The following is a 45,625-nucleotide window of genomic DNA, read 5'->3' as shown; positions in this document are numbered from 1 at the left end:
CCCCGCAGGCGAAAGCCGAGGAGGCTCCCCGACCGCCCGCGGAAAGCGAGTGCCTGGAGTGGAAATCAACGTCCAAATTGTACAAGCCATAAAAATAGACAAACTCGATTTTCATCGAGTTTGTCTAAAGTCTGAGCTGACATCAAAAATGATGTCAGCTTTTTTTTTGGAAAATATCAAGTAGTTGAAGAAGGGCTGTAAATGTAGTGAAGAAAAGCAAAGGCAATAAAAAGTTAAGCCAGAGAGAAGACAGTAGCGGGTGCAGCAGTATGCCAAAGAAAATGGAGAACAGAAAAAGGTCGAGAATGATAAACACTCTTAAACTGTAAATATCAAGGACTTCTTCAGCAAGTTCACGGTGCTCATTCAAGATGGCTTTTTTATTATGGGTTTCCATGCAATCACCTTAAACCTTTTACGATTATATACTTTTGATATATGAAAAGAGCGGATCAATGGTTCTTCTCCTAATGAATGTGCAACCGAAATTACCAAAAAAACATAGAGTTTTTACACTGTAACAATATGTTATACTAATATAATAGTATGAAAGGTTTAGAGATTTTAAATTACATATATTTTCTTAGCAATAATGGGGAATAAAGAAAGGGGAGAAGATTGTGAAAAGGAAGAAATGGTTATCCACACTTGCATTATTTGTCTTTTTACTCTCAATGCTCTCCTATTCATTAGCGAAGGATGAAGGGGTAAAATGGCGGAATTTAGCCGAAGATAATCTTTTAAAACAAGCTGAACTTTTTAAGGGAAATAAAGAATTGCAAAGAATATTTTTATTTCCAGAAGAGGAGTACGATGAAAGGGAAGCACTTGAAATTGCTGGAACCATTAATAAACTGCCTCATTCCCTTTTGGTGAAAACTGCTGAAAGTGGTGTGAGGATCAAGCTATTCAATGGTGATTTAACAGAAAATCAATCCGCGGCCAAATTAAAGGGGAAAACTCCGCGTGGTTATTTGAATAAAGAAACAACTTGGGATGATGTGCCTGGTATGGGCGGATCACATACGGTATTGGTTAAAATCGGAGCAAGTGACAAGGGCAACGGGCATGGCTCCGTTAATTTGGAACTGCATGAACTGGGGCATTCAATTGATAATATAGTGTTTGATGGAATCCGTGAAGACATGGATTATTTGAAGATTTGGGGTAAAGAAGTGGATGGGCTGTTTCCTGGTCAGACGTATTTTTCCAATTACCCTGAGGAATACTTTGCAGAAACGTTTGCCATGTTTTATGTGAACAATGAACAAAATCAATTGCTTAGACAAAAAGCACCCGATACTTATAATTTTATTAAACAATTAGATTAAACATTGGGCAATAATACGTTAAAATAAGGAGAATGAAAGTAGAAAAGGTGGTTTATCATGAAGCAATATTTAGATTTATGTAAGCATGTACTCGAAAATGGAACGCAAAAAGGTGATCGTACGGGAACAGGAACGATCAGTACCTTCGGATATCAAATGAGATTCAATTTAAAAGATGGATTCCCTGTACTTACAACGAAAAAGGTTAGTTTAAAAGCGATTATCCATGAACTATTATGGTTTTTGAAAGGTGATACAAACGTTGGCTACCTTCAGGAAAACAGCGTGCGCATCTGGAATGAATGGGCTGATGAAAATGGGGAATTAGGTCCGGTTTATGGTCATCAATGGCGTTCTTGGGGAACGGCCGATGGAAGGCAAATCGACCAAATCAGTGAATTGATCGAACAAATCAAAACGAATCCAAATTCAAGAAGATTGATAGTCAGTGCTTGGAATGTTGGGGAACTGGACGATATGGCCTTGCCGCCTTGCCATGCTTTCTTTCAATTCTATGTCGCTGATGGCAAGCTTTCATGCCAGCTATACCAACGTTCAGCGGACGTCTTTTTAGGTGTTCCTTTTAATATAGCTTCGTATGCGCTCTTAACGATGATGATCGCACAGGTGTGTGATTTGGAAGTTGGCGAATTTGTACATACTTTCGGGGATGTCCACATCTACTCTAACCACCTTGAACAAGTGGAACTGCAGTTGACTCGTGATCCCAAACCATTGCCAATCATGAAAATCAATCCAGATGTGAAAAATATCTTTGATTTTAGCTTCGAGGACTTCGTTCTGGAAAATTACGAAGCCCATCCCCATATAAAAGGAGAGGTGAGCATATGATATCGTTGATAGTGGCTATGGATCGAAATCGTGTGATAGGTAAAAACAATAATCTGCCATGGCATTTACCGGCAGATTTACAGTATTTTAAACAAGTGACGATGGGCCATCCGATCATCATGGGCCGAAAAACATTTGAATCGATCGGCAGGGTCCTGCCTGGCCGCGAAAATGTCATCGTTACCCGCAATCAGGATTTTAACGCGGAGGGCTGCGTAGTTTTACATGATATTGCAGAAATCAAAACGTTTGCAGATAACCATGATGAGGAAGTCTTCGTGATTGGCGGAGCCGAAATCTTCAAGGAAATCCTTCCTTTTACAGACCGCCTGTATATAACGGAAATTCATGAAACCTTTGAAGGTGATACATTCTTTCCCGTGATTGATGAAAATGAATGGGATAAAATCTCCTCAAACCCAGGCAGCATCGATGAAAAAAATCGATATGCACATGATTTTATTATTCTACAAAAAAAATAAAGTGCTAATCCGATTATGGGGAAATGACCATAATCGGATTTTTTTGGTATGGAACGAACAAAAGAAAGAATTTTTAGAAAAATCAATTACATTAATAACAGTAAAGTGCTATAATGATTGAATTCATTAGGAAAGAAAGAGGGATTGTTATGAATCAGACTGCATCTAAGAATAGGGGGATTCAATTGGAAGATATTCTAATTGCCTATAGAGAACTGAAAGAAATCGTTTTGCATACACCTTTACAAAAAAATCAGAGGCTCTCTGAAAAATATGATTGTAATGTTTATTTAAAACGCGAGGACCTACAACACGTACGTTCCTTTAAATTAAGAGGGGCTTACTATAAAATGAAAAGCCTGACCGAGGAAGAGACGAAGAATGGGGTCGTTTGTGCCAGTGCAGGAAACCATGCACAGGGAGTAGCTTTTTCCTGCAGCCAATTGGGTATCCACGGGAAAATTTATATGCCTGCTACAACTCCAAGGCAAAAAGTCGATCAAGTTCAGCTTTTCGGCAGGGATAATGTGGAAATCATCCTTATCGGGGATACATTCGATGATGCATTTGCCATGGCGATGGAATGCTGTGAAAAAGAAGAGCGTTCCTTTATCCATCCATTTGACGATGAAAAGGTAATTGCCGGGCAGGGTACAACGGCTGTAGAAATCCTGAATGATTGTGAAGATGGAATCGACTATGTATTTGCCGCTATGGGCGGCGGCGGTTTAATGGCCGGAGTATCGAGTTATTTCAAATCGGTTTCCCCAAAAACGAAATGCATTGGAGTGGAGCCGCAAGGTGCTGCTTCGATGGAATACTCCTTCAAGGAAGGAAAAGTTTCAGAACTTGAAAACATAGATACATTCGTTGACGGAGCAGCTGTCAAGTGTGTGGGACAGTTGACATATCAGCTTTGTAAGGAAAATCTGGAAGATATCGTTGTCGTACCTCCAGGCCAAATCTGTACGACGATTCTCGACTTATATAATCAGCATGCGATTGTCGCTGAACCGGCAGGGGCTATATCTGTAGCCGCGTTGGATTTATACAAAGAACAAATCAAAGGCAAAACGGTTGTTTGCATGGTCAGCGGAGGTAATAACGACATTGGGCGTATGCAGGAAATTAAGGAGAAATCCTTATTATATGAAGGGCTGCTTTATTATTTTATCGTGAATTTTCCACAACGTGCTGGAGCTTTAAGGGAATTCCTTGATGAGGTATTAGGACCGAATGACGATATAAGCCGTTTTGAATATACAAAGAAAAATAATAAAGAAAGCGGGCCGGCCCTGGTTGGAATAGAGCTAAAAGATAAAAATGATTATGAAGGGCTCATTCAAAGGATGAACAAGAAAGGATTCTCTTTCGTAGAGGTCAATAAAGACAGTAATTTATTTCACTTATTGATTTAATCATGGACAAAATGTTAAATTAGGATAGAATAATACCTATGTTTTTACATTTTATTTTGCCGGCCCAGTCGTATATGGGCATACTGTCGATAATTGTTACCATTCTATGACGAATTGCCAGTTCCCTTTCAATTGGTTGGAAATGGTATTATAATCGGAGTAGGTCTAATTACAACACCAAAGGGGATGTATCCATGTCGAACATTGGAGTACCTGGTCTAATTCTCATCTTAATATTGGCATTAATTATCTTTGGTCCGAAGAAACTTCCTGAAATTGGACGTGCTTTTGGACAAACGCTTCGTGAGTTTAAAAAGTCCACGAGTGATTTAACAAAAGGTGATTATGAAGAAGATAAGAAGCTACAACAAAAAAATCATGAATGATTGAATGCTGGGCGTAAGATGGAATCGTCTTGCGCCTTTTTGCTGGAACAAAGATACGGATTTTCAGATGAAGGCGTGATCAACTTTGGAAGATAAAGAATTAAATATCATCGATCATCTCGATGAATTGAGAAAACGGCTCATCATAACGGCTGTTGCTTTTGTCATCTTTTTTATCGCCAGTTTTATTTATGTTGAGGAGATTTATAATTGGTTCGTGAAAGATCTCGATTTTGACCTGATGGTATTGGGACCGAGTGATATTATCTGGATTTACTTTATGCTCTCAGGTGTCGTAGCCATTGCGGCAACGATACCGGTAATTGCTCTGCAAATCTGGTTATTCGTTAAACCCGCTTTGATGCCAAATGAAGTAAGGGCGACCCTTGCCTATATTCCAGCACTTTTCCTGCTTTTTATCGGAGGGCTTGCTTTCGGTTATTTTGTCATCTTCCCGACAATACTTCACTTTTTGATTGAATTGGGCGATGGGATGTTCATAACCAGTTTTACAGCGGATAAGTACTTTTCATTCGTATTTAATATGACGATACCTTTTGCTGTTTTATTCGAGCTTCCTGTCGTTACCATGTTTTTGACCTCCCTTGGCATTATAAATCCTTATGTGCTTCAAAAGTTAAGGAAGTATGCATACTTTGTACTGGTTGTCATAGCGATATCGATTACGCCGCCTGACTTTATGTCAGACTTTATGGTGATGGTTCCACTGCTGTTATTATATGAAATCAGTATTTCTTTATCTAAAGTCGTCTATAAACGAAGGGTGAAACGTGAAAGCTTGCGGGAAGGCACCTACGAGGAAGGTTTATAAAAAGAAGCCCATAATGGCATTTTGCCCTTATGGGTCTTTTTTTCATGAAAATCAATCTGATTTATCTGTTTTTTTACACATTTGAATATTTATACTTTTGGATTTATTGTGTATAATATAAGCAATCGGTTAAAAATGAGGATTGATATTTTGATGTTCAAATGCTTGGAATTCAAAGATTGTTTTGGACATAAGGTCACAATTTCAGAAATACCTGTCTTACTGCCTAGTGATCCGAATTTTTTTATGTTGACCGTGCGTTTGGAAATGTTTGTTAAGAAGGTTTTTGCCAATAAAGATCATAAAGAAAATTACTCATTTAAGCATTATTTAGCATCCGTACTTAAATGGCCCGTTTATAACAAGCTTTTTTTTGGAAGTTTACTCAATAATGCTTAATGCGGACTGTTCCATAGCTAACTTCTCCGTTAAAAGAGATGACACAAATGCCATGAAGTTACGAATAAACCGGCATGTGTTCAGGTTAGCTCATGGAACGGTCTTTTTTTGTGTAATCATTTCAAAAGATAAGTATCACTTCACTTGAAAAAAAGAAGACCTTTGGTTTGAATGCGTACCTTGAATAGGTATAATACAATAGATATGTTAATTTAGGGATGTGTAATGATGAATAAAGTAAAGATAGTAACAGACTCGACAGTAGATATGACACCAGAGGAACTGGAATTTTATGATATAACAATGGTCCCTTTATCGATCTTTATAGATGGGGAGACTTTTTTGGATAAGATTGAAATCGAACAAGAAGAATTCCTGAAAAGGATGAACCAGTCAAAAGAACTGCCAAAAAGCTCACAACCAGCCTTAGGTACCTTTGTGGAGGTATATGATGAACTCGGAAAAGACGGCAGCGAGATTATTTCCATACATATGACAGGTGGCATGAGCGGTACAGTTCGCTCAGCGGAAAGCGCAGCTAGCATGTCTCAGGCGAAGGTTACCGTTCTTGACTCGAAATTCATTTCAAAAGCGATGTCATTTCAGGTGATCGAGGCAGCGAAGATGGCGAAGGAAGGGAAATCCGTAGCTGAGATAATTGAACGTTTGGAATATATTAAAAAGCAGTCAAGCTTAATCATTGTCATAGAAACACTTGATAACCTCGTTAAGGGTGGAAGGATTGGCAAAGTTTCTGCTTTTATCGGTTCATTGCTGCACATAAAGCCGATTGCACTTCTGGATGATGGTGTACTGAATCCTGTATCCAAAGCTAGGAGCCAGTCACAGGTCGTGAAGTTCATCATCAAGAAATTCAAAGAAGATACTCAAGGCAAAAAAATTAGAGGCATTGGTTTTGTACATGCGAATGGTCTTGAAATAGCGGATAAGGTCCGCCAGGCCATTGCAGACTTAACAGGATATCAAGACATAAAAATAGAAGCAACAACGGCGGTTGTCAGTACCCATACAGGTGAAGGCGCCATGGCAATCATGTATTATTGGGACTGATATTGATAAACCATATGAAACCGCGTATGGCGGAGGTTTTGTCACTTTTACAATTGTCTTTAATTCGTAGAAATAGTTGCTGTCCTCATTCCGATTGGTCTGTTAGAATAAATGAAGTAACAGAATATTTTATACATAAAGGACGGGGTAGGGATGAGAAAGCTGCATTTGCTTATGGCAGCTATGGGAGCATCAATTTTTTTGCTGTTGACAGCATGCGGTTCCAATGGTGTACCTGATGCTAAAAATTGGGACCTTGAAGATTTCAGTTACATTGATCAAGAGGGTAAACCTTTCTCAAAAAGCGATCTTAAAGGAAAGGTTTGGGTAGCGGACTTTATATTCACAAGCTGCGAGACAGTCTGTCTCCCCATGACTTCGAATATGACGAAGCTGCAGCAGCAATTGAAGGATGAAGGTATTACGGATGTTGAGTTCGTTTCATTTTCCGTGGACCCGGAAATTGACAAACCTGATGTTTTAAAAAGGTTTGGTGACCAATTTAATGTGGATTACGGCAATTGGCACTTTCTGACCGGTTATGGTCAGGAAGAAATCGAGCAGTTTGCATTGGATAACTTTAAAACGATCGTCAAAAAACCAGATGCAGAAGATCAGGTGATTCATGGGACCAGCTTCTTTCTAATCGATCAAGAAGGAAAGATCATCATGGATTATACAGGTCTTCAGGATATTCCCTTTGATGAAATCATTAAGCATATTAAAATTTTACAGAATTATTGAACAGGTTAAATGACCTGTTCTTTCTGTTTTCATTCATCCTTTATTATGATTTCAATAGAGCTTAGCGAAGGTGAAAATGAACAATTTGTTTTTGAAGAAACAGCGGTAGTGAAGAATGATTTTGCATGCTCAGTACATGCTAATTTTTATAGGACTAGCTTTAATTCACTGCATTTTTCATATTGTATAGTAAGGAATGCTCAAGCTAAAAGTACAATGAAGGTATATTATTTGCAATCTTTCGTTTTCTGCATGATATAATATATGGGTAGGAAGGTGAGGGTCATGAGGTACAGAATCACCTGTCTTTTCATATGCCTAGTTTGGATCTCAGGCTGCGGTCAAAGTGAAACAGCCTCAAATCAGCCGTCTGTTCAGCAGAAAAGCATAGTTGAGCTGAGTAAAAAGGAAACCATTCCTGCCAGCTTTTTTCCGGACCCTGTGAAAATCGTATCGATTGGCGATTCCTTGACTCAAGGTGTCGGTGATAGTAAAGATAATGGCGGGTATCTGCCCTATCTACAAAATAAGCTGGAAAAAGAACCATCGATTACTTCCGTTGAGATGATTAATCATGGCATACGTGGAAATAGGACCGACCAACTATTGAAAAGACTGGATAAAGCAAGGATTAAAGAAGACATAAAGCAAGCTGACTCGATTGTCGTCACAATCGGTGGAAATGATATCATGAAGGTCTTTAAGCAGAATTTCTCGAACTTGGAACTGAATCAGTTTGATTCGGCAAAAATAGGGTATGAAAAAAGATTAAGGCAGATTCTTGATAAGGTTCGTTCCGAAAATGATCATGCGCAAATTTATCTTGTAGGCGTCTATAATCCATTTTCCAAATGGTTCGCAGATTTTTATGAACTTGATATGATCATGAATGATTGGAATGAAAGCGGGAAAGAGATTATCGAAGAATATGATTCAGCCTATTTTATTGAAATAGCAGACATTTTCGAGAATTCCGAAGAAGATTTGCTGTATGTCGAGGATTATTTTCACCCAAATGACCGCGGATATGAATTAATCGCGACAAGAATCTATAATGATATGGATATTACCACTATCGGAAAGGACACATTGGAAGCGAGTGCCAAAGGAGATGATGACCAAGAATGACAAATGTCAAATGGAAGACTTTGTTTATTTCCCTATTAGCCCTAAACATCCTGGTCATCCTGTTTGTAACGATTTTAGTTAATCTGCCGACTAAAGATAAAGAGCTGATACCCAAAGTAAGCCACGAAGAAGATATCCAATTTCAAATTCACACGAATCGGGAAGATTTGACAAGATTAATCAACCAGTATCTGGATAAAGAGGGATTGACGGGATCCATTCACTACGAAGTGTATTTAACGGATGAGGTAGAGTTATATGGAACAATGCCATTTTTCAACCGTGAAGTGGAAATGAAATTGACTTTTGAACCAATTGCCCAAAAGAATGGGGATTTGATCCTTAAGCAAAAATCAATTGCAGTCGGTAAAATGAACCTTCCTGTTTCATATGTAATGAATTTAATAAATGAGCGTTATAATATGCCGGATTGGGTTAGCATAAGTCCCAATGACGAAAGTATTTATGTGTCATTACAGGATATGGAACTGAAAAGCGATATTAGGGTGAAGGCGAAAGAATTCGATCTGGAAAATGATGATATTTCATTTTTATTGACCATCCCATCATCATTACAGTGATAGTGAATAAATGGATAAAAAACCAGGATCGACGCATCCTGGTTTTTTATCCATTTATGGAGAGAGCGTTAGGGTTTCTAGTGAGGATGATTCCCGATTCGATCCGATTAAATAAATGGTTGAGGGAGTATTTACTTGGAAAGCTTTGTTTGGCAAAGGGAGTGCGATCTCTTTTGTCCCAGCGATCCGCACTTCGAAATCTATCATCATGGGATGGATATTAAGATATTCGCTTGCTTTCTTGAAATGGAGTTGATCAAAAACGACATCTCCATCTTTGACGGCAATATCCACCGAGAGTAAATCATGTGAAAGCTGGATGAATCGGACCTTTGCTTCATTTGGAGGAACAGATGGGTTATCTTCGAAAGGTAACATTTTTAACGATTCATTTTCCAGAGTAGGTGCTAGAGCAATGGTATAGGAAGTCCCGCTTTCGAGAGCCGCTTTACAGCTTAAAAGAGGTGAGGTGCTTTCCCCGCTGCGGTATATATCCAATTGGTACTTGCCAGGGGGCAGTGGTAAATATCCATTGTTCTCTTTATATGAGAAATTTTTGAGGATACGCATTTCATTTACATAAACATCAAATGAGGGAGCTGTTGGGGCAGCATGTAAAAAGCGAACTTGTACAGGCAGTAGGATATTCATTTGTTCATATCTCAATTGTTGTGTTGATTTTTCGAGACTTTTCAAATGCTTATGGTAATAATAATCATGCAAGTGCGGATCGCTGTTTTTATTATAAGACGATAGTAAATCGTAGGTTACCGATTTTTGTGAATATGATTGTTTATCGCTCATTTCCAACACCTCTCATTTTTCCAGTATGTTCTTATCATATGTTTTTATGCTTGGGCGTGTGTATCCCATTTAAATGGGAAGGGATCATTTTCGTAAAAAGGGTCGATCAGCGTATTATTTTACAGGGTAATATAAAAGCGTTAAAATGCATTCAATGGATTGTTTGTAAAAAAGGAGGATTTTCATTTGACAAAGCAATTAGAGAAAGCAACATTCGCAGGTGGATGTTTCTGGTGCATGGTGAAACCGTTCGATGAACAACCTGGCATCGAATCCGTTATCTCTGGCTATACAGGCGGGACTACGGAAAACCCTACGTACAAAGAGGTTTGTTCTGAAACCACGGGACATTATGAAGCTGTTCAGATCACCTTTGATCCAAACATATATCCATATGAGAAGATAATCGAGTTATTTTGGCAGCAAATTGACCCGACAGATGCTGGCGGGCAATTTTATGACCGGGGAAGTTCTTATCAAACGGCCATTTTTTATCATGACGAAAACCAACGTGAAATTGCGGAAGCATCCAAAGCTAAGCTGCAGGCGAGCGGGAAATTTTCCGGACCGATCGTAACTCCGATTATACCTGCCAAAACGTTTTATCCTGCCGAGACATACCACCAGCATTATTATAAAAAGCAACCTGAGCATTATGAAAGATATTCGATTGGCTCAGGACGCAAAGCATTTATACAACATCACTGGGGGGAAAAAAATGAAAAGTAAAGAAGAATTAAAAAAGAAACTCACTCCGATTCAATTTGAAGTCACGCAAAATAATGGAACGGAACCAGCCTTTAACAATGAATATTGGAACTTGAAGGAGGAAGGATTATATGTAGATATCGTTTCAGGTAACCCTCTTTTCACTTCAAAGGAAAAGTTCGATTCAGGCTGCGGTTGGCCAAGCTTCACCAAACCGCTTAAAGAAGCGGAAGTGGTGGAAAACCTCGATACGAGTTATGGTATGAGAAGGATCGAGGTTCGCTCAAAAACTGCCGATTCTCATCTGGGTCATGTTTTCAATGATGGGCCGGGACCGTCGGGATTACGGTATTGCATCAATTCTGCCTCATTAAGGTTCATCCCGCTCCAAGATCTTGAAAAAGAAGGATACGGAGAATACAAAAAGCTTTTTGATTGATTGGAAAACCCCCCATCAGATAATGATAGGGGGGTATTTATTGGGTAATAGTTCAATCTGTGATGATTGACGCGATCCGGACATATGGAATGGTGGTAAGTTCCATTGCTTTAGTCCTGCCAGTCACCTCAAAACGGACAGTATGTGAACCGGGACGGAGCCCATTTGTGACAAATAAATATCTTTCACGGGCAAATGGCCACCAAGTATTCAAAGTCGTGATTTCATTTCCGTCGATCCATACATTCACTTCCCCGCCATCAGGACTTCTAAGCAGTTTCACACCAAGCATACTTCCTTTGAAGTTATATTCAATCACACTGCCCTTTTCACTGCTAGTGAAATAGCCACCCCTTGGACGGAAACCGCTCATTTTTTCATAGTGGTCAATTTCCGATAATTCAAATCCAGAACGGGCATGCATCTTAGATGGAAGGCCTGCTACAGCCTTTTCCCGTTTGATGTTATCCAAGAACCGTTCATAAATTGCATCAGCATATAATTTATAACCCAGCCCATTTGGGTGAATCAAATCTCTGGTCAGCTGTTTTTCCGAATATCCTGATTCTTTGAATATTGGTCGCATATCTACATTAGTTGCACCGTAATGTTTGGATAAAAGTCCGATGGCTGACGCAAATTCCTCATATTTTAAGGAACTCTCTGTTATTGTGAATAATTCAGCATTAGGGTGGAGACGTTTTGCCTTTCTCATTAACGCTTCATATGTCATGGTAAAATCATCGACATTCATATATTTGCGGTCATTTTCACCAAAAACGAAGAAAATCAGATCTTTATGATCATGCTCCCTTCTTTTTGAGAGCTTGAATAGGCCTTCAAAAGCAGTGGATCCGCTTTGGACCACGTAGTCACCGTGTAAAGGAATATCATTGGCATCATTCATCTTATTTTCTAACTGTTTGAACCATGTTAGATTAGGCTTTTCAGCTCCCGACCCTCTTCCGATACTGTCACCAATGACAAGATACTGAATGGGCTGGCCTGATTGGAATTTTTGATAAACATTTATCGAATCATCTGATCCATATGTTTTAGGACCTTTTTGAAGGATATAGCTGATTAGAAGGATCGTGGCGATTGCAGCGAAAGGGATGAAGGATTTTGCGTTCGTTTTCAATTATGTTCCCCCGTATTGCCTTTTATGTATCCATGTAGGTATGAGATAGCTTAAAGAGGCTAAGAATTGTTTTTTTCTTATTATATCCCAATTTTAAAGTAACACAATAAATATGAAACGTTTTTTTGACATTTTTCATGATTACTCGTGGTATTTCAGCCATTGAAAGATTAATGGTGAAGATGGTGTTATTTGAAGTTTTTTCTTAAATCCAGAAAAATAGGCAAATGCACAGACCAAGGCGGGCGTATTGACATATGGTAAGGTGTAAAGAGAAATCAGAATTCTAAAAGGAGTGAAACTTAATGTACGGATATGGTGGAAATGTTGCAGGACCAGGATACGGTTATGGTGGCGTCGGTGGATACGGCGGCGGTTGCTGTGGATTTGGATCAGGCTTCGCATTAATCGTTGTCTTGTTCATTCTATTGATTATCATCGGCGCTTCATTCTGCTGCTAATTCAATAACCCAAAGACCAGTTGATAAAGCTGGTCTTTTCTTTATGTAAGGAATTGGGTGGTTTGATGGTAGACCTTTCAGATTCCATGGTCGTTGACTGAAAAGACATGGATAAATCCAGGTGGGACAAGCGGTACATAAACATTCCTTTTTCCAATCCTGATACCGGTACAACGGGAATGACGATAGAATGCCATTGATGAGGGGAACCAGGCCAATCTGAAGGAAAACAAGTTGAGTGAATGACATACCATAAGGGTCTTGGTTTTTCTTTGTTCACCAATTCTGCTAAAATAACGAAAGAATGTAATTAATTTAGGGGGATAAAGATATGAAACCTTCCCGTTTACAAGCAGGGGATGAAATTCGCGTAATTGCTCCTTCAAGAAGCTTGGCGATTGTCAAAGGGGAACAACGCAGATTGGCAGAAGAAAGATTGACTGAGCTTGGTTTTAAAGTGACATATGGTGAAACGGCTTTGTTTCATGATGACTTTTTTTCTAATTCAATCGAAGACCGGATCGCGGATTTGCATGAGGCGTTCAGGGATCCGAATGTGAAGGGGATTTTTACAGCCATCGGGGGGTATAACGCTAACCAATTGTTACGGTATATCGACTATGATTTGATTAAGGAAAATCCAAAAGTGTTGATGGGGTATAGTGATATAACCGCAATTTTATTGGCCATTTATAATAAAACAGGCTTAACTACATATTCAGGTCCTCATTTCTCGACGTTCGGGATGAAGGCTGGTTTGGAATATACGATGGAATATTTTAAAAAGGCTGTAATTGAAAGTGAAGGCTTTTATCTTGATCCAAGTGAAACCTGGAGTGATGATTCTTGGCATTTGGAACAGGATGACCGAACTTTCCACCCGAATTCTGGATACATGGTCATTCAGGAAGGTGAAGCGGCTGGGACAATCATTGGGGGAAATCTTTGTACACTCAATCTATTACAAGGTACAGAGTACATGCCATCTTTAAAGGACAGTATCCTTTTCATAGAAGATGACGAAGAAAGCCATCCATTCAGTTTTGACCGGGATTTACAGTCCTTGCTCCATCAGTCAGGTGCAAGTGGGATTAAAGGAATCGTCATCGGCCGTTTCCAAAAGGATTCAGGAATGACTGAATATGCTTTGCAGGAAATCATCGCTGCCAAAAGGGAGATAAATGGCATACCCGTAATCGCTAATGCCAACTTTGGTCATGTTCATCCATTTGTAACGGTGCCGGTTGGTTCAAAAGCAGTAATGAAGGTGAAGAACGGAAAAGCGACGATCCAGATTCATCCATGACACAGATTGAAGACGCCGTTCAAAAACTGGACGGTGTTTTTGTCTGTTTGGGATATGTATGAATATATTTTACGTTTTGGTGTATTTTAGGATTCTTTCCTCTTGTCAGCCCTGGAAATTGTCCTATTTTACAAGCATTATTAGGGAATATGAGTCTAATAGTTCAAATTCTAAATTTTTCTGATATAATACTAAGAGATTTAAAATAGAAAAGGTGATTATGTGTTATTAACAATTCCAGCATCCATTCGTTTAGAAGGGGCTTTGGCCGAGTATAATAAAAAAGGCCGTGTGAGCCATACATGTTTCGTTTGTAACGAAGACACTTCTAATGGGGATGCAAGTAACTTGAACTACTATAAGTTAGGAACTAAAAAAGTTTGTCATTCCTGCATGAAAAATGTTTTGCGTCATCCGTCTTTAAAAGAGTATGAATATGTACATACTTCAGTTATCGATAAAACTGCTTTTTATAAAAATGTGCTGGCTGTTTTAAAGGATGAAAGTTTTTTGGAGTCAATTCGTGAAGAAAAATTAAATAGCGCATTGTAAGAAAAAAGTGTATCTCTCGCGGATACACTTTTTTTGTCGCCATTTTTGGACGATCCCCCATGAAACCTAGAAATTTATCCGTTTCCGTGCTTAGGCCAATTTCCTTAGCAAGATTGCCTTCATCTGGACATACACTTTACTATACTGCATTTGTTTTTAAAGAGAAGGAGTGTGTGGGCTTATGGAGCAGTCTTCATTGATCAAACCCGTCCTGGGGGGAGCCTACCCGACTATCAGTCATGGTCAGGGAGTCTTTTTATACGACAAAGATGGAAAGGATTACCTTGATGCTTCTTCCGGTGCTGTTACAGCCAATATTGGCCATGGAGTCCAGGAAATCGTTGAGGCAATGGTAAAACAGGCTAAACAGGTTTCATTTGTGTATCGCTCCCAATTTACCAGCGATGCTGCAGAGAAACTTGCCGGAAAAATTGCAGAATTGACCAAAGGGGAACTGACATACAGCTTTTTTGTAAACAGCGGCTCCGAAGCTACTGAAACGGCATTGAAAATTGCCATTCAGCATTGGCAGGAAAAAGGGAAGCCAAAGAAACAGAAAATCATATCGAGATGGATGAGCTACCATGGCATCACGATGGGAGCTCTTTCAATGTCTGGACATCCGATTCGCCGGGAACGATTTACTCCTTTGCTTGAATCATATCCTTCTGTATCTCCTCCATATTGTTACCGATGTCCACTTCAACTTGATCAACATACGTGCGGAATGGCATGCGCTTCGGAATTGGAAGCATCAATCCGGCGTATTGGCAGTGAAAATATAGCGGCTTTCATTGCAGAACCTGTTATCGGCGCAGCTGGAGGGGCCATTGTTCCTCCTGATGGTTATTTTCAAAATCTCAAGAAAATCTGCGAAGAGAATGATATTTTATTCATTGCGGATGAAGTAATGACCGGATTTGGACGTACCGGTAAGATGCTTGCTTCCGAATACTGGGATGTGGAACCTGATATCGTAACATTTGGTAAAGGTATGAGTGGGGGTTATACACCGATAGCGGCCGCAGTAATGACCAAAAACGTGATGGAGCCCATATTAAAAGGCTCGAAGTCAATTATAGGAGGCCATACTCTTAGTGCAAATCCGTTATCGTGTGCGGTATCTTTGGCCGTTTTAGAATATGTCGAAAGGAATGAACTTGTCGAAAAATCAGCCGACAGAGGGAATTACCTGATTAGGGGATTGAAAAAGTTGGCAGAGAAGTATTCCTTTATCGGTGATATACGCGGGAGAGGTTTATTGATTGGCATCGAATTTGTCCAGGATAAAGCAACGAAGGCCCCATTTCCGAAGGAGGCAGACGTGACAAATGAAGTCATTGAATTGGGAATGAGGAATGGAATACTTCTTTATCCCGCAGCTGCAGGCCTCGACGGTGTAACCGGAGCAGCGATCATCATCTCCCCGCCGTTAACGATATCGGAAGAGGAGTGTGCTGAATTGTTAATGAGGGTCGATATAACTTTTTGGCAATTTAATGAATCGATAGGTAAACGGCCATCACAACAAGGAAGTGAGTCATAGTGGTGGAAAATACATTCCAGAAGATTTGTTGTTTGAAGGATGTCCGCCATCACTTTAAAGATGAACAGTCCATCCTGTTTGGGGGATTCGGTGGCATAGGGACGCCTCCGGGATTGATCAATCTGATTTTGGAATCAGGGATTAAGGATTTAACCTTGATTGGGAACGATACAGGTTTCCCCGATATCGGAATTGGAAAACTGGTCACCCAACGCCGTGCGAAAAAAGTCATCGTTTCCCATATCGGTTCCAATCCAAATGCAGGACTATTAATGAACAATGGAGAACTCGAAGTGGAGTTCTCTCCGCAAGGGACACTTGTCGAACGTATCCGGGCCGGAGGGATGGGACTCGGCGGGATATTGACTGATATTGGAATTGAGGCCGATATCGTCCGGGACGGCAAGCAAACCGTAAAGCTAGGTGAGAAAAATTATCTGGTGGAACCGGCATTAACTGCAGATGTCGCCATTGTTTACGCAGAAATGGCAGATCCTTATGGAAATCTTATTTTTGATAAAAGTGCCAGGAACACGAATCCAATCGTTGCTGCGGCAGGACAAATCACTATAGTCGAAGCCATGCAAATCGTTCCGCTTGGCTCTTTGGATCCAGAGGACATCATTGTACCGGGTGCCTTTGTGGATTATATCATTCCATCAAAAGGAGTCGATTGGAAATGGGTTTGGGAACCGGAGATAGAAACAGAATAGCGAAACGGGCAGCAGCAGAAATAAGCGATGGGATGCTGGTCAATTTGGGAATTGGCATTCCATCACTTGTACCGAATCATCTTTTGAATGATCATAAAGTTATGTTTCATGCAGAAAATGGCCTTGTGGGCATTGGCAGTACTCCTGAAACGGGGAAGGAAGATGCGCATCTTTGCAATGCTGGGGGACTGCCGATCACCATTAGAGCCGGGGCTTCTTACTGCGACAGTACTGTTGCATTTGGGATGATACGGCGCGGCAGGGTGGATATCACGATTCTGGGAGCCCTTCAAGTAAGTCAAGCGGGGGATCTTGCTAATTGGATTGTCCCGGGAAAGCGGGTGCCAGGTATGGGCGGTGCCATGGAACTGGCTGCAAAGGCAAAAAAGGTCATTGTCTTGATGGAACATAACGATAAAGCGGGCATGTCTAAATTAGTCAAAAAATGTACGTTACCGTTAACTGCCAGGAAATGCGTACATATGATCATCACCGAATTAGGCGTGTTTTCCGTAACTTCGGAGGGCCTCCTATTAACTGATGTATTTGATACGTCCAGCATTCAGGAAATCAGGAATCGGACCGAAGCCTCGTTTACCGTCTCTGAAAACATCCATATTTTAAAAGAATGAGAGAGGAGAATGGATATGTATGAGGAAAAAATAAGAACATGGTTGAATGAACATCGGATGAATGGGGTTCAGCTTTTGCAAAAACTGGTTCAGGAACCGAGTAAAAGGGGGCAAGAAGGTAGTGCACAAGCCATAGTGGTCGAGAAGTGCAGACAACTTGGACTAGAAATAGATCTTTGGGAAATCGGGGATGAACAATTAAGAAAACATCCCCATTTTTATTGCGATCGCAGGGATTTTAAAGGAAATCCAAACCTTGTGGCTATTAAAAGAGGAACAGGCAAGGGGAAATCCCTTATTTTAAACGGACATATTGATGTAGTTCCTGAAGGAGATCATGCAGCATGGCACGATGAACCCTATAGCGGCAAGTTGATAGACGGGAAAGTTTTCGGGAGGGGAACGACGGATATGAAAGGCGGCAATGTATCTTTATTGCTGGCCATTGAAGCGATCGTCGAATCTGGAATCCAATTGAAAGGAGATGTGATATTCCAGAGTGTGATTGAAGAGGAAAGCGGTGGTGCCGGCACACTTGCGGCAGTCATACGGGGGTACAAAGCTGATGGAGCAATCATTCCCGAGCCCACAAATATGAAACTATTCCCTTTACAGCAAGGTTCGATGTGGTTTCGACTGAGAATAAAAGGCAAGTCTGCACATGGAGGCACGAGGTATGAAGGAGTCAGTGCAATAGATAAAGCGGTTGGTGTAATGAAAGAAATCAAGATGCTTGAACAAGAACGGAATGAGTCACTCCGTCATTCACTCTATAAAAATGTCCCTATCCCCATTCCAATCAACATAGGAAGCATTCAAAGCGGGAATTGGCCTTCCTCCGTGCCTGATACAGCCGTTCTGGAAGGTAGATTCGGCATCGCCCCGACAGAAACCATGGAAGAGGCACAAAAATCGCTGAAGGAGCGAATAGATGCTTTAAATCAGAGCGATGAATGGTTCAAAGAAAAACCTATTGAATTAGAATGGTTTGGGGCCAGATGGCTGCCTGGCAGTCTCGAAATAAATCACCCGCTTATGAAGGCAATTGGCACATACTATGAAAAAGTGGTAGGGGAAGAACCGCTTGTCGAAGCCTCTCCTTGGGCGACGGATGGAGGGTATCTTTCATCGATTGGCTCTACCCCAGTAGTTGTGTTTGGACCAGGGGAAACGAAGATGGCCCATGATTCGAACGAATATATAGAGGTGGATAAAATGATGGAGGTTGCGGAAATCATCGCATTGACCATTATTGAATGGTGCGGGGTGGACCGGGAATAATCATTTTTCCCAAGGTCTGATTCCAGGAAGGGTCAGGCCTTTCGCAACAACTTAGAAGATGTGAAAGGAGCGGGGCAAATGGAGGCTGGAATCATTGAAAAAAGAATTCAAAAGCCAAGGTGCACCATACATATTACGATCGACCCTTTTAATAAGCGAATAAGGGTTGATGATTATCTAGGGCATTTTCAAGAATGCGTGGAGGAATCCTTGAAGGTGGCTAAAGGCATATCAGCAGAAAAAATCATCTTCAAGTCACGCAAGGAAAACGTTCTGGCATTGCTTGCTCAGGGCTTTCTATATGAAGGAAGCATCGATAAATTCTTCTTGGGAAGCGACTGTTTCTTCCTTGTTAAATATAACCGGAATGAAAGGCGCAACAGTGCAGAATGGGAAAAGGAAGATCAAATCCTTACCGATGTTCAGAGACTGCCGATAAAATCCGGACTGGATGATCCGCCGTCAGCCTATCAAGGCCGTAAAGCAGAAGTTACCGATGCACTTCAGCTGGCCCAATTGTATGGGAAGGTTTTCGAAGTGTATCCCACACCGATGAATGATCCGGTATATGTGAAAAAGTGCATGGAAATGGGAACGGTTTTTTATATTTATGTCCATGAAGAGAGGATCGTCAGTGCTGCTTCCGCAGAAATTAATTCCTTTTACCATAATGCAGAAATCACTGATTGTGCGACATTGCCGGAACATCGGCAGTATGGCTTGATGAAACACTTGATTACCGCGCTTGAAGACTATCTTATTTCACATGGCATTTATTGCATCTATTCGATTGCCCGGTCGCTCTCATTCGGCATGAATGCTGCATTGCATCAGCATGGATACTCGTACCGCGGACGTTTAGCTAATAATTGTTATATCTTTGATAAACTGGAAGACATGAACCTTTGGGTGAAGAATTTTACTTGAATGCTCATTTTTAGGCGGTTCATGACAAGTTTTTGGCATTTCCTCATATACATTTAGCAAGAAGGTCTTGAGGAGGGATATATTGCCAAGTGAATTTTTTAATACAAGTGAAGTGTTGGAAGCGATATTAGAAACCATTGATGAAGGCATACATGTGATCGATCCAAAAGGACAGACCATCTTTTATAACGGAGTGGCGGCCAATCATGATGGGATGAAAAGAAGTGAGGTGCTTGGGAAACCGTTGCTTGAAGCCTTCCCTTCTTTGAATCACAAATCATCTACCTTACTCCGGGTCATTAAATCTGAAAAACCAATCTATAACTATAGTCAATCGTATGTAAATGCACATGGGCGTATCATTGAGACGCTAAATACGACGCTCCCCATTTATGTTGATGGGTTTATGATAGGTGCAATAGAAATTGCCAAGGATTATTCAAGCTTGAAGCAATTATCTGAAAGGTTAGCTGATCTGGAAAGCTCGCTCAAGACGATCAAAAGTCCTGAAAGGAAAATGCCTGGGAACGGCGGATTGTATTCTTTCACTGAAATCCTGACAAGTGATACTGGGTTTAAAGGTTTGATATCACAAGGGAAAAAGGCTGCCCGCTCCTCCTCATCGGTATTGGTTTATGGGGAAAGCGGTGTAGGAAAAGAGCTTTTTGTTCAAAGCATCCACCAGGATTCGAGCCGCAGTAAAGAACCTTTCATCGCACAAAATTGTGCGGCCCTACCAGAAAGTTTATTGGAATCGCTTCTATTCGGTACGGCAAAAGGAAGCTACACTGGTGCTGTGGAACGCCAGGGATTGTTTGAATTAGCCAACGGCGGAACCTTGTTTTTGGATGAATTGCAATCGATGCCGATTGACTTGCAGGCAAAGCTTCTGCGTGTGCTTGAAGATGGGTTCATCAGGAGGATAGGCGGCACAAAGAGTGTACAGGTGAATGTCAGGATCATGGCAGCGATGAATATAGATCCGAAAAAGGCCGTATCGGAAAACAGGCTAAGGCCAGATTTATTTTACCGATTGAACGTATTGAGCTACGAGCTGCCTCCGTTAAGGGAGCGGATTGATGATATAGAGCTTCTTTCTGAACATTTCATATCAATTTTCAACAGTAAATTAGGACTGTCCATAAAAGGCATGGATGAGAAGACAAAGGTTTTTTTTCGGAAATATCATTGGCCTGGAAACGTAAGGGAGCTTAAACATACGATAGAATTCATGATGAACCATACGGAGAATGATGTTTTGAATCTTGAAGATTTGCCCCAGTCTTTAAAGAAGCGCACCCCATCAGAAAAAATACTTCCGCTTCGTGAGGCCATGATTGAGATGGAAACAAAATTGATTACCGAGGCCCTTCTTCAAACGAACGGTAACGTTTTCCAGGCATCGAAGCTATTGCAAATTCCAAGACAGACCTTGCAATATAAAATAAAAAAACATATTTGAATGGAAAAAATCCGGATGCAGCCAGCAGTCCGGTTTTTTTTTATGGGCCTTCGAATTTTTGGGTCATTTTGGCATCCTTCTTGCATTTAATACTACTATCATAACTCAGGAGGTATAACCATGTTATTTGACTTATATAAGCCAGATCGCAATTGGAAAGATATAGAGCTATGGAAAGATGTAACCGAAGATCAATGGAACAACTGGCTGTGGCAGCTTACGAATACGATCCGAACTGTTGATGATTTGAAAAAAGCGATAAACCTTACTCCGGATGAAGAGGAAGGTGTGAGGATTTCCACAAAAACCATTCCCTTGAATATCACCCCATACTATGCTTCGTTAATGAATAAAGATGACCCAAGGTGTCCAATCAGAATGCAATCTGTCCCAATCCCGGAAGAAATGCATAAAACCAAATATGACATGGAAGACCCCCTTCATGAGGATGAGGACTCCCCTGTACCGGGACTGACCCATAGATATCCGGATCGCGTTCTTTTTTTGGTGACGAATCAATGCTCCATGTACTGCCGTTATTGTACGCGAAGACGCTTTTCAGGCCAAATTGGCATGGGCGTGCCAAAAAAACAATTGGATGCTGCAATCGGTTATATACGTGACACACCGGCAGTTCGGGATGTCCTTATTTCCGGCGGGGACGGTTTATTAATCAATGACACGATCCTTGAATATATCCTCAAAAACTTAAGGGAAATTCCTCATGTTGAAATAATCAGGATAGGTACGCGGGCTCCGGTTGTTTTTCCTCAAAGAATCACTGAAAATTTATGTGCCATTTTAAAAAAATACCATCCGGTTTGGCTGAATACTCATTTCAATACCTCGATAGAAATTACCGAGGAGTCAAAGAAAGCATGTGAGATGCTTGCCGATGCAGGTGTACCTGTGGGCAACCAGGCAGTTATTTTAGCGGGGATAAATGACAGTGTCGGAATCATGAAAAAGCTGATGCATGATCTTGTTAAGATCCGTGTCCGCCCTTACTATATTTATCAGTGCGATCTCTCGGAAGGCATCGGTCATTTCAGGGCTCCCATTTCAAAAGGGATTGAAATCATCGAGGGGCTCCGAGGCCATACATCCGGGTATGCTGTACCTACCTTCGTCGTCGATGCTCCAGGAGGGGGAGGGAAAATCACGCTGCAGCCGAATTATATCCTTTCACAATCTCCAACAAAAACGGTGCTGCGCAATTTTGAAGGTGTGATCACCACATATCCTGAACCTGAGCAATATACACCAGGACTTGCAGATGATTACTTCAAAGGGGTATATCCTGATATGGAAGAAAAACAGTCAGATATAGGTGTATCGGGTTTAATGAACGACAAGCAATTCAACTTAGTGCCTGAAGGGCTGAAGCGAATGAATCGACGGGAAAAATACGTGACCAACCCAGAGCACGCTTCATTGAAAAACCAACGTGAAAAGCGAGATCTTTTAAAAGAAAAGAAATTCCAGGCACAGCAAAAAAAGAGCACTCCAAAGGGGGAGGAATAGCATGGAGACGTGTCCATGGTGTGAGAAAGGGAAGCTTGCATCAGTAAAGGGGACTGTGTATTGGGAACTGCCGGATGGTACGAGGGCGGTTGAAATTACGGAAACCCCTTCATCTCATTGTGAGAGTTGCGATGCTTTTTTTCAAAGTGATGAAATAGTGAAGGAAATTGAAAATCAACTATTTTTAATTGATTCGAAACAGCTTGAAAAACAAACGAAGTACAGTGAGCTAATGAACATGAAAAGGCTGTTGAAACGTAATTACTTTGACTTTTAGTGGCAGGGTGTATTACTTTTCCATAAAAAAATAAATCCCCTCATTTTAGACAGAACAGTGTAAACCACTATTTCTATCTTAGATGAAGGGGATTTCCCTTTTACAAAATGAAGCCTGCGGGTAAATTGGATAAATAAGGTTTTGAAGTATTCCGCCATTCTTCAAGCTGCATGACAGAACATGCTCCGCGTGTTTTTATGGGACTTGGGCATTTGATTGAAGAAGTAGGTTAAACAAGATTGAAGCACTTCGTTTCCTTTATCGAATCATGAAGAACTAAGTCGTTAAAAGTAAAAAAAATCCTTGAAAGGGTAATCAATATGAATGAGTACGATATTTAAGTGTAATTCCGTAATATAACGAATACATTTTGTGTTGAAAAATAGTGGATTTCATAAAATGAGGAAGAAAAAACCAAATAGATTTTAAAAAAAGTGGACGGAAGCGAAAGTTTCCGATATATTAAAGCAGAAATCATAGTTATTTTAAGGGGGGCTCGACATCATGAGACCATTTTATTTATATTTAATGAAATTTCGACAACCAAAGGAAATTGATGCAATCACTAAATTTGCCAATCATGCCTATGAGGATCATGGCTTCCCAAAACAATCGACTGATTATAATGAACTGAGCAGTTATTTAGAATTGAATGCAGACTATCTCGAAAGTATGTCAGTATTCGATCAAGCGTGGGAACAGTATGTCCAAATAGAAGAGGGGCTCCTATTGGGAGATCAGGAATAGGGAGGATCGGAAGGATGCTTAAAAGCCTTCAAACCCGAATTTTGCTTTATTCTTTACTTATTGCAAGTGTACCTCTTCTGATATTGGGAATCATATCCTATGGATCACAACGGTCCCTTCTGGAGAAGGAAGCAAAAAATGCCCTGAATGCAGGTTCACTGAATATTGTAAATGAAACATATAGCTATTTGAACGAACGGATCAGTGATGTGAAGTTAATGAGTGCAAATTCGGTAATCATCAATCCTGGCTATTCAAAAGAAGAGAAGTCAGATGAACTAAAAAAGTTTATCGATGCAAAAGGAAATTATTACGGTGTCTTGCATTTGGATATGGAAGGCAATGTCATTGCAGATACATCCAATAAAATGATTGGGAACAACCTCGCGAAGAGAATATGGTTCAAAGAGGCCATAGAAGGTCATGAATTCCTTTCAGACGTTTATAAAACCCGGGCTTTCTCAGAACCCATAATATCTCTAAGTGCGCCGGTATATGATAAGGCAGGGAAAATGATCGGAGTCGTATCTCCAGCTTTCCGATTGGAAGGGCTTTGGGAGATGATGGAGAAAAAGGCTAATGAAATTAGTGATAAATACCCAGTGAACTTTTTCATGATCAATCAAGAAGGCATCATGATTTCGAAAAAAGACCCACAGGGTGTCATGCCGGATTCTGCCTTGAAAGAAATAGGATTAACGAAAGGTAAGCTGATGGAAGCTTCGTTATCGGATGAATTGTACAGCGCAGAGAACGGGGAAAAAATATATTCCATCCAGCCTGTCCATACGATAGCAAAAACCGAGAATAAATGGTTTATTGTTGTGGGTGCTGATAAGAAACAGGTGTTTCAGCCTTTGAATGACCTATTAACACGGTACCTGACAATCTATAGCATCGTTTTTGTCTCTATCATTCTGGCTGTCTATTTACTAACAAAGACCCTCGTACGGCCAGTTCAAGAACTTGTCGAAGCGACAGAGGATTTCATAGGAGGAAAGGAATTCATCATTTCCGACAAAAGAAGCTTCGAGGAAATGGAAAGATTGAACCTTGCCTTTCTAAGAATGATGGAAACGATAGAAGATCGTGAGAAGGAAATCGTCCGTACGGAAAAATTGAAATATGTTGGCCAGCTTGCTGCCGGTGTCGCCCATGAAATCAGGAACCCGTTGACGACAATAAAGGGCTTTTTCCAATTATTGAAGAGCCAGGATCATGATAAATCATTAATAGAAAAATATAGTGATGTCATGCTTCATGAAGTGGATCGGGTCAATGTATTTGTGACACAACTTCTTGATTTGGCAAAACCGCATCAACTGGAATGGGAGAAAATCGATTTAAAGGATTTCCTTGAAGAAATTATAGATACCTATACTTCCTCAATTCCGAGTTCTCATGTAAGACTAATTAATAGGGTGACGCAATCCGTCGTTGTTTATTCAGACAGAAACCGGTTAAGGCAGGTTCTCTTGAATGTCTTAAATAATTCTTGTGAGGCCATCGAAGCAAGGGGGCAGATTGAACTGCATCAGAATTCCGTGTCCCAATATATAAGATTAGTGATCAGCGATGATGGAAAAGGCATCAGTCCCGAGAATTTTAAAAATATCGGTATGCCCTTTTATACCACCAAACCGGATGGAAACGGATTAGGTGTGGCGACTTGCATTCAGATAATGGAGGAATTAAAAGGGAAATTCCAAATTGAGAGCGTCCGCGACGAAGGAACGAAAGTGACGCTCACCATCCCCACTACGAACCGTCTCATTAAATGAGGCGGTTTCAGACTGTAGACAAACTCGATGAAAATCGAGTTTGTCTATTTTTATGGCTTGTACAATTTGGACGTTGATTTCCACTCCAGGCACTCGCTTTCCGCGGGCGGTCGGGGAGCCTCCTCGGCTTTCGCCTGCGGGGTCTCCCCTAGACGCGCTTTTCCCGCAGGAGTCTCGTACCTTCCGTTCCAATCAACTTTGTCTTACCTTTTAGATAGAACACTTTTGCCTGGAGTCATTTTTGTTTTAAAATAGAACGATTAAAACTTGAGGTGATGAGGATGCTTTCGAAACATAATTCTATTCAGCGAGATCAACTTGAAATGATTACTTTAGATCAACTGGTGCCACCGAACCATTTGGTTCGTAAAATGGAGGCTGCCATTGACTTCACTTTCATTTATGACTTGGTGAAAGATATGTATTCAGAGGTAGGACGCCCAAGTATTGATCCAGTTATTTTAGTTAAACTGACTTTCATTCAATATACCTTCGGTATTCGTTCCATGCGTAAAACGATTGAAGAAGCTGAAACAAATATGGCTTACCGTTGGTTCTTAGGCTATGGTTTCCATGATAAAGTACCTCATTTCTCAACGTTCGGGAAAAATTATGAGCGACGCTTTAAAGATACAGACCTGTTTGAACAGATTTTCTATCGCATCTTAATAACAGCTGCTGATAGAAAGTTAATAAGTGCTGAACACGTATTCGTCGATTCCACACATGTGAAAGCCAATGCGAATACGCGCAAATTTGAAAAGAAAATCGTACGCAAAGAAACACGAGCATATCAAGGACGTCTTCAAGAAGAAATCAATCAAGATCGTGAAAACCATGGAAAAAAGCCTTTTCCACCAGATAAATTTGATAAAGAAGAGACCAAAGAGATTAAAGAAAGTACAACGGATTCTGAGAGTGGCTACTATGTGAAAGATGAACGAACAAAACAGTTTGCCTATTCATTCCACGCGGCCGCAGACCGCAACGGTTTTGTATTGGGAACGATTGTAACACCTGGAAATACACATGACAGTCAGATCTTAGAGCCACTAGTTGAACAAGTGATTGAGAAAGTTGGAAAACCGGAAGCCGTTGCCGCAGATGCAGCTTATAAAACACCAGCGATTACAAGCTACCTATTTAACAAAGAAATCATACCGGCTTTACCTTATACACGTCCTCGCACCAAAGAAGGATTTTTCCGCAAACAGGACTATGTATACGATGAACATTTTGATTGTTACCTTTGCCCTTCGGGCGAAACTTTAAAGTACTCAACAACAAATAAAGAGGGCTATCGCGAGTACAAATCGCCAAAACAAATTTGTACAACATGCTCATTTTTATCTCGGTGTACAGAAAGCAAAGACTGTCAAAAAGTGGTGACACGGCATATCTGGCAAACACATGTGGAAGAAGCAGATCATCTGCGTCATCATCAAGATGTAAAACCTATATATGCAAAACGTAAAGAAACGATTGAGCGTGTATTCGCAGATGCAAAAGAAAAGCATGGTATGCGTTGGACTACTTTAAGGGGACTTAAAAAATTGTCGATGCAGGCGATGCTTACTTTCGCTGCCATTAATTTAAAGAAGATGGCCAATTGGACATGGCGAGGTCCAAAAATGGCCTAACATAGTGGGCTCGTAGAGCCCCAATCTCTTAACTTTAGGCGAAAATTCAAAGGGAATTTCAAAAGGGGTTCAGAATTTTTTAATTCCGAACCCCTTTTGTCTACAAACTGGAACCGTCTCATTAAATGAGGCGGTTTTTGGTTGTAGTGCCCTTTAATAAAAGGGCCGGTTACTTAGCTAAATGAGCAAAATGCCCTCTCATTTCCATTAACCTCCATGTTTGTTTGTGCATATAATTTACTAATCAAACGATAAGGACCATATTGGGGGATGTCTCTTATGGGCAAAAAAAAACAGCCGAAATTTAAATTAGGCGATACAGTCGTAATAACAATGTATGGGACAGTCGGGAATATAACCGATGTGAAATTTCTCGATGGTGCTTATGTGTATGAAGTGAACTATAGTGAAGGTCTTTATATCGAAAAAACATTGCAATCAATAAATGAATATGAAGGAGAAATCCTTTATCCAAAAGAACAAATCGATATTGAATATAAATATTTATTAGGTGACTTGGTCCAAGTGGATGGATATGAACAGGATTATTTCAAGATTATCGGCTATCGAACGGAAATTTGGCGCTATAAGGAAAATGCCTGGGAGGATGTAATCTATGAGTTATCAAGAATCTCGGATGGTGAATGGCTTGAAGCGCATGAAGAAGAACTGACTTTGATAGCCGATGCTAAACGTGCAGATGGAATTATAAAAAAGTTGGGTCTGCTCCTTCCTAAAAAGAAAAATGAGCTTGCTATCATTGCTAAACAAAACAACCCTGGTAAAGGTGAGCGAGATATGACAATGACAAAAAATGAAAAAAAGGAAATGATTGATGGACTGTTGGATTTATATAATGATTATTGTAAGCTCTACGAACATTTTGGCGATGATGAATATCGTCATATCATGAAGATTGCCCTTGCTAAAATTGAAAAAGCGGCAGAGGAAATTTATCCAGATCATAAAAAGAAGCAAACGAAGTGAAAGGTATCCCAAACTTTTTAAAGGGCAATTTCCAAAATCCCTTTTGAAGCTTCCATTCTGATTGAACACGAATGGACCATGATAACTATAGGCCCTTGATATGATTTTCCATTATGGGATGCCTTACTGGTATATTTGTCTCTACACATTCATAGACCTTTAAATAAGGGGGCGATGATTTGCGAGAAATTGAGGTTTTTATTGATACAGAAGAGATAGCGGAATTCTTTTTTCAAGAATTGATAAGACGGGGCTATCTTCCAACAGAAGCTGAAGTTGAAGATCTTGCTGACATCACATTCGAATATCTTCTTGAAAAATGCATAATTGATGAAGAAGTCGATGAGTAACCTGTCATAGGACGGTTAGCAGCTTCCTTTCCCTTAATTTTATTAACCATTAAAAGAAAGACGGCGGACCTCCGCCGTTTTGTTTGCGGTTTAGAGGAAGGGTGCCAAAAGTCTTTTCGTGATTTCCAGTTTTTCAAGTTCTAGGATAAGGTTCAATTTTCCTAACTTGTGGTTGATATGGTATAGTAGTTTTTGAATATCATTTCAACCACAAGTTAAGGAGGACATAGTCGTATGAGCGTACATATTGGTGCAAAAGAAAATGAAATTGCGGAAACGGTCTTACTTCCTGGGGACCCGTTGCGTGCAAAATATATTGCTGAAACATTTTTAGAGGATGCTAAACTTTATAATGAAGTTCGTAACATGTTTGGATATACAGGGACATATAAAGGAAAACGGATTTCTGTACAAGGTACAGGCATGGGTGTCCCATCCATTTCGATTTACGTGAATGAATTGATGAATAGCTATAATGTCCAGAAGCTGATTCGTGTGGGAACTGCAGGAGCGATTCAAAAAGATGTAAAAGTCAGGGATGTGATCCTTGCCATGAGTGCTTCCACCGATTCCCAAATGAACCGCATGACTTTCGGCGGGGTGGACTTTGCCCCGACCGCAGATTTCGAATTACTAAGAAAAGCTTATGACGCCGGCACGGCAAAGGGCTTGCAATTGAAGGTCGGTAATGTATTTACGGCCGATCAGTTCTATAACGATAATAGTGAATTGGAAAAATGGGCAAAATACCAAATACTTGCGATAGAAATGGAATCAGCAGCCCTATACACGCTTGCTGCTAAATTTGGCCGCCAAGCTTTATCTGTATTAACCATTTCCGATCACATTTTAACCGGTGAGGAAACGTCGTCGGATGAGCGCCAGTCAACTTTTAACGAAATGGTTGAAGTGGCATTGGAAGCAGCTATCCAAGACTGATAATTGGATGTAAATGACAGGCGGGTGACCAGGAATAAGTGAAGCTGTATAATGAAAGTTGGGATACAGGCTCATTTGTTCCTTGGTATCCGTATTTTTGTAATGTCAGGAGAGCTGTTGTCTTTGGAGCTTTCTCTATGATTTAACGTTTGCGAAGGGTAAAAAAATACATATGGTCATAAGTTGTTATTTTTGATAACTATTATTTTTCGATTGGCATGAAAGCTGATAAAATAGGAATGAAATCGTTTATATCGTCATGAAGAATGAAAGTGGTGAGGCTTCAGTGGAAGAAGAAAATCAAAAACAGCCAAAAGAGGCAGGGAAATTCATTAAAATAAAGAAGTTTACGTTCATTATGGGGATTTTCTTAGTCATATTTCTAACTGCAGGGATTACTACAATAGCCTTGACCTTTGGAGATGAAAAAGTAGCACCGTATGCGGAATTTGAAAAGCTGTATTCTACATACGATAAGATAAAAGATGACTATTATGAAGAGGTTGATGAAGAAAAGCTGGTTGACGGCGCAATTAATGGAATGATCAAATCATTGGATGATCCCTATTCTGCTTATATGGATAAAAAGGAAGCATCGAGTTTCCATGAGAGCATCTCTTCATCTTTTGAAGGAATCGGTGCTGAGATTCAGGAGCAGGATGGACAAATCATGGTCGTCTCACCGATAAAAGGGTCCCCAGCAGAAAAAGCAGGGGTAAAGCCGAATGATATCATATTAAGTGTGGACGGTAAAAGCGTTGAAGGGCTAAGCTCATCTGAAGCTGTCCTGAAAATCAGGGGCGAAAAGGGAACGAAAGTGGAATTATCCATCTCAAGAGCTGGTGAGTCGGAACCGATTGAGCTCACCATTAAACGGGACACAATTCCGATTGAAACGGTATATGCGGAAATGCTTGATGATGGAGTTGCAAAAATTCAAGTGACCAGTTTTTCCGAACATACAGTCCAAGAGCTGAAAACGGCGCTTGAAGAAATGTCGAAGAAGGATATGAAGGGTCTCGTATTGGATTTGCGCGGAAACCCAGGGGGACTTCTTGACCAAGCAATAGAAATGGCAAGCCTGTTCATACCTAATGGGAAAGTGGTCCTTCAAGTTGAGGATCGCAGCGGGAAAAAAGATGTCTATAAATCGGAGAATGATGGAGAACTGAAAATCCCGGTAGTCGTGTTGATTGATGATGGAAGTGCCAGTGCTTCTGAAATCGTTGCAGCGGCTGTCAGTGAGTCCGCGGACATTCCATTGATAGGTGTCAAATCATTTGGGAAAGGGACAGTTCAGACTGCCGAAGACTTTGAAGATGGATCTAACTTCAAATATACGGCAGCTAAATGGTTGACTCCAGAAGGCAATTGGATACATAAAAAAGGGATCAAGCCGGATATTAATGTGAAGCTTCCTGATTATGCCAGCCTTCCGTACATTTCGCCTGATAAGGAATTGAAAGCATCCGATTCTTCGAGTGAAGTGAAAGCAGCTGAAGAGATGCTGAAGGAAGCAGGCCATGATCCAGGTAAGATAGATGGATTCTTTGATGAAGCAACCACGAATGCGGTCATAGCATTCCAGAAGGAACAAAAAATTAAAGAAACTGGCACCATTAAAGATGATACTACCGTGAAATTGATGCAGGTCATCCGAGAGAAAATCCTTAAAAACGACACACAAGTGAAAAAGGCAGTAGAAGTATTAAAGAAAGAAATCAAATAAATGATTTTGCCCGAAAAGCCTGTCAGCGATTATCGCTGGCAGGCTTTTTTGTCGTTTAACGCATAGTATTCCAATATTAGGCAGATAATAGGGGTAATTTTCCGATGAGGTGAGGTAATGAAAGAAAAGGTATTGTTCATATATCTATTGATCTTGATTCTGGCAGGCTGTACCTATGCCCCTTTACCCAAACAAAATGGAAATGCAGGAACCGAAAAAAAACTAACCAAAGAAGAGAACCAGGAAAGTGTGAAAACATTTCTGTTAATTGGTGTTGATGCAAGGGGAGAGCAAAAATCTCGATCAGATGCGATTATCCTGGCAAAATACTTTCCTGAGCAGGAGAAACTGAAGCTGGCTTCCATAATGCGTGATAGTTATGTGAAAATCCCCGGGAATAAATCAGCATATAACAAAATAAATGCAGCTTATTATTATGGTGGAAGGGAATTGCTCAAGAAAACCATACAGGAAAACTTCGATATCAAGGTCGATCATGTAGCGGTAATCGACTTCCAGGGATTTGTGAAGATGGTCGATTTACTTGCCCCTGAGGGGGTAGCGGTGAATGTGGATCAGGAAATCATTGATGATATGAGCATTCAGGCAAGCGTCGGTAAAAATGTTTTACATGGTGAGGAGCTATTGAAGTATGTCCGTTTTAGACATGACGATGAAAGTGATTTTGGAAGGGTAGAGCGTCAACAAGAAGTGATGGTTCAATTAAAAACAGCGTTTATAAATCAAATCTCATCCTTCGAAGGGATGGCAGCCCTTCCTAGTATCATCGAACAAGGACTCTCGTACTTGGATACAGATATTGGACTGAAAACAATCATGGAAATGGGTCCAAAAGCCGTCTTCCATACACCGGACACCGTCGAAACCTTAAGGGTTCCAGTGGAAGGAAGCTTTAATGATGAAATATCTCCCCAGTCCGGGGCCGTTTTGGAAATGGACTACACTAAAAATAAAAAGGCACTTCAGGAGTTCTTTTCAAAATAATAATAGGATTTCCAATTCTCTTTTATTATCGAAAAACATCCTTATATTAAGTGAATATGTTCGAATTCAAATGAATTATTGTATTATAGACCTCGCAAGAATAATCATATTCGATCATCTTTAAAAAACGAGAGGGATACGAAATCCTTCTCGTTTTTTATCACCAATAAAGGAACCTGAATCATTTAACAAAATGCGGAATGTTTTTGATGTAATCTGGTGTTATGATGCCGTTTTCGGTAATGATGCATGTAATTAAATGATTCGGTGTAACGTCAAAGGCTGGATTGAAAGTCTTCACGTTTTCCGGAGCGATCCTTATACCTTGAATGAAGGTGATTTCCGCTTCATTCCGTTCTTCGATCGGGATAGACGTGCCGGATTCGATAGAAAGGTCGAATGTGCTTGATGGTGCGGCCACATAAAATGGGATACCAAAGTGCTTGGCTAATACGGCCAATCCCAATGTCCCGATTTTATTGGCTGTATCTCCATTAGCCGCAATCCTGTCGGCCCCGACGATAATTCCATTTATTCGTTTCTGGTGAATCGTATGGGCAGCCATATTATCAGAAATTAAGGTGACATCAACCCCCGCTTGCATTAATTCCCAAGCAGTCAAACGCGCGCCTTGCAGGACAGGCCTGGTTTCACATGCGTACACTTTTAGCGGAAAGTCCCTTTCTTTAGCCAGGTGGAAGGGAGCCAAGGCTGTGCCATACCGAGCTGTGGCAATCCCCCCAGCATTGCAATGCGTTAGAATGGAATCTCCTCTAGTGAATAAGGATAAACCATGTTCCCCGATTTTCCTGCACATTTCTTCATCTTCAGCAAAGATGGCTTTAGCCTCCGATACAAGTGCTTCCTTGGCAGTTGAAATGCTTTGCGCAGCCTGCAAGGTGTTCTCCATCCTCCTTAACGCCCAAAAAAGGTTGACTGCAGTTGGCCGTGAAGAGGCGAGTTTTTCAATATGCCTCGTTACATTTTTCCTGAATTCCCCTAATTCAGCGGTTGTTTCCTGTTTGGCACCAAGTGCAACACCAAATGCTGCCGTCAGTCCAATTGCTGGGGCACCGCGAACTTTTAATGTCAAAATGCTGTCATATACATCATCAACAGAATGAAGTTCAATAAATTCAGTTATGGAAGGAAGGGCTTGTTGATTTAATAATGTAATATGGGTATCATCCCATTGTACCGAATATGGTAAGGGTGCTAGTGAGGTCATGTGCAGGTCTCCTTTTAAATGGTTGAATAAGATGGCAGTGTACGTTGCTTCAACGCTTCAATGACAGCTGGAACATCCAATTCTTCCCGTTTTTTAATTAAAAAAGCACCAATTTCCAATGTTGCCGTTTTGGCAGCGATCCTTGTTTCTTTATCTTCAATGACGTTTAAATCGGCAACATGGGAAAGGCCAATGGTTCGCCGAATCAGTTCACAGCCGGCAAAACCGAATGCATCTTTTTTGAATTTTGTCAGTAAATAAGGCAGATAACCTTTCACATGGCGGAATGGGCTTTTATTTTGGCCTTCCCATAATTCGGTATAAGTTTCTTCAAAGGCATTCCAAAATTCATGTAGGAGTGTGAAAATCTCTTCCTTTCCAGCGCCATTACGTGTGACAGCCTGAAAGAGAAGGTTGGCGGTGTATTGACCAAGGTCAAAACCAACGGGCCCATAAAAAGCGAATTCCGGATCAATAACCTTTGTTTCAGTTTCACTAGCAAATATACTTCCAGTATGTAAATCTCCATGAAGCAAGGCTTCCTGCTCGGTTTCAAAGCTTTGTTTCAGCTTAGCGACCTCAAGTATCACTTCTTGATCATTCCATATATTTTTGGCGGCATCAGTCAATTCCACCTCGAAATCTCCCGGGAGTTCCTCAAAAAATGGATCCGTGAAAATAAAGACCTCAGTGATTTTGCAGAGTTCGGGATTCGTGAAATGTCGGGCGACTTCTTTTTTCGCAGAGGGTTCTAAATGATAATCGGATGTAAAAAATGCCGTCTTTGCAACATACTCACCAATATGCTGTGAAAGCAATGGATATGAATCTCCATCGATCAATCCTGTTCTAACGATTTTCAAGTGCGATAAATCCTCCATGACTGTGATGGCAAGCTGTTCATCCGAATAATAGACTTGCGGTACGAATTCGGGGCAATAACTTCTGAAATGAATCAGCGCATTCGCTTCAATGGCCGCCCTTTTCAATGTCAGCGGCCAGCTTTCACCAAGTACCTTGGCATAAGGGACCGCTTGTTTGATTATTATTCCTTTGTTTGTGACTGTGTCTGTAATATGAAAAACATAATTTAAGTTTCCATCGCCGATTTCTTTACATGTTAAACTTGCATCCGCATTGACCAACCCAAGTTTTTTTGCAAGGGTTATAGCTGTTTCGTTTGTCAATCTCTTAAAATTTGAATGGTTTTGAGTCATTCTTTTCCCCTCCAGATTCAAAATAAGAATAAAAAAGCCTCTTTCATATAGAAAGAGGCAGAAGTTTTGGCTTCGGACCTCTTATCTTCCAGAAAATGAATTCTGGTGGAATTAGCACCGTGCTCTGTGGATTTTATAATCCGGCGGTGAATCCGCCCCATTTCACAATGGTATTACAGTCGGTTGCTGGGCTTCATAGGGCCTTTATCCCTCAGCCTGCTCTTGATAAGAGTAAATGTTTTCTGAAATTTTAATCTTCGGGAAAATAATAACAACTTTTTAAATAGTTTGTCAATGGGTAAATTAATAAAAATCAGGACGGCGATCTTCGAATACAGGTATTTTGTTACGTGCTTCCGTAACTTTATTGAAGTCCAAGGTGCCTGTCAGGAGTTCGTTTCCTTCTCCGGCTTCACTTATGATATTCCCCCATGGATCAATTATCAAAGAATGACCGGCAAATATATTATTGACATCCGAACCTGAGAGATTAACTGCTACAACATAGGCTTGGTTCTCGATGGCACGGCTAATCAATAAGGCTCTCCAGTGATCGAGTCTCGGCTTTGGCCATTCAGCCGTTACGAATAGAACTTCGGCGCCTCGAACGGTATGGGCTCGCTGCCATTCAGGGAAACGGATGTCATAACAAATGAAACCAGCACATATTTTTTCATCAAGGGTAAATAAACCATCCTTTTCTCCTGGCTTCAGGAAATGATGTTCATCCATTAACTGAAATAAGTGAAGCTTATCATATTCTTTTATGAGATTTCCAAGTTTATCGATGATGATCATGGTGTTATAGATTCCCTTGCTCGTTTTTTTCGCAATGGAACCGCCTACGATGTGAATCTCGTGTTTCCTTGCCTGTGTTTTAAGAAATTCAATCGTTTTTTCCGCCTCTTGATCAGCAATCTCATTTAACCTGCTTAAGTCGTATCCGGTTGTCCAAAGCTCTGGTAAAATGACGATATCGGGTTTTGACCGTGCTGCTTTTTCCATCCATCGTTCTGCAACCTGAAAATTGATATCTGGTTGCCCGAAGGCTATATCCATTTGAATACAAGCTATTTTCCACTTCATCGTTTAAAACCCCCACATGTAAAAAATGCTTTACAAGACTATGATTAACATATATCATTTGTGACTAGAATTTCAAGAAATTTCAGAGAAGGTGTATAAATGGTGCAATTCGAAAAATCCGGACAGCTACAGGACCTGCCCAAGCAGTTTTTTGCTTCACTGGTCGCAAAAGTCAATGCGATCACGGCGCAAGGACATGATGTGATTAATTTAGGCCAGGGAAACCCTGATCAGCCGACGCCAGAACATATCGTGAAAAGTTTGCAGTCTGCCGCTGAAAAAACGATTAATCATAAATATTCGCCATTCCGGGGGCATCAATATTTAAAAGATGCTGCTGCCGTCTTTTATGAACGTGAATACGGTGTCAAGCTGGATCCGAATAGTGAAGTGGCAATTCTCTTCGGGGGGAAGGCAGGTCTTGTCGAACTGCCGCAGTGTTTATTGAATCCGGGTGATACGATCCTTGTTCCGGATCCCGGCTATCCGGATTATCTTTCCGGTGTTGTTTTAGCCCAGGCAAAAACCGAATTCATGCCCTTGACAGAAGAAAATGATTTCCTTCCAAAATACAGTGACATACATAAAGAAGTACTTGATAAAGCCAAAATGATGTTCTTGAACTATCCGAACAATCCCACAGGTGCTTCTGCAACTGAAAGTTTCTTTGATGAGACCGTCTCTTTTGCAAAAGAGCATTCAATTTGTGTGGTCCACGACTTCGCTTATGGGGCGATAGGATTCGACGGAAAAAAACCGATAAGCTTTCTCCAGTCAGAGGGAGCGAAGGACATAGGAATAGAAATATACACACTATCGAAAACATACAATATGGCAGGGTGGAGAGTCGGCTTCGCAGTGGGGAATAAGAGTGTCATAGAAGCTCTTGAACTATTACAAGACCATCTTTATGTGAGTCTCTTCCCGGCGATACAAGAAGCTGCGGCAAGCGCTTTGCTTGACTCGCAGAGCTGTGTAGAGCAGTTAGTGCAGATGTACGAGGGGCGAAGGAAGGTTTTCATTGAGGGATTGAGGGCAATCGGCTGGGATGTCAAAGCTCCTGCGGCATCATTTTTTGCCTGGCTCAAGGTTCCTAAAGGTTTTACGTCCGAGCGTTTTGCAGACTATTTATTAACGCATGCCCACGTTGCTGTTGCCGCAGGGAATGGATTTGGTGAATTTGGCGAAGGATACGTCAGGGTAGGGCTTCTGACTTCGGAAGAACGGCTGAAAGAGGCTGTGGAACGGATAAGTAGATTAAAATTATTTTAACCAAAATGATATATCCGATTAATTCACTCTTAAATAGTTAAAACTTATTGACAAAGTAGGGATTACCTGTCAGAATACAAAATAAATTCTTAATCTTTCGATACTTGGAGCAAATTTATATATCAGCGTTTTCTTATTTTGAGCAGGTGGAGGGACTAGCCCTATGAAGCCCAGCAACCGACCGTAATTCCATTGTAAAATGGGGCGGAATTCTTCGCCGGATTTTCTTGAAATCCACAAGGCACGGTGCTAATTCTTGCAGCCAATGGCTGGGAGATAAGAAGATGGCTTTTTAAAGCCTCTTCTTTATGAAGGGGCTTTTGCCATTTTGAGACCATTTCAGGTTAATGACATCGAGAGTTTACTAACGTGTTATAGGAGTGATCAGATGAGCGAGATAGTCGCTACTTATTTAATTCATGACTTTAATGGAAATCATGAGAAAAAAGCAGAGAGCATTGCCTTAGGTTTGACTGTCGGGACATGGACGGACCTGCCACATTTGGTTCAGAAACAACTGGAAAAACATAAGGGACGCGTCGTATCGGTGACACCACTATCTGAAGAAGAGAGGGCAAACAGCTACTTTAATCGTAAAGTATACCGTTCGCTTATTAAAATTGCCTATCCGGCAGGGAATTTCTCCAATGATTTACCTGCAATCCTTACGACGGTCTTCGGCAAACTTTCATTGGACGGAGAAATAAAACTTATCGACTTGGATTTTGTCGGTGATATTCAAAAAGCTTTTCCCGGGCCGCAATTTGGCATTGGAGGCATAAGGGAAAAGGTTGGCGTATTTAACCGGCCCCTGGTGATGAGCATCTTTAAAGGTGTATTAGGAAGAGACCTGACATTCCATAATGAGCAACTGAGGCAACAAGCTTTAGGAGGTGTCGACCTGGTTAAAGATGATGAGATCCTCTTCGACCAGGAACTGACTCCATTCTTCGATAGAATAAAAACGGGTAAAAGAATATTGAATGAAGTCTATGAAACCACTGGCCACCGAACTTTATATGCTGTCAATCTATCAGGGAAAACATTTGAATTATTGGATAAGGCAGAGCAGGCGGCTGAAGCAGGGGCAGATGCTTTATTGTTCAACGTTCATACATATGGTTTGGATGTATTGCAGGCCTTGAGTGAACATGATCGCATCAAGCTGCCGATCATGGCGCACCCCGCTTATAGCGGGGCATTGGCGTCTTCATCATTTTATGGGATCGGCTATCCATTATTGCTTGGTAAATTAGTAAGGTTATCAGGTGCGGATTTATCATTGTTCCCATCCCCTTATGGAAATGTCGCACTTGAAAAAAAGGAGACCTTGGCGATTGCTGAAGCTCTGACAAAAGATGAACTTTCATGGGAAAAAGCCTTCCCTGTTCCTTCTGCAGGTATTCATCCGGGCATGGTTCCGGACCTAATCAAGGATTTTGGGCTCGATAGTGTGATTAATGCCGGAGGTGGAATTCACGGGCACCCTGACGGAGCAGAGGGAGGGGCCAAGGCTTTCCGTTCTGCTGTGGAAGCCGTTCTAGCAGGAAGGGACCTTTCTGAAGCGGCGGCTGAGGAAGAAACACTAAAAAAAGCTCTTGTGTTATGGGGAGGCCTATAAGAAATAATGAAACCGATCATCTTTTGTGATTTTGACGGAACGATCACCAACACAGATAATATCATTTCCATCATGAAAAAATTTGCGCCTCCGGAATGGGAAGCGTTGAAAGACGGTGTCCTTCAGCAAAAAATCAGTATATCTTCAGGAGTTGGGGATATGTTTTCCCTGCTTGATAGTGGGTTGAAGGATGACATCATCCAATATGTAAGAAAGACGGCCGGCATTCGTCCAGGGTTTTATGAATTCGTTGAGTATACGAAACAAGCCAACATCCCTCTATATATTGTAAGCGGGGGCATGGATTTCTTCATTGCACCGCTTTTAAATGAAATCTTGCCAACAGAGTCTGTTTATTGCAACCATGCATTTTTTGATAAGGAAAAGATATATATTGAGTGGCCACATGCTTGTGATGATCAATGTAATAATGATTGCGGTTGCTGCAAGCCATCCATTATGAGGGAAATAGCGGGTGCGGAAGATTTTAAACTCGTTATTGGAGATTCAGTAACGGATTTTGAAGCGGCAAAACAGGCCGATTTTGTCATAGCCCGTGACATACTGCTTGAAAAATGCGATAGGGAAGGAATTCCACATCAAGGATTTGAAACATTTTTTGATGTAATTGACATTTTAAAGCAGCAGGAGGTGGTTAAAGCGTGAACACTCATTCTAAAGAATGGCGGGAGTTGGCAGATATTAAAGCTGAACTGGCCGAAAGGGATTGGTTTATGGGAACTAGCGGGAACTTGTCCATCCGCGAGCCTAAAAGCCCTTTCTTTTATATTACGGCAAGCGGTAAGGATAAAAGGAAGCAATCGGATTCGGACTTTTTACTGGTGGATTTAAAAGGAAAACCAGTAGAAGAAACGAGCCTAAGACCATCGGCCGAAACTTTACTTCATACAGTCATTTACCGGAAAACCAATGCGAACTGTGTACTCCATGTCCATACAGTTGAAAATAATGTGATATCAGAATTGTACGGAGATGAAGGCCAAGTTTCTTTTCGTAATCATGAAATCATTAAGGCGACCGGTCGGTGGGATGAAGATTCGGAGCTTCGTATTCCAATCATATATAATCACGCTGACATTCCACTGTTATCCGATAAGTTCAAACCACATGTCGAAGAAGACTCTGGCGCCGTGCTGATCCGGAATCATGGTATTACGGTTTGGGGCAAAAGCGGACTCGAAGCAAAAAGAATACTTGAAGCTTGCGAATTTTTATTTCAATATCAACTGTTGCTTAATCAACAAAGAGCGTTTGCAGGTTCTTTAAGATAAACACTCATAGAGGAGGAATGAATGATGGCGACGATCAGATTCCATGAAACAAACGAAGTTATTGAAAACGGTGAACAGGTAAAAGGATTTTTAGAAACACAAGGGGTTATCTATGAGCAATGGGACATTTCTAAATTACCTGCCCATCTTGTGGAAAAATACGATCTAACAGATTCTGAAAAGGAGGAAATCCTTGTAACATTCCAATCGGAGATAGCGGAAATCTCCGAAAGAAGAGGCTATAAAGCGCATGATATCATCACATTATCCGATGCGAATCCGAACTTGGATCAAATGCTTGAAAACTTTAAGCAGGAACACCACCATGAAGATGATGAAGTGCGTTTCATAGCAGGCGGAACGAGTATTTTTGCCATTGAAGGCAATGATGGACAGTGGTTTGATGTACGTCTTAATCCAGGAGATCTTATTAGTGTACCAGAATCAACAAGACATTATTTCACGCTCGCGGAAGATAGGAAAACTGTTGCTGTCCGTATTTTCGTTACAGCTGCAGGATGGGTGCCGATTTATGAAAAAGACGAAGTTCAAGCATGAATCAATGTTGAAAAACCAGCTTACGGGCTGGTTTTTTTATGTGGATCCGGCAAGTGCTTTAGTTAGATAAGTATGATAAAATTTAACGGAATCGAATTTAACCGGATCATAGGAGCAGATAAGAATGAAAACGACCGAAGTGTACATATTGGGCGGTTTTCTCGGCAGCGGGAAAACGACGCTTCTTCGAAATATTTTAAAACAGGAAAGTGAAGCGGGTAGAAAAGTGGCCGTGCTTTTAAATGAGCTCGGCAGTGTATCGGTTGACAGCGGGCTCATTGGTGATGGAGTGCCTCTGAAGGAGTTGTTTGACGGGTGCATCTGCTGCACAATTCAAGATAAACTGGAAGTTCAGCTTCATGAATTGCTAACGGAAAATGAACTGGATGCGGTTTATATTGAAACGACGGGCGCAGCTCATCCAGTTGAAGTATTGGATGGCATCATGTCGCCGATTTTCGCCAAAAAGCTGGAGTATAAAGGGATTATCACGGTCGTTGATTTATTAAGGTGGCGCGATCGGGAGGAATTGACTCCGCAGCTTCGACAGTTGCTTGCCGAGCAAATCCACCATGCCGATTTCATATTATTGAATAAAGCGGATTTAGTAAGTGAGATGGAGGCTGCACAGCTGATATATACGATACAGGCGCTGAATACGGATGCTGTATGTTTATTGACGGAATATGCAGCCGTTTCCTTGATATCATTGCAGCAGATGCAAAGAAAACGGCATAACGGCCATCAAAAGCTTGATGTACATGACCATTTGCATTTAACTGCAGTCGTTCATACATTTGAAGGTGCCGTGGCACAAACCGACTTTGAAGAGTGGCTTAGGGCTCTACCGGAAACGGTCTACCGAATGAAAGGATACATTTCCTTTACACATTCACAATACCCCCATTTATTCCAATACTCCTACGGAATGCCGATGTATATGAATGAAATGATGAAAATGCCATTGAATATCGTCATGATCGGGGAAAAGTTGGATAAGGAAATGTTGATCGGTCAATTGAAGGCTTTGGAAGCGAAAGCGGCCCGATAAACGTTTACCGCCCATTAAAGAAGGGAAACATAAAAAGAGACTTTCTTATCTAGGAGGCGGTATTAGTGCCATGGAATAAGAACGATTACCCAAATTCGATGAAGAATTTAGATGAAGATGTAAGGGAAAAGGCTATAGAAATCGCGAATGCATTATTGGATGAAGGATATGAGGATGGAAAAGCCATTCCAATTGCCATAGACCGGGCTAAGATGTGGGAAAAGATTGAAAAAATGGGGGCTGTCCTAAAAGTCAGTAAAATGACTTTTAGAAGCAATCCCCCTTTTATAAAATTTATGCACAAAAAATCACCAGGTGCATTTTAATCTAATTACGAAGAACTAAAAGCGAAAGCAAAAGTGAACCTTTGGTCTGAATCAAATGCACAAATTTACGCTCGACGAAAAATCGAGGTAGAGAGTGTTTTTGGCCATACCAAGGGCAATCGATCGTTCCGTCGCTTTTCGCTTCGGGGTTTAACGAAAGTTCAAACGGAATTTGGCATCGTAGCCATGGCCCATATTCTAGCCGGCTTTTGCTAACTACCTTCAGGAGAAAATTATAAAAATAGAAAAACAGGTGAAGAAAAACGAATTGTTTTTCTTCACCTGTTTTATTTATTTTAGGAACTTATAAGACAGCCCCATTTTTATTTTAGTTGGACATAAAGTTATTTTATATATCCCAGGGAGGGGAGAGATTAAGGCTTACAATTGTTACATTCTTCAATACCATATGTTCTTTCGATAGATGTTTTAATTTTTTTCGGTTCTTTAGAATATTCAAGGCATATATTTTGATAAAGTTCTTTTTGAGATTCATCGCAACATTCAAGGCATTGGGACATTTTCAAAAGATCCATTTTGAATTGATTGTATTTTTTAAATTCATTCTCTATAACTTCTTCCATTTGCTTCACCCCAATTTAAAAGTAAGGAAGGTGGCACCCGGATTTGAACCGGGGATTAGGGTTTTGTAGACCTTGACCTTAACCACTTGACTATGCCACCGTTACACCCATTTAAGTGAACTTATAATGGCAAAATGTAACCATCTAAAAGTTTTTTTTGAGTAATTCCCAAAAGCTTGGTGCTTCTTCTTTAAAATTCAGGTTCTTCGTTTTTTCAAATACCTTTATATAAAGCTCTTGCTCCAGATCTCCTCTTTCTTGCAAAGCAGTTTGAGAAAGAGCTCTTTTGATTGTTCCTTCAAGTTTTCTAAAACAATCCTCATTGATACAGTCGCTACAGCTACTACACGCTTCTTCTATTTTTAATATTTTCACCTGCTATGCTTTTTTTTAGTTTCTTGATAGCTTTCTTGTGAATTTGAGAAATGTTTTGTGGCGATGAATTAATCAAATTTGCAATTTCAGTCTTTGATAAATTTTTTATATAGATCAAATCTAAAATTTTATATTGCGATTCAGTTAAAACATCTAAAGCTTGAACAAGTAATTCATTATCAACTTCATCACGTAATGTTTTATTTTCAGGCTCAGAATCGAAGTCCTCTGCATTTTCATCTACTATCAAATCTTTAAAACTTTCAAAAAAACCAATTGGATTATCAAGCGATAGAGTAAATCGACCCCTAATCTTTCTTACTTTTTTATCAAAGTCAATTGAATAGTATCTAATCAGGCTTTTCAAATAGGATTCCAATCTAATTTTTTCATAATGACTTTTAAATACCTCCTCTACCCTGTCTTTGTTTTCTTCAGTAGGATCTAAAATAGCTTTTTCAAATAAGGAAAAGTACTCTTCATCTTCTAGAAACCCCCTCAATAACGGATTAACCATAATTTTACTCTTGTTTAATAAATCTTTGACCTGATGGCTATTAGCTACAATTGACATAGGTATACAATCCCTCCCTCTTTTTTTCTATTCATTAATGGAAGTGGGAAGAATGGCTCAATTATAAACCAACTTTTAGAACGCTCTTTCCATTTGCGAGAATTGTCTGGTTCTTTGGTAATGAATTTTTTCTTGGACAGTTTAATTACCCTGCGGTTTACCCACTTCTATTTGTTAAAACAAGTAGGGAGTGGACAAAATGAATAATAAAAAAACAACGGTATATTTTAGTGACTATTGCGGACATTGTACAAACTTAAAAGATTGGGGTTAATAGAAAATGACATTCGCAGTAAACACAGAAGACCCAGAAGTTTCTCAAGAACTTACTGAACTTGGAGTACGAGCACTTCCTTTTACAATCATCGAAGATGAGAAAACAAGAACAAAAGAAGAAATTGTAGGATTTGAGCAAAAAAAATTCGAAAATATTTATTTCTACAAAGCCGATTTTATCGGCTTTATTTTTGTTTCAAATTACTTTGATCAATTCACCTAATTGATTAAAGGCGGAGATGTAGGGGAAAAAAGAGATAACCTTTACCCGGTTAAAATTGTTAAGTTATTTAAAGTGTTATGCATCGAGCTGACGACTTAGATAAAATCAAGGTCCAAGAATTATGGAATGAAACAAACCAAGGTTCTGATATTGTTGTAGCCGTTCTAGAAGTGGAGTTCAAACCAATCACCCAGACTTAAAGCAAAATATCATCGGTGGTTATAATTTCACAGAAGATGACGAAGGCAATCCTAGTATTTATAATGATTACCAGGGACACGGCACACACGTTTCCGGAATCATTGCAGCAACAAACAACGGAAAATGCCTTGTAGGAGTAGCACCTGAGAGTCAATTGCCTATCTTAAAGGTAATTGTCCAAAAGGGCAAAGGAAGCTTTGAGAGTTTAATAAAAGCCATTAGATACGCAGCCGATTGGATTGGCCCAACAGGAAAAAAAGTCAATGTCATTAATATGTCGTTAGGTGGTTCTGAAACAAATGCGGAGTTACATCGAGCTATAAAATATGCGAGATCGAAAGGAATTGTATTAGTAGCCGCAGCTGGTAATGAAGGAGACGGAAATAGCGAAACAATAGAAATTTCTTATCTCGGGTATTACAAGGAAGTAATTCAAGTCGATTCTATTTCTGAAGCACGAACGCCTTCCAAATTTTCAAATACAAATGTAAATTTAGATTTTGTTGGACCAGGAGAAAATATTTTATCTACACACATAAATAGCGATTATGTCGGATTAACCGGCACCTCTATGGCCTCACCTTTTGTTGCCGATGCAGCTGCACTCATTATAAAAACTTTAAAAACACAAGAACCTCATTTAGTTCCAATGTTTGTGTGTGATTATTTATTATTTCACTCAAAACCATTGGGGGAATTTTCGATCAACCAAGTTGGCAATGGATTCATACAATTAAAATAACAAGTAAGAAGCCAAGGTTAAATTAAAAACCTTCGCTTCTTTTTTTGATGCGATAATTTAGTCATTGTCGTTAATCCATTTTGTGTGTATGATGTATATTAAATCCAGACTCGTTCTAACAAGGAGGAACTTTCGTGACTAAAAAGAAGTTCAGCATATTTTCTATTTCTTGTTTTGTTGTTACAATTCTTTTATTTATAATGACCATGATGTTAGGTCACTATGCAGCTACATCAATGTCTAGTAGCGATTACAGTAGTACTGGTTTTTTTGGATATCTCATATTTGGAATTATGATAATTGCTCCGATAATCGGATTTATATTAGCTTTTAAAGGTGAAAAAGGATCTTTGAAACTTACTGGTATCATTGGAAACTTGTTTGTTTTTTTCACAATATCATTATTTATCGCAGGCGTTTCCTTTTACGACAAAATAGATAATTTACAATCTTTTTCACTTTAGACAAAAAACACCTCAAATTGAGGGTGTCAGTTTGTAGACAAAAGGGGTTCGGAATTAAAAAATTCTGAACCCCTTTTGAAATTCCCTTTGAATTTTCGCCTAAAGTTAAGAGATTGGGGCTCTACGAGGGTATATTGAATGAAAGTCAGTTTAACTAAAATAACTGGATCAATACTTGGGCGTCCTACCTCTGAATACATATCTTTCACCAAGTCATAAATGAAAGTGAAGTTAATGGCAGCCTCCATTTTACGAACCAAATGGTTCGGTGGCACCAGTTGATCTAAAGTAATCATTTCAAGTTGATCTCGCTGAATAGAATCATGTTTAGAAAGCATCCTCATCACCTCAAGTTTTAAT

General features: G+C 40.3%; 51 protein-coding genes, 1 tRNA gene, 2 pseudogenes and 2 riboswitches. Of the genes and pseudogenes, 44 read left to right on the top strand and 10 right to left on the bottom strand.

Features of this window, described 5'->3' with window-relative positions; genetic code table 11:
• From Q8G36_RS24590 to Q8G36_RS24535, 12 genes are all read left to right on the top strand, one after another.
• Positions 1-184, top strand: a 184-nt coding sequence (locus tag Q8G36_RS24590; protein ID WP_305162889.1) for a hypothetical protein, incomplete at its 5' end; no start/stop codon positions are given.
• Between the two features lie 436 nt (positions 185-620).
• A complete protein-coding gene (locus Q8G36_RS24585; protein WP_305162888.1) occupies positions 621-1,331 on the top strand; it encodes an anthrax toxin lethal factor-related metalloendopeptidase in 711 nt (236 codons plus the stop codon).
• A 57-nt stretch (positions 1,332-1,388) separates the two neighbouring features.
• Positions 1,389-2,183, top strand: a complete 795-nt coding sequence (locus Q8G36_RS24580; protein WP_305162887.1) for a thymidylate synthase — start codon at positions 1,389-1,391, stop codon at positions 2,181-2,183.
• Complete coding sequence (locus Q8G36_RS24575) at positions 2,180-2,665, top strand: dihydrofolate reductase (RefSeq protein WP_305162886.1); 486 nt, start codon at positions 2,180-2,182, stop codon at positions 2,663-2,665. Before Q8G36_RS24580 ends, Q8G36_RS24575 begins: the two co-directional genes overlap by 4 nt.
• Positions 2,666-2,814: 149 nt before the next feature.
• Entirely contained in the window at positions 2,815-4,083 is a 1,269-nt protein-coding gene (gene ilvA / locus Q8G36_RS24570; RefSeq protein WP_305162885.1) for a threonine ammonia-lyase IlvA, read from the top strand.
• 194 nt (positions 4,084-4,277) lie between these two features.
• A complete protein-coding gene (tatA, locus tag Q8G36_RS24565; RefSeq protein WP_034307557.1) occupies positions 4,278-4,469 on the top strand; it encodes a twin-arginine translocase TatA/TatE family subunit in 192 nt (63 codons plus the stop codon).
• Between the two features lie 85 nt (positions 4,470-4,554).
• Positions 4,555-5,301 carry a twin-arginine translocase subunit TatC gene (gene tatC / locus Q8G36_RS24560; protein WP_305162884.1) on the top strand — a complete coding sequence of 249 codons (747 nt, stop codon included), beginning with the start codon at positions 4,555-4,557 and terminating at the stop codon, positions 5,299-5,301.
• Positions 5,302-5,436: 135 nt separating this feature from the next.
• Complete coding sequence (locus tag Q8G36_RS24555) at positions 5,437-5,700, top strand: DUF2535 family protein (RefSeq protein ID WP_336622990.1); 264 nt, start codon at positions 5,437-5,439, stop codon at positions 5,698-5,700.
• A gap of 228 nt (positions 5,701-5,928) precedes the next feature.
• The gene (locus Q8G36_RS24550) at positions 5,929-6,771 is read left to right on the top strand and encodes a DegV family protein (RefSeq protein WP_305162883.1); all 843 of its coding nucleotides are present in this window, start codon (positions 5,929-5,931) and stop codon (positions 6,769-6,771) included.
• Between the two features lie 153 nt (positions 6,772-6,924).
• Positions 6,925-7,515 carry an SCO family protein gene (locus Q8G36_RS24545; RefSeq protein WP_305162882.1) on the top strand — a complete coding sequence of 197 codons (591 nt, stop codon included), beginning with the start codon at positions 6,925-6,927 and terminating at the stop codon, positions 7,513-7,515.
• Positions 7,516-7,800: 285 nt separating this feature from the next.
• Complete coding sequence (locus tag Q8G36_RS24540) at positions 7,801-8,643, top strand: SGNH/GDSL hydrolase family protein (RefSeq protein ID WP_305162881.1); 843 nt, start codon at positions 7,801-7,803, stop codon at positions 8,641-8,643.
• Positions 8,640-9,224, top strand: coding sequence for a YpmS family protein (locus Q8G36_RS24535; protein ID WP_305162880.1), 585 nt, complete (start codon positions 8,640-8,642; stop codon positions 9,222-9,224). Before Q8G36_RS24540 ends, Q8G36_RS24535 begins: the two co-directional genes overlap by 4 nt.
• A 54-nt stretch (positions 9,225-9,278) precedes the next feature.
• On the opposite strand, the gene Q8G36_RS24530 is transcribed toward Q8G36_RS24535, so the two are convergent.
• Positions 9,279-10,028, bottom strand: a complete 750-nt coding sequence (locus Q8G36_RS24530) for a DUF4397 domain-containing protein (RefSeq protein WP_305162879.1) — start codon at positions 10,026-10,028, stop codon at positions 9,279-9,281.
• A gap of 237 nt (positions 10,029-10,265) precedes the next feature.
• On the opposite strand from Q8G36_RS24530, the gene msrA reads away from it, so the two are divergent.
• A complete protein-coding gene (msrA, locus tag Q8G36_RS24525) occupies positions 10,266-10,757 on the top strand; it encodes a peptide-methionine (S)-S-oxide reductase MsrA (RefSeq protein ID WP_370694134.1) in 492 nt (163 codons plus the stop codon).
• The gene (gene msrB / locus Q8G36_RS24520; RefSeq protein WP_305162877.1) at positions 10,747-11,175 is read left to right on the top strand and encodes a peptide-methionine (R)-S-oxide reductase MsrB; all 429 of its coding nucleotides are present in this window, start codon (positions 10,747-10,749) and stop codon (positions 11,173-11,175) included. The genes msrA and msrB overlap by 11 nt, the downstream gene beginning before the upstream one ends.
• Before the next feature lie 52 nt (positions 11,176-11,227).
• Here msrB and Q8G36_RS24515 read toward each other — a convergent pair whose 3' ends face one another.
• Positions 11,228-12,316, bottom strand: coding sequence for an SGNH/GDSL hydrolase family protein (locus Q8G36_RS24515; protein WP_305162876.1), 1,089 nt, complete (start codon positions 12,314-12,316; stop codon positions 11,228-11,230).
• Positions 12,317-12,621: 305 nt separating this feature from the next.
• On the opposite strand from Q8G36_RS24515, the gene Q8G36_RS24510 reads away from it, so the two are divergent.
• The 19 genes from Q8G36_RS24510 to Q8G36_RS24420 all read left to right on the top strand — a co-directional run bounded on the left by Q8G36_RS24510 (position 12,622) and on the right by Q8G36_RS24420 (position 32,175).
• Entirely contained in the window at positions 12,622-12,777 is a 156-nt protein-coding gene (locus Q8G36_RS24510; protein ID WP_305162875.1) for a YjcZ family sporulation protein, read from the top strand.
• A 331-nt stretch (positions 12,778-13,108) separates the two neighbouring features.
• Positions 13,109-14,083, top strand: coding sequence for a S66 peptidase family protein (locus Q8G36_RS24505; RefSeq protein WP_305162874.1), 975 nt, complete (start codon positions 13,109-13,111; stop codon positions 14,081-14,083).
• 222 nt (positions 14,084-14,305) lie between these two features.
• Positions 14,306-14,635, top strand: coding sequence for a hypothetical protein (locus Q8G36_RS24500; RefSeq protein ID WP_076366028.1), 330 nt, complete (start codon positions 14,306-14,308; stop codon positions 14,633-14,635).
• 181 nt (positions 14,636-14,816) lie between these two features.
• The gene (locus Q8G36_RS24495; protein ID WP_305162873.1) at positions 14,817-16,181 is read left to right on the top strand and encodes an aspartate aminotransferase family protein; all 1,365 of its coding nucleotides are present in this window, start codon (positions 14,817-14,819) and stop codon (positions 16,179-16,181) included.
• A gap of 23 nt (positions 16,182-16,204) precedes the next feature.
• On the top strand, positions 16,205-16,894 hold the full coding sequence (locus tag Q8G36_RS24490) for a CoA transferase subunit A (protein ID WP_305162890.1): 690 nt from the start codon (positions 16,205-16,207) through the stop codon (positions 16,892-16,894).
• Positions 16,861-17,526, top strand: a complete 666-nt coding sequence (locus Q8G36_RS24485; RefSeq protein ID WP_305162872.1) for a 3-oxoacid CoA-transferase subunit B — start codon at positions 16,861-16,863, stop codon at positions 17,524-17,526. Before Q8G36_RS24490 ends, Q8G36_RS24485 begins: the two co-directional genes overlap by 34 nt.
• A gap of 9 nt (positions 17,527-17,535) precedes the next feature.
• Complete coding sequence (locus Q8G36_RS24480) at positions 17,536-18,807, top strand: peptidase (RefSeq protein ID WP_305162871.1); 1,272 nt, start codon at positions 17,536-17,538, stop codon at positions 18,805-18,807.
• Between the two features lie 78 nt (positions 18,808-18,885).
• On the top strand, positions 18,886-19,734 hold the full coding sequence (gene ablB, locus Q8G36_RS24475; protein WP_305162870.1) for a putative beta-lysine N-acetyltransferase: 849 nt from the start codon (positions 18,886-18,888) through the stop codon (positions 19,732-19,734).
• Positions 19,735-19,816: 82 nt separating this feature from the next.
• On the top strand, positions 19,817-21,196 hold the full coding sequence (locus Q8G36_RS24470; protein WP_305162868.1) for a sigma-54 interaction domain-containing protein: 1,380 nt from the start codon (positions 19,817-19,819) through the stop codon (positions 21,194-21,196).
• A gap of 120 nt (positions 21,197-21,316) precedes the next feature.
• Positions 21,317-22,720, top strand: coding sequence for a lysine 2,3-aminomutase (gene ablA, locus Q8G36_RS24465; RefSeq protein ID WP_305162867.1), 1,404 nt, complete (start codon positions 21,317-21,319; stop codon positions 22,718-22,720).
• A gap of 1 nt (position 22,721) precedes the next feature.
• Complete coding sequence (locus Q8G36_RS24460) at positions 22,722-22,997, top strand: YokU family protein (protein WP_283896753.1); 276 nt, start codon at positions 22,722-22,724, stop codon at positions 22,995-22,997.
• A gap of 504 nt (positions 22,998-23,501) precedes the next feature.
• Entirely contained in the window at positions 23,502-23,744 is a 243-nt protein-coding gene (locus Q8G36_RS24455) for a YozE family protein (RefSeq protein WP_192205163.1), read from the top strand.
• Positions 23,745-23,758: 14 nt separating this feature from the next.
• On the top strand, positions 23,759-25,525 hold the full coding sequence (locus Q8G36_RS24450; protein WP_305162865.1) for an ATP-binding protein: 1,767 nt from the start codon (positions 23,759-23,761) through the stop codon (positions 25,523-25,525).
• Positions 25,526-25,806: 281 nt separating this feature from the next.
• The gene (locus tag Q8G36_RS24445; protein WP_305275250.1) at positions 25,807-27,165 is read left to right on the top strand and encodes an IS1182 family transposase; all 1,359 of its coding nucleotides are present in this window, start codon (positions 25,807-25,809) and stop codon (positions 27,163-27,165) included.
• A 279-nt stretch (positions 27,166-27,444) separates the two neighbouring features.
• Positions 27,445-28,152 carry a hypothetical protein gene (locus Q8G36_RS24440; protein ID WP_230303379.1) on the top strand — a complete coding sequence of 236 codons (708 nt, stop codon included), beginning with the start codon at positions 27,445-27,447 and terminating at the stop codon, positions 28,150-28,152.
• A 179-nt stretch (positions 28,153-28,331) separates the two neighbouring features.
• The gene (locus Q8G36_RS24435; protein ID WP_064505166.1) at positions 28,332-28,502 is read left to right on the top strand and encodes a YozD family protein; all 171 of its coding nucleotides are present in this window, start codon (positions 28,332-28,334) and stop codon (positions 28,500-28,502) included.
• A gap of 234 nt (positions 28,503-28,736) precedes the next feature.
• On the top strand, positions 28,737-29,441 hold the full coding sequence (gene deoD / locus Q8G36_RS24430) for a purine-nucleoside phosphorylase (protein WP_305161085.1): 705 nt from the start codon (positions 28,737-28,739) through the stop codon (positions 29,439-29,441).
• Positions 29,442-29,700: 259 nt separating this feature from the next.
• Entirely contained in the window at positions 29,701-31,170 is a 1,470-nt protein-coding gene (locus tag Q8G36_RS24425) for a S41 family peptidase (RefSeq protein WP_370694075.1), read from the top strand.
• Positions 31,171-31,287: 117 nt separating this feature from the next.
• Positions 31,288-32,175, top strand: coding sequence for an LCP family protein (locus Q8G36_RS24420; RefSeq protein WP_305161083.1), 888 nt, complete (start codon positions 31,288-31,290; stop codon positions 32,173-32,175).
• Positions 32,176-32,356: 181 nt separating this feature from the next.
• On the opposite strand, the gene mtnA is transcribed toward Q8G36_RS24420, so the two are convergent.
• The 3 genes from mtnA to Q8G36_RS24405 form a co-directional block, all read right to left on the bottom strand.
• The gene (mtnA, locus tag Q8G36_RS24415) at positions 32,357-33,403 is read right to left on the bottom strand and encodes an S-methyl-5-thioribose-1-phosphate isomerase (protein ID WP_305161082.1); all 1,047 of its coding nucleotides are present in this window, start codon (positions 33,401-33,403) and stop codon (positions 32,357-32,359) included.
• A 14-nt stretch (positions 33,404-33,417) separates the two neighbouring features.
• Positions 33,418-34,620 (bottom strand): S-methyl-5-thioribose kinase, encoded by a 1,203-nt coding sequence (gene mtnK / locus Q8G36_RS24410; RefSeq protein ID WP_305161081.1) that lies wholly within the window; start codon positions 34,618-34,620, stop codon positions 33,418-33,420.
• Between the two features lie 78 nt (positions 34,621-34,698).
• Positions 34,699-34,852, bottom strand: a riboswitch (SAM riboswitch).
• A gap of 71 nt (positions 34,853-34,923) precedes the next feature.
• Positions 34,924-35,706 carry a carbon-nitrogen family hydrolase gene (locus tag Q8G36_RS24405; RefSeq protein WP_305161080.1) on the bottom strand — a complete coding sequence of 261 codons (783 nt, stop codon included), beginning with the start codon at positions 35,704-35,706 and terminating at the stop codon, positions 34,924-34,926.
• A 99-nt stretch (positions 35,707-35,805) separates the two neighbouring features.
• Between Q8G36_RS24405 and Q8G36_RS24400 the strand changes: the two genes are divergently transcribed.
• The 8 genes and pseudogenes from Q8G36_RS24400 to Q8G36_RS24365 all read left to right on the top strand — a co-directional run bounded on the left by Q8G36_RS24400 (position 35,806) and on the right by Q8G36_RS24365 (position 42,042).
• Positions 35,806-36,978, top strand: a complete 1,173-nt coding sequence (locus Q8G36_RS24400) for a pyridoxal phosphate-dependent aminotransferase (protein ID WP_305161079.1) — start codon at positions 35,806-35,808, stop codon at positions 36,976-36,978.
• A 130-nt stretch (positions 36,979-37,108) separates the two neighbouring features.
• A riboswitch (SAM riboswitch) is annotated at positions 37,109-37,261 on the top strand.
• Between the two features lie 105 nt (positions 37,262-37,366).
• Positions 37,367-38,599 carry a 2,3-diketo-5-methylthiopentyl-1-phosphate enolase gene (gene mtnW, locus Q8G36_RS24395; protein WP_305161078.1) on the top strand — a complete coding sequence of 411 codons (1,233 nt, stop codon included), beginning with the start codon at positions 37,367-37,369 and terminating at the stop codon, positions 38,597-38,599.
• 6 nt (positions 38,600-38,605) lie between these two features.
• Positions 38,606-39,265 (top strand): 2-hydroxy-3-keto-5-methylthiopentenyl-1-phosphate phosphatase, encoded by a 660-nt coding sequence (locus tag Q8G36_RS24390; protein ID WP_305161077.1) that lies wholly within the window; start codon positions 38,606-38,608, stop codon positions 39,263-39,265.
• On the top strand, positions 39,262-39,891 hold the full coding sequence (locus Q8G36_RS24385) for a methylthioribulose 1-phosphate dehydratase (protein WP_305161076.1): 630 nt from the start codon (positions 39,262-39,264) through the stop codon (positions 39,889-39,891). Before Q8G36_RS24390 ends, Q8G36_RS24385 begins: the two co-directional genes overlap by 4 nt.
• A 24-nt stretch (positions 39,892-39,915) precedes the next feature.
• Positions 39,916-40,449 (top strand): cupin domain-containing protein, encoded by a 534-nt coding sequence (locus Q8G36_RS24380; protein ID WP_305161075.1) that lies wholly within the window; start codon positions 39,916-39,918, stop codon positions 40,447-40,449.
• 124 nt (positions 40,450-40,573) lie between these two features.
• On the top strand, positions 40,574-41,500 hold the full coding sequence (locus tag Q8G36_RS24375; RefSeq protein ID WP_305161074.1) for a CobW family GTP-binding protein: 927 nt from the start codon (positions 40,574-40,576) through the stop codon (positions 41,498-41,500).
• 65 nt (positions 41,501-41,565) lie between these two features.
• Positions 41,566-41,724: pseudogene (locus tag Q8G36_RS29425) on the top strand (DUF2188 domain-containing protein); the annotation flags it as partial.
• 135 nt (positions 41,725-41,859) lie between these two features.
• On the top strand, positions 41,860-42,042 hold the full coding sequence (locus tag Q8G36_RS24365) for a transposase (RefSeq protein ID WP_370694074.1): 183 nt from the start codon (positions 41,860-41,862) through the stop codon (positions 42,040-42,042).
• Positions 42,043-42,200: 158 nt separating this feature from the next.
• Here Q8G36_RS24365 and Q8G36_RS24360 read toward each other — a convergent pair whose 3' ends face one another.
• From Q8G36_RS24360 to Q8G36_RS24345, 4 genes are all read right to left on the bottom strand, one after another.
• The gene (locus Q8G36_RS24360) at positions 42,201-42,410 is read right to left on the bottom strand and encodes a hypothetical protein (protein WP_305161073.1); all 210 of its coding nucleotides are present in this window, start codon (positions 42,408-42,410) and stop codon (positions 42,201-42,203) included.
• A 28-nt stretch (positions 42,411-42,438) separates the two neighbouring features.
• Positions 42,439-42,510 (bottom strand) — tRNA-Cys (locus tag Q8G36_RS24355).
• Positions 42,511-42,554: 44 nt separating this feature from the next.
• Complete coding sequence (locus Q8G36_RS24350) at positions 42,555-42,785, bottom strand: hypothetical protein (protein WP_305161072.1); 231 nt, start codon at positions 42,783-42,785, stop codon at positions 42,555-42,557.
• Positions 42,754-43,359 carry a sigma-70 family RNA polymerase sigma factor gene (locus Q8G36_RS24345; RefSeq protein ID WP_305161071.1) on the bottom strand — a complete coding sequence of 202 codons (606 nt, stop codon included), beginning with the start codon at positions 43,357-43,359 and terminating at the stop codon, positions 42,754-42,756. Before Q8G36_RS24345 ends, Q8G36_RS24350 begins: the two co-directional genes overlap by 32 nt.
• A gap of 280 nt (positions 43,360-43,639) precedes the next feature.
• Between Q8G36_RS24345 and Q8G36_RS24340 the strand changes: the two genes are divergently transcribed.
• The 3 genes from Q8G36_RS24340 (at position 43,640) to Q8G36_RS24330 (ending at position 45,265) form a co-directional block, all read left to right on the top strand.
• Positions 43,640-43,858 (top strand): hypothetical protein, encoded by a 219-nt coding sequence (locus tag Q8G36_RS24340; protein WP_305161070.1) that lies wholly within the window; start codon positions 43,640-43,642, stop codon positions 43,856-43,858.
• A 208-nt stretch (positions 43,859-44,066) separates the two neighbouring features.
• Positions 44,067-44,801, top strand: a complete 735-nt coding sequence (locus tag Q8G36_RS24335; RefSeq protein ID WP_336622991.1) for a S8 family peptidase — start codon at positions 44,067-44,069, stop codon at positions 44,799-44,801.
• 134 nt (positions 44,802-44,935) lie between these two features.
• On the top strand, positions 44,936-45,265 hold the full coding sequence (locus tag Q8G36_RS24330) for a hypothetical protein (protein WP_305161069.1): 330 nt from the start codon (positions 44,936-44,938) through the stop codon (positions 45,263-45,265).
• 131 nt (positions 45,266-45,396) lie between these two features.
• Here Q8G36_RS24330 and Q8G36_RS24325 read toward each other — a convergent pair.
• Positions 45,397-45,603: pseudogene (locus Q8G36_RS24325) on the bottom strand (IS5/IS1182 family transposase); the annotation flags it as partial.
• Positions 45,604-45,625 lie beyond the last annotated feature (22 nt).

This window comes from Peribacillus frigoritolerans (genome assembly GCF_030676415.1).
Taxonomy (GTDB): domain Bacteria; phylum Bacillota; class Bacilli; order Bacillales; family DSM-1321; genus Peribacillus; species Peribacillus frigoritolerans_A.
Note: the sequence above shows the minus strand (reverse complement) of the source record. Positions and strands in the feature narration are given on the sequence as shown.

What these genes read in the sequence shown, in the direction of transcription:
- Q8G36_RS24580 (WP_305162887.1), top strand. Translation starts at nt 1,389, where the DNA reads ATGAAGCAATATTTAGATTTATGTAAGCATGTACTCGAAAATGGAACG.
- Q8G36_RS24575 (WP_305162886.1), top strand. Translation starts at nt 2,180, where the DNA reads ATGATATCGTTGATAGTGGCTATGGATCGAAATCGTGTGATAGGTAAA.
- ilvA (WP_305162885.1), top strand. Translation starts at nt 2,815, where the DNA reads ATGAATCAGACTGCATCTAAGAATAGGGGGATTCAATTGGAAGATATT.
- tatA (WP_034307557.1), top strand. Translation starts at nt 4,278, where the DNA reads ATGTCGAACATTGGAGTACCTGGTCTAATTCTCATCTTAATATTGGCA.
- Q8G36_RS24555 (WP_336622990.1), top strand. Translation starts at nt 5,437, where the DNA reads ATGAGGATTGATATTTTGATGTTCAAATGCTTGGAATTCAAAGATTGT.
- Q8G36_RS24550 (WP_305162883.1), top strand. Translation starts at nt 5,929, where the DNA reads ATGAATAAAGTAAAGATAGTAACAGACTCGACAGTAGATATGACACCA.
- Q8G36_RS24545 (WP_305162882.1), top strand. Translation starts at nt 6,925, where the DNA reads ATGAGAAAGCTGCATTTGCTTATGGCAGCTATGGGAGCATCAATTTTT.
- Q8G36_RS24540 (WP_305162881.1), top strand. Translation starts at nt 7,801, where the DNA reads ATGAGGTACAGAATCACCTGTCTTTTCATATGCCTAGTTTGGATCTCA.
- Q8G36_RS24535 (WP_305162880.1), top strand. Translation starts at nt 8,640, where the DNA reads ATGACAAATGTCAAATGGAAGACTTTGTTTATTTCCCTATTAGCCCTA.
- Q8G36_RS24530 (WP_305162879.1), bottom strand. Translation starts at nt 10,028, where the DNA reads ATGAGCGATAAACAATCATATTCACAAAAATCGGTAACCTACGATTTA.
- msrA (WP_370694134.1), top strand. Translation starts at nt 10,266, where the DNA reads ATGGTGAAACCGTTCGATGAACAACCTGGCATCGAATCCGTTATCTCT.
- msrB (WP_305162877.1), top strand. Translation starts at nt 10,747, where the DNA reads ATGAAAAGTAAAGAAGAATTAAAAAAGAAACTCACTCCGATTCAATTT.
- Q8G36_RS24510 (WP_305162875.1), top strand. Translation starts at nt 12,622, where the DNA reads ATGTACGGATATGGTGGAAATGTTGCAGGACCAGGATACGGTTATGGT.
- Q8G36_RS24505 (WP_305162874.1), top strand. Translation starts at nt 13,109, where the DNA reads ATGAAACCTTCCCGTTTACAAGCAGGGGATGAAATTCGCGTAATTGCT.
- Q8G36_RS24495 (WP_305162873.1), top strand. Translation starts at nt 14,817, where the DNA reads ATGGAGCAGTCTTCATTGATCAAACCCGTCCTGGGGGGAGCCTACCCG.
- Q8G36_RS24485 (WP_305162872.1), top strand. Translation starts at nt 16,861, where the DNA reads ATGGGTTTGGGAACCGGAGATAGAAACAGAATAGCGAAACGGGCAGCA.
- Q8G36_RS24480 (WP_305162871.1), top strand. Translation starts at nt 17,536, where the DNA reads ATGGATATGTATGAGGAAAAAATAAGAACATGGTTGAATGAACATCGG.
- ablB (WP_305162870.1), top strand. Translation starts at nt 18,886, where the DNA reads ATGGAGGCTGGAATCATTGAAAAAAGAATTCAAAAGCCAAGGTGCACC.
- ablA (WP_305162867.1), top strand. Translation starts at nt 21,317, where the DNA reads ATGTTATTTGACTTATATAAGCCAGATCGCAATTGGAAAGATATAGAG.
- Q8G36_RS24460 (WP_283896753.1), top strand. Translation starts at nt 22,722, where the DNA reads ATGGAGACGTGTCCATGGTGTGAGAAAGGGAAGCTTGCATCAGTAAAG.
- Q8G36_RS24455 (WP_192205163.1), top strand. Translation starts at nt 23,502, where the DNA reads ATGAGACCATTTTATTTATATTTAATGAAATTTCGACAACCAAAGGAA.
- Q8G36_RS24450 (WP_305162865.1), top strand. Translation starts at nt 23,759, where the DNA reads ATGCTTAAAAGCCTTCAAACCCGAATTTTGCTTTATTCTTTACTTATT.
- Q8G36_RS24445 (WP_305275250.1), top strand. Translation starts at nt 25,807, where the DNA reads ATGCTTTCGAAACATAATTCTATTCAGCGAGATCAACTTGAAATGATT.
- Q8G36_RS24440 (WP_230303379.1), top strand. Translation starts at nt 27,445, where the DNA reads ATGGGCAAAAAAAAACAGCCGAAATTTAAATTAGGCGATACAGTCGTA.
- deoD (WP_305161085.1), top strand. Translation starts at nt 28,737, where the DNA reads ATGAGCGTACATATTGGTGCAAAAGAAAATGAAATTGCGGAAACGGTC.
- Q8G36_RS24425 (WP_370694075.1), top strand. Translation starts at nt 29,701, where the DNA reads ATGAAGAATGAAAGTGGTGAGGCTTCAGTGGAAGAAGAAAATCAAAAA.
- Q8G36_RS24420 (WP_305161083.1), top strand. Translation starts at nt 31,288, where the DNA reads ATGAAAGAAAAGGTATTGTTCATATATCTATTGATCTTGATTCTGGCA.
- mtnA (WP_305161082.1), bottom strand. Translation starts at nt 33,403, where the DNA reads ATGACCTCACTAGCACCCTTACCATATTCGGTACAATGGGATGATACC.
- mtnK (WP_305161081.1), bottom strand. Translation starts at nt 34,620, where the DNA reads ATGACTCAAAACCATTCAAATTTTAAGAGATTGACAAACGAAACAGCT.
- Q8G36_RS24405 (WP_305161080.1), bottom strand. Translation starts at nt 35,706, where the DNA reads ATGAAGTGGAAAATAGCTTGTATTCAAATGGATATAGCCTTCGGGCAA.
- Q8G36_RS24400 (WP_305161079.1), top strand. Translation starts at nt 35,806, where the DNA reads ATGGTGCAATTCGAAAAATCCGGACAGCTACAGGACCTGCCCAAGCAG.
- mtnW (WP_305161078.1), top strand. Translation starts at nt 37,367, where the DNA reads ATGAGCGAGATAGTCGCTACTTATTTAATTCATGACTTTAATGGAAAT.
- Q8G36_RS24390 (WP_305161077.1), top strand. Translation starts at nt 38,606, where the DNA reads ATGAAACCGATCATCTTTTGTGATTTTGACGGAACGATCACCAACACA.
- Q8G36_RS24380 (WP_305161075.1), top strand. Translation starts at nt 39,916, where the DNA reads ATGGCGACGATCAGATTCCATGAAACAAACGAAGTTATTGAAAACGGT.
- Q8G36_RS24375 (WP_305161074.1), top strand. Translation starts at nt 40,574, where the DNA reads ATGAAAACGACCGAAGTGTACATATTGGGCGGTTTTCTCGGCAGCGGG.
- Q8G36_RS24360 (WP_305161073.1), bottom strand. Translation starts at nt 42,410, where the DNA reads ATGGAAGAAGTTATAGAGAATGAATTTAAAAAATACAATCAATTCAAA.
- Q8G36_RS24345 (WP_305161071.1), bottom strand. Translation starts at nt 43,359, where the DNA reads ATGTCAATTGTAGCTAATAGCCATCAGGTCAAAGATTTATTAAACAAG.
- Q8G36_RS24340 (WP_305161070.1), top strand. Translation starts at nt 43,640, where the DNA reads ATGACATTCGCAGTAAACACAGAAGACCCAGAAGTTTCTCAAGAACTT.